The 55795-nt window shown below is 73.1% G+C and carries 40 protein-coding genes and 3 pseudogenes; 21 read left to right on the top strand and 22 right to left on the bottom strand.

Annotated elements, in window-relative coordinates; translation table 11 throughout:
* Nucleotides 1–171 precede the first annotated feature (171 nt).
* Together ACIQWA_RS08470 and ACIQWA_RS08465 are read right to left on the bottom strand one after the other, a co-directional pair.
* Entirely contained in the window at nt 172–1272 is a 1101-nt protein-coding gene (locus tag ACIQWA_RS08470) for an endo-1,4-beta-xylanase (RefSeq protein WP_402479888.1), read from the bottom strand.
* A 259-nt stretch (nt 1273–1531) separates the two neighbouring features.
* On the bottom strand, nt 1532–2560 hold the full coding sequence (locus ACIQWA_RS08465; RefSeq protein ID WP_402479886.1) for a LacI family DNA-binding transcriptional regulator: 1029 nt from the start codon (nt 2558–2560) through the stop codon (nt 1532–1534).
* A 208-nt stretch (nt 2561–2768) separates the two neighbouring features.
* Here ACIQWA_RS08465 and ACIQWA_RS08460 point away from each other — a divergent pair, with 208 nt between their 5' ends.
* From ACIQWA_RS08460 to ACIQWA_RS08445, 4 genes are read left to right on the top strand one after another with little or no spacing between them, the layout of a single operon-like run.
* Entirely contained in the window at nt 2769–4061 is a 1293-nt protein-coding gene (locus ACIQWA_RS08460; RefSeq protein ID WP_402479884.1) for an ABC transporter substrate-binding protein, read from the top strand.
* Nucleotides 4058–4954: a carbohydrate ABC transporter permease gene (locus ACIQWA_RS08455; protein ID WP_402479881.1), complete on the top strand. Its 897-nt coding sequence runs from the start codon at nt 4058–4060 to the stop codon at nt 4952–4954. Before ACIQWA_RS08460 ends, ACIQWA_RS08455 begins: the two co-directional genes overlap by 4 nt.
* A complete protein-coding gene (locus ACIQWA_RS08450; protein WP_360229291.1) occupies nt 4954–5772 on the top strand; it encodes a carbohydrate ABC transporter permease in 819 nt (272 codons plus the stop codon). Before ACIQWA_RS08455 ends, ACIQWA_RS08450 begins: the two co-directional genes overlap by 1 nt.
* A complete protein-coding gene (locus tag ACIQWA_RS08445; protein WP_402479878.1) occupies nt 5769–8174 on the top strand; it encodes a glycoside hydrolase family 3 N-terminal domain-containing protein in 2406 nt (801 codons plus the stop codon). The genes ACIQWA_RS08450 and ACIQWA_RS08445 overlap by 4 nt, the downstream gene beginning before the upstream one ends.
* 101 nt (nt 8175–8275) lie before the next feature.
* Here ACIQWA_RS08445 and ACIQWA_RS08440 read toward each other — a convergent pair whose 3' ends face one another.
* Nucleotides 8276–9259 (bottom strand): alpha/beta hydrolase family esterase, encoded by a 984-nt coding sequence (locus tag ACIQWA_RS08440; RefSeq protein ID WP_402479875.1) that lies wholly within the window; start codon nt 9257–9259, stop codon nt 8276–8278.
* Nucleotides 9260–9534: 275 nt separating this feature from the next.
* Entirely contained in the window at nt 9535–10140 is a 606-nt protein-coding gene (locus ACIQWA_RS08435; RefSeq protein ID WP_402479872.1) for a hypothetical protein, read from the bottom strand.
* A gap of 305 nt (nt 10141–10445) precedes the next feature.
* Here ACIQWA_RS08435 and ACIQWA_RS08430 point away from each other — a divergent pair, with 305 nt between their 5' ends.
* Both ACIQWA_RS08430 and ACIQWA_RS08425 read left to right on the top strand, forming a co-directional pair.
* On the top strand, nt 10446–11156 hold the full coding sequence (locus tag ACIQWA_RS08430) for a FadR/GntR family transcriptional regulator (protein WP_360229299.1): 711 nt from the start codon (nt 10446–10448) through the stop codon (nt 11154–11156).
* Between the two features lies 1 nt (nt 11157).
* Nucleotides 11158–13566 carry a glycosyl hydrolase family 95 catalytic domain-containing protein gene (locus ACIQWA_RS08425; protein ID WP_402479869.1) on the top strand — a complete coding sequence of 803 codons (2409 nt, stop codon included), beginning with the start codon at nt 11158–11160 and terminating at the stop codon, nt 13564–13566.
* Between the two features lie 86 nt (nt 13567–13652).
* On the opposite strand, the gene ACIQWA_RS08420 is transcribed toward ACIQWA_RS08425, so the two are convergent.
* The 3 genes and pseudogenes from ACIQWA_RS08420 to ACIQWA_RS08410 all read right to left on the bottom strand — a co-directional run.
* Nucleotides 13653–15800, bottom strand: a complete 2148-nt coding sequence (locus tag ACIQWA_RS08420; RefSeq protein ID WP_402479867.1) for an alpha-galactosidase — start codon at nt 15798–15800, stop codon at nt 13653–13655.
* Between the two features lie 415 nt (nt 15801–16215).
* Complete coding sequence (locus tag ACIQWA_RS08415) at nt 16216–16644, bottom strand: cellulose binding domain-containing protein (RefSeq protein ID WP_402479864.1); 429 nt, start codon at nt 16642–16644, stop codon at nt 16216–16218.
* An 85-nt stretch (nt 16645–16729) separates the two neighbouring features.
* Nucleotides 16730–17047, bottom strand: a pseudogene (locus ACIQWA_RS08410) (cellulase N-terminal Ig-like domain-containing protein); the annotation flags it as partial.
* Between the two features lie 141 nt (nt 17048–17188).
* Between ACIQWA_RS08410 and ACIQWA_RS08405 the strand changes: the two are divergent.
* A complete protein-coding gene (locus ACIQWA_RS08405; protein ID WP_402479861.1) occupies nt 17189–20233 on the top strand; it encodes a glycoside hydrolase family 2 TIM barrel-domain containing protein in 3045 nt (1014 codons plus the stop codon).
* 119 nt (nt 20234–20352) lie between these two features.
* Here ACIQWA_RS08405 and ACIQWA_RS08400 read toward each other — a convergent pair whose 3' ends face one another.
* On the bottom strand, nt 20353–21351 hold the full coding sequence (locus ACIQWA_RS08400; RefSeq protein WP_402479858.1) for a non-reducing end alpha-L-arabinofuranosidase family hydrolase: 999 nt from the start codon (nt 21349–21351) through the stop codon (nt 20353–20355).
* Between the two features lie 104 nt (nt 21352–21455).
* Nucleotides 21456–22367, bottom strand: coding sequence for a glycoside hydrolase family 11 protein (locus ACIQWA_RS08395; protein ID WP_402480857.1), 912 nt, complete (start codon nt 22365–22367; stop codon nt 21456–21458).
* Between the two features lie 836 nt (nt 22368–23203).
* Here ACIQWA_RS08395 and ACIQWA_RS08390 point away from each other — a divergent pair.
* Entirely contained in the window at nt 23204–24463 is a 1260-nt protein-coding gene (locus ACIQWA_RS08390; protein ID WP_402479856.1) for an RNA-guided endonuclease InsQ/TnpB family protein, read from the top strand.
* Here the strand turns inward: ACIQWA_RS08390 and ACIQWA_RS08385 are convergent.
* The 6 genes and pseudogenes from ACIQWA_RS08385 to ACIQWA_RS08360 all read right to left on the bottom strand — a co-directional run bounded on the left by ACIQWA_RS08385 (nt 24460) and on the right by ACIQWA_RS08360 (nt 31693).
* Nucleotides 24460–25256 (bottom strand): annotated as a pseudogene (locus tag ACIQWA_RS08385) (DUF6271 family protein). The gene ACIQWA_RS08390 and the pseudogene ACIQWA_RS08385 overlap by 4 nt on opposite strands.
* A 141-nt stretch (nt 25257–25397) precedes the next feature.
* On the bottom strand, nt 25398–26822 hold the full coding sequence (locus tag ACIQWA_RS08380; protein WP_402479853.1) for a GH1 family beta-glucosidase: 1425 nt from the start codon (nt 26820–26822) through the stop codon (nt 25398–25400).
* A gap of 59 nt (nt 26823–26881) precedes the next feature.
* Nucleotides 26882–27793, bottom strand: coding sequence for a carbohydrate ABC transporter permease (locus tag ACIQWA_RS08375; protein ID WP_402479851.1), 912 nt, complete (start codon nt 27791–27793; stop codon nt 26882–26884).
* 16 nt (nt 27794–27809) lie between these two features.
* Nucleotides 27810–28814 (bottom strand): carbohydrate ABC transporter permease, encoded by a 1005-nt coding sequence (locus tag ACIQWA_RS08370; protein WP_402479848.1) that lies wholly within the window; start codon nt 28812–28814, stop codon nt 27810–27812.
* Nucleotides 28815–29012: 198 nt separating this feature from the next.
* Nucleotides 29013–30317 carry an extracellular solute-binding protein gene (locus tag ACIQWA_RS08365; protein ID WP_402479845.1) on the bottom strand — a complete coding sequence of 435 codons (1305 nt, stop codon included), beginning with the start codon at nt 30315–30317 and terminating at the stop codon, nt 29013–29015.
* 362 nt (nt 30318–30679) lie between these two features.
* On the bottom strand, nt 30680–31693 hold the full coding sequence (locus ACIQWA_RS08360; protein WP_402479842.1) for a LacI family DNA-binding transcriptional regulator: 1014 nt from the start codon (nt 31691–31693) through the stop codon (nt 30680–30682).
* 209 nt (nt 31694–31902) lie between these two features.
* Between ACIQWA_RS08360 and ACIQWA_RS08355 the strand changes: the two genes are divergently transcribed.
* Nucleotides 31903–32880 (top strand): glycoside hydrolase family 6 protein, encoded by a 978-nt coding sequence (locus ACIQWA_RS08355; protein ID WP_402479840.1) that lies wholly within the window; start codon nt 31903–31905, stop codon nt 32878–32880.
* Between the two features lie 75 nt (nt 32881–32955).
* Nucleotides 32956–34266, top strand: coding sequence for a glycoside hydrolase family 6 protein (locus ACIQWA_RS08350; protein WP_402479837.1), 1311 nt, complete (start codon nt 32956–32958; stop codon nt 34264–34266).
* Between the two features lie 25 nt (nt 34267–34291).
* Here the strand turns inward: ACIQWA_RS08350 and ACIQWA_RS08345 are convergent, their stop codons facing one another.
* The 3 genes and pseudogenes from ACIQWA_RS08345 to ACIQWA_RS08335 all read right to left on the bottom strand — a co-directional run.
* Entirely contained in the window at nt 34292–34903 is a 612-nt protein-coding gene (locus tag ACIQWA_RS08345) for a GNAT family N-acetyltransferase (protein ID WP_402479834.1), read from the bottom strand.
* A gap of 89 nt (nt 34904–34992) precedes the next feature.
* Nucleotides 34993–37371 (bottom strand): non-reducing end alpha-L-arabinofuranosidase family hydrolase, encoded by a 2379-nt coding sequence (locus ACIQWA_RS08340; RefSeq protein WP_402480855.1) that lies wholly within the window; start codon nt 37369–37371, stop codon nt 34993–34995.
* Nucleotides 37372–37711: 340 nt separating this feature from the next.
* A pseudogene (locus ACIQWA_RS08335) lies at nt 37712–38116 on the bottom strand (non-reducing end alpha-L-arabinofuranosidase family hydrolase); the annotation flags it as partial.
* A gap of 403 nt (nt 38117–38519) precedes the next feature.
* Here ACIQWA_RS08335 and ACIQWA_RS08330 point away from each other — a divergent pair.
* From ACIQWA_RS08330 to yjfF, 4 genes are all read left to right on the top strand, one after another.
* Nucleotides 38520–39503, top strand: coding sequence for an ABC transporter substrate-binding protein (locus ACIQWA_RS08330; protein WP_402479831.1), 984 nt, complete (start codon nt 38520–38522; stop codon nt 39501–39503).
* Between the two features lie 77 nt (nt 39504–39580).
* The gene (locus ACIQWA_RS08325; protein ID WP_402479829.1) at nt 39581–41104 is read left to right on the top strand and encodes a sugar ABC transporter ATP-binding protein; all 1524 of its coding nucleotides are present in this window, start codon (nt 39581–39583) and stop codon (nt 41102–41104) included.
* Nucleotides 41101–42192, top strand: a complete 1092-nt coding sequence (locus ACIQWA_RS08320; RefSeq protein ID WP_402479827.1) for an ABC transporter permease — start codon at nt 41101–41103, stop codon at nt 42190–42192. Before ACIQWA_RS08325 ends, ACIQWA_RS08320 begins: the two co-directional genes overlap by 4 nt.
* A complete protein-coding gene (yjfF, locus tag ACIQWA_RS08315; RefSeq protein ID WP_360229340.1) occupies nt 42189–43160 on the top strand; it encodes a galactofuranose ABC transporter, permease protein YjfF in 972 nt (323 codons plus the stop codon). The genes ACIQWA_RS08320 and yjfF overlap by 4 nt, the downstream gene beginning before the upstream one ends.
* An 88-nt stretch (nt 43161–43248) precedes the next feature.
* Here the strand turns inward: yjfF and ACIQWA_RS08310 are convergent, their stop codons facing one another.
* The 3 genes from ACIQWA_RS08310 to ACIQWA_RS08300 all read right to left on the bottom strand — a co-directional run bounded on the left by ACIQWA_RS08310 (nt 43249) and on the right by ACIQWA_RS08300 (nt 46153).
* On the bottom strand, nt 43249–43743 hold the full coding sequence (locus ACIQWA_RS08310) for a universal stress protein (protein ID WP_402479824.1): 495 nt from the start codon (nt 43741–43743) through the stop codon (nt 43249–43251).
* 13 nt (nt 43744–43756) lie between these two features.
* Nucleotides 43757–45013, bottom strand: a complete 1257-nt coding sequence (locus ACIQWA_RS08305) for an arsenic transporter (RefSeq protein WP_402480853.1) — start codon at nt 45011–45013, stop codon at nt 43757–43759.
* A gap of 162 nt (nt 45014–45175) precedes the next feature.
* On the bottom strand, nt 45176–46153 hold the full coding sequence (locus tag ACIQWA_RS08300; protein ID WP_402479821.1) for a bile acid:sodium symporter family protein: 978 nt from the start codon (nt 46151–46153) through the stop codon (nt 45176–45178).
* A 21-nt stretch (nt 46154–46174) separates the two neighbouring features.
* Between ACIQWA_RS08300 and ACIQWA_RS08295 the strand changes: the two genes are divergently transcribed.
* The 6 genes from ACIQWA_RS08295 to ACIQWA_RS08270 all read left to right on the top strand — a co-directional run bounded on the left by ACIQWA_RS08295 (nt 46175) and on the right by ACIQWA_RS08270 (nt 53584).
* Nucleotides 46175–46591 carry a LysR substrate-binding domain-containing protein gene (locus ACIQWA_RS08295; protein WP_402479819.1) on the top strand — a complete coding sequence of 139 codons (417 nt, stop codon included), beginning with the start codon at nt 46175–46177 and terminating at the stop codon, nt 46589–46591.
* Nucleotides 46592–46624: 33 nt separating this feature from the next.
* The gene (locus ACIQWA_RS08290; protein WP_402479816.1) at nt 46625–47896 is read left to right on the top strand and encodes an AAA family ATPase; all 1272 of its coding nucleotides are present in this window, start codon (nt 46625–46627) and stop codon (nt 47894–47896) included.
* Nucleotides 47893–48459: a hypothetical protein gene (locus ACIQWA_RS08285; RefSeq protein WP_402479813.1), complete on the top strand. Its 567-nt coding sequence runs from the start codon at nt 47893–47895 to the stop codon at nt 48457–48459. The genes ACIQWA_RS08290 and ACIQWA_RS08285 overlap by 4 nt, the downstream gene beginning before the upstream one ends.
* 70 nt (nt 48460–48529) lie before the next feature.
* Nucleotides 48530–50197, top strand: a complete 1668-nt coding sequence (locus ACIQWA_RS08280) for a hypothetical protein (RefSeq protein WP_402479811.1) — start codon at nt 48530–48532, stop codon at nt 50195–50197.
* Nucleotides 50197–53100: a bpX6 domain-containing protein gene (locus tag ACIQWA_RS08275; RefSeq protein WP_402479808.1), complete on the top strand. Its 2904-nt coding sequence runs from the start codon at nt 50197–50199 to the stop codon at nt 53098–53100. Before ACIQWA_RS08280 ends, ACIQWA_RS08275 begins: the two co-directional genes overlap by 1 nt.
* Before the next feature lie 37 nt (nt 53101–53137).
* The gene (locus tag ACIQWA_RS08270) at nt 53138–53584 is read left to right on the top strand and encodes a hypothetical protein (protein WP_402479805.1); all 447 of its coding nucleotides are present in this window, start codon (nt 53138–53140) and stop codon (nt 53582–53584) included.
* Nucleotides 53585–53587: 3 nt separating this feature from the next.
* On the opposite strand, the gene ACIQWA_RS08265 is transcribed toward ACIQWA_RS08270, so the two are convergent.
* Nucleotides 53588–54307 carry a MerR family transcriptional regulator gene (locus ACIQWA_RS08265; RefSeq protein ID WP_402479802.1) on the bottom strand — a complete coding sequence of 240 codons (720 nt, stop codon included), beginning with the start codon at nt 54305–54307 and terminating at the stop codon, nt 53588–53590.
* Nucleotides 54308–54401: 94 nt separating this feature from the next.
* Here ACIQWA_RS08265 and ACIQWA_RS08260 point away from each other — a divergent pair, with 94 nt between their 5' ends.
* On the top strand, nt 54402–55583 hold the full coding sequence (locus ACIQWA_RS08260; RefSeq protein ID WP_402479799.1) for an erythromycin esterase family protein: 1182 nt from the start codon (nt 54402–54404) through the stop codon (nt 55581–55583).
* Nucleotides 55584–55795: the final 212 nt, after the last annotated feature.

Here is a 55795-nt window from a genome sequence, read left to right as displayed (position 1 = left end):
CCGCGCGATGTGCGGGCCCTCCGGGGGGGCGGGGGGCCGCCCCGGGGCCCCGGGGGGGGGGGGGGGGGGGCGCGGGGGGCCCCGATCGGCCGCGGGCGCACGTCCGGCATCCGGGCGAGGCCGTCGGAGGGGCCCGGCCCCCCGGCCCCGGCCCCTCCTCCGCGCGGGCCGTCAGTCGGTCGGTGCCAGGTGGTGGGCACCGGCCGCGAGGGCGGCGGCCGAGGCGGTGTACGCGGGCTTGGGCCGGTAGCCGTTGTCGAACATGGTGGCGGCGCCGTAGCCGGGGAAGGTGCCGGGGATCCACGAGTCCGGGTCACCCACGTCCCACTGGGTGATGCCCACGCAGCGGGGGACGGCCAGGCAGGTCCTGACCACGCCGGCGTAGTCCTCTGCCTGGCGGGCCAAGGCGGCGCTGTTCGCCGGGAGTTGGATGCGGTCGTCGAGTTCGGTGACGGCGACGTCGACGCCGAGCGCGGTGAACCGCTGGAGGTTGGCCTGCAGGCTCGCGGGGACCTGGCCGACGACGAAGTGGGCCTGGAAGCCGACGCCGTCGATCGGGACGCCCTGGCTCTTGAGCGACTTCACCAGCCGGTACATCGCATCGCTCTTGGCGTTCAGGCCCTCGATGTTGTAGTCGTTCAGATACAGCTTGGCGTTCGGGTCGGCGGCCCGGGCGGTGCGCAGCGCGTCGGCGACGTAGCCGTCGCCCAGTGCGTTGTGGAACGGGTCGTCGGTGCGGAAGCTGCCGTCCTCGTTGAACGCCTCGTTGACCACGTCCCAGGCGTAGACCTGGCCCTTGTAGTGGCCGGCCTCGGCGGTGATGTGGCGCCGCATGGCGGCGCGCAGCTGGTCGGCGGGCAGGCCGCGGACCCAGGAGGGCAGCTGGTTGTGCCAGACCAGGGTGTGGCCGCGCAGCCGCATCCCGTTGGCCTTGGCGTAGGAGGCGATCCGGTCGCCGGGGGCGAAGTTGAAGCTGCCGGGCCCGGGCTCGGTGGTGTCCCACTTCATCTCGTTGGCGGGGGTGAGCATGCCGAACTCCCTGCCCGCGACCGCGGTGAGGGAGGGGTTGTTCAGGTCCGACCGGGCGAGGGAGGCGCCGAAGTAGATCCCCCTGGCCTGGGCGAGCGAGCGCAGGGAGGTCCCGGCCGCACCGGCCTGGCCGGTCGGCAGCAGGGCGGTGACGGCCAGGGCGGTCGCGGCGGCGACGGCGAGGGAGCGGGCGGCGCGGCGGGCGCGCCCGGGGCGGGGGAGGCGGGACGTCGGGAATTGCACCGGCGTGGTCCTTTCTCGTCGGGTGGGAGCGAGGAGGGGGACGTGCGGTGTGCCTGGAACGCCGGAGGTACGGGAGCGGCCGAGCGGCCAAGCGACCAAGCGGCCGAGCGGCCGAGCGGCCATCGAAAGTTTCGGCTCATCCTCCGACTTCTTGAGGGGACGGTAGGGGCGGGCCCGACGGCCCGTCAACCTTTCTGACATGAACCGCTTCGGCCGGGTGCGCCACGAGCCCGGGGGACGGCTCGCGGCGCGGGCCGTCTCAGGCCTCGGAAACGGGGGCCGGGGCACCCCCTCGCGGCGGCGCCGTGCTGCTGCGTTCGACCAGGCTGGTGGCCAGGTCCACCCGCCGGGTCCCGGGCCGCGTCCCGCGGGCCAGGTCGATGACCAGCCTGGTCGCCACCTCGGCCATCTCGGTCAGCGGCTGGCGCACGGTGGTCAGCGGCGGGCCCACCCAGCGGGCCAGCGGCAGGTCGTCGAAGCCGACCACGCTGAGGTCCTCCGGGATGCGCAGCCCCAGCTCGCGGGCGGCCTCGTACAGCCCGAGCGCCTGGAGGTCGTTCCCGGCGAACACGGCGGTCGGCCGGTCCGGCATCGCGAGCAGCTCCAGGCCGAGCCGGTGCCCGGCCTCGTGGTGGAAGTCGCCCTCGCGGACGAGCCGCGGGTCGTACGGGATGCCCGCCATGTCGAGCGCGGCCCGGTAGCCGTCGGCCCGGGCCCGGCTGCACATCATCCGGGCGGGCCCGGCGATCAGGCCGATCCGGCGGTGGCCGAGGTCGAGCAGGTGCCGGGTGGCGGCGAGGCCGCCGTCCCAGTTGGTGGTGCCGACGGCGGGCACCTCCTGGCCCGGGTCGCCGGCCGGGTCCATCACCACGAAGGGGATGTCCCGGCTGGAGAGCTGCTCCCGCAGCGCGCGGTCCAGGTCGGACAGCACCAGCACCACGCCGGTCGGGCGGCGGGCGAGCACGCCGTCCACCCAGGACTGGCCGGGCCCGTGCCGTTCGGCGGACTCGGAGAGCACGATGCTCAGGCCCTCCTCGCGTACGACGTTCTCGACGCCGCGGATCACCTCCACCGCCCAGGCGCTCTCCAGTTCGTGGAAGACCAGCTCCAGCAGCGGGTTGGCCTGGCGGTTGCCTCGCCGCCGGTAGCCGTGCCGGTGCAGCAGCTCCTCCACCCGCTCCCGGGTGGCCGGGGCGACGTCGGCCCGGCCGTTCAGGACTTTCGAAACCGTCGGTGCGGAGACCCCGGCCTCCTGTGCGATCTCGGCGAGCGTTGCCGCTCTGGTCATGAGTTCCTCCTGCACTGCCCCTGCTGGGCGAACTCCGCTGCGGACATGGCCGTACGACGCGGCCGAGGCCGTGCCGTACCGCAGGGATGCTAGCCCCCGCCGTAGCGAAACCGATCCCGTCAGGTCTCTTGACTGGCCGTCAACACGGACCTAGGTTTCCAGCAAGTTTCGCCGACTCGCTCGAAATATTCGAATCAGAGGGCAGGAAATGGGATCGAGAATCGCCGCGGTCGCCGCGGCCACCGTGCTCGTCCTCGGCACCACCGCCGCATGCGGCTCCGGAGGCGGCTCCTCCGACGCCGGCTCCGGGACGATCCACGTGCTGGTCTACGGTGACGCCGCCAACAAGGTCGAGAAGCAGCTCGTCGAGACCTTCAACAAGACCTCCAAGGTCAAGGTGGTGCTGGACACCATCCCCGGCGCGGACTACCAGCAGAAGCTGCAGACCGTGATCAACACCTCGCGGGCCCCCGACGTCTTCTTCAACTGGGGCGGCGGCTCCATCCAGCCGTTCGTCAAGGCGGGACTGCTGCTGCCGCTGGACGACTTCATCGCCAAGGACCCGGGCCTGAAGGACAACTTCCTGCCCGCGGTCTTCAACTCGGCGGTGGTGGACGGCAAGCCGTACGGCGTGCCGATGCGCGGCACCCAGCCGGTGCTGCTGTTCCACAACAAGCAGGTGCTCGCGGACGCCGGGCTCACCCCGCCGAAGACCTGGGACGAACTGGTCGCCGCCACCAAGGTGTTGAAGGCCAAGGGCATCACCCCGATCGCGCTCGGCGGCGGGGACCAGTGGCCGACCCTGATGTGGTTCGAGTACCTCTACGACCGGATCGCCGGCCCCGAACTGTTCCAGCGCGCGCTGAACGGCGACAAGGCCGCCTGGGCGAGCGAGGACAGCCGCAAGGCGCTGAGCACCCTCAAGGAACTGGTCGACGCCGGCGCCTTCGGCAGCAACTTCGACTCCGTCAAGTTCACCGACGGAGGCTCCCCGGCCCTGGTCGCCAAGGGCAAGGCCGCCTTCGAACTGATGGGCTCCTGGTACTACTCCACGCAGCAGGACGCCAACCCCGACTTCGCCAGGTCCGGCCTCGGCTACACCGGCTTCCCCTCCGTGAGCGGCGGCAAGGGCGACCCGGCCGCCGTCGTCGGCAACACCAACAACTTCTACTCCGTCCTGAAGAAGACCAAGTACCCGGACGCCGCCGCCGCCTTCCTCAAGCTGATGTACTCCGACGACTTCGTGAGGGCGCAACTGGCCATCGGCAACCTGCCGACCACCACCAGCACCGCCAACTTCCTCGACCTCTCGGCCAGCCCCGCCTACTCCAAGGCCCAGTACGAGCTGGTGAAGGCCGCGCCGTCCTTCCAGCTCTCCTGGGACCAGGCCTACCCGCCGAGCGCCATGACCCCCATGCACACCGCCGTCCAGCAGTTCTTCGACGGCAGGATCGACACCGACGGCTTCATCAAGGCCATGAGCGCCTTGCCGACCTCATGACCCGCCCCGCGCGCCCCGCCGCGGCGGCGACCCGCCCGGGCTTCGTGTGGGCGCTGCCCGCGGCGGTGTTCTTCCTGCTGTTCGCGTTCGTGCCGCTGGCCCTGGTCGCCGTGCTCTCCTTCACCAGCTGGGACGGCATCGGCGAACCGCACTTCAACGGCCTGGACAACTGGACCTCCCTCTTCGACGACCCGGTGATGCTCCAGTCCGTCTGGACCACCCTGCTGCTCACCGCCCTCGGCGTGGTCGTCCAGACGCCGGTCAGCATCCTGATCGGCGTCTGGGCCGCCGGGCACCAGCGCAACCGGGCGGTCCTCTCCGCGATCTACTTCGTGCCGCTGCTGCTCTCGGCCACCGCCGTCTCGGTGGTGTGGCGGGCCGTCCTCGACCCCAACTTCGGCGTCCCCGCCCAGCTCACCTGGCTGTTCGGCGACGGCAACCTGCTCGGCACCAAGGGCGGCGCGATCGCCGTGCTGACCTTCGTCGGGGTGTGGCAGTACACCCCGCTGCACGCGCTGCTCTACCAGGGCGGCGCCCGGGCCATCCCCCAGGTGCTCTACCAGGCGGCCGCCATCGACGGGGCGGGCCGGGTGCGGCAGTTCTTCCACATCACCCTGCCGCAGCTGCGCAACACGGTCATCACCTCGGTGATCCTCATGGTCGTCGGCGGACTGACCACCTTCGACACGGTGCTGATCCTCACCCAGGGCGGGCCGGGCACCGACACCACCGTCACCGCCTACTACATGTACCAGAAGGCGTTCAAGGGCTTCGAGTTCGGCCCGGGCTCGGCCGTCGCCCTGGTCCTCGTGGTGGTCGCCACCCTGATCTCGCTCGTGCTGGTCCGGCTCTCCGGCTACGACCGCATGCGCGGCACGACGGAGGGCATGTGATGCGCCGCCGCCCCAACCTCCTGGCCGGCTTCGGCTCCCTGGTCTGGCTGGCGCTGATCGGCCTGCCGCTGTACGTCCTGCTGATCGCCACCTTCCGCACCCGTGCCGACTACTCCACCGAGGGCCCGCTGAGCCCGCCCGCCCAGTGGACCCTGCAGAACTACCTGGACGACTTCTCCAACGGCTTCGGCCAGGACTTCCTCAACACCCTGACCGTCACCGCCGGCGTGGTCGCCATCGTGCTGCTGGTCGTCCCCCCGCTCGCCTACGCCATCGTGCGCGCCCGCGGCCGGGCCACCGGCTGGGTGTTCCGGCTGTTCCTGCTGGGCCTGGCGATCCCCGCCCAGGCGGTGATCGTGCCGATGTTCTACGTCATGAACCAGACCGGGCTGTACGACCACCTGATCGGCATCGTGCTGCCCACCGCCGCCTTCTGCCTGCCCGTCTGCACCCTGGTGCTGACCGGGGCGATGCGCGACATCAGCCCCGAGCTGTACGAGGCGATGGCGATGGACGGCGCCTCCCCGGCCCGGGTCTTCCGGCAGCTGGTGATCCCGCTGTCCAAGGGCGGGCTGTCCTCGATCACCGTCTTCGCCGCGCTCCAGGCGTGGAACGGCTTCCTCTTCCCGCTGATCCTCACCCAGTCCGACTCCACCAAGGTCATCACCCTCGGCCTGTACGACTTCCAGACCGAACACGGCGTGGACGTGCCCGCACTGCTCAGCGCCGTCGTGCTGTCCATGCTCCCCATCCTCGTCGTCTACCTGTTCGCCCGCCGCGCCCTGGTCCAGGGACTGACGGGCGTGGGAGGAAAATGAACCACCGCCAGCGCACGGAGACCGCGCCCGCCTGGCGGGACGCCGCGCTCACCCCGCAGGCCAGGGCCGACGCCCTGATCGCGGCGATGACGCTCCGGGAGAAGACCGCCCAACTGGTCGGCCTGTGGGTCGGGGCCGACGGCGAGGGCGACGAAGTCGCCCCCCACCAGCACGACATGGAGGAGCCGCCCGACCTCGACACCCTGCTGCCGTACGGACTCGGCCAGCTGACCCGCCCGTTCGGTACGGCCCCGGTCGACCCGGCGATCGGCGCGCTCTCCCTGCTGCGCACCCAGCAGCGCATCGCCGCCGCCAACCGCTTCGGCATCCCCGCGCTGGCCCACGAGGAGTGCCTGGCCGGCTTCGCCGCCTGGGGCGCCACGGCCTACCCCGTGCCGCTGTCCTGGGGCGCCACCTTCAACCCGGACCTCGTCCGGACCACGGCCGCCGCCATCGGGCAGGACCTGCGGGCCGTCGGCGTGCACCAGGGCCTCGCGCCGGTGCTCGACGTGGTCCGCGACGCCCGCTGGGGCCGGGTCGAGGAGACGATCGGCGAGGACCCGTACCTCGTCGGCACCGTCGCCACCGCCTACGTCCAGGGCCTGGAGTCGGCCGGGGTCGTCGCCACCCTCAAGCACTTCGCCGGGTACTCCGCCTCCCGGGCCGGGCGCAACCTCGCCCCCGTCTCGATGGGCCCGCGCGAGCGCGCCGACGTCATCCTGCCGCCCTTCGAGATGGCCGTGCGCGAAGGGCGGCCCCGCTCGGTCATGCACGCCTACACCGACACCGACGGCCTCCCCTCCGCCGCCGACCAGGGCCTCCTCACCGGCCTGCTCCGGGACACCTGGGGCTTCACCGGCACCGTCGTCGCCGACTACTTCGGCATCGCCTTCCTCAAGACCCTGCACGGCGTCGCCGAGGACCGGTCCGACGCCGCCGGCCTGGCCCTGGGCAGCGGGGTCGACGTCGAACTGCCGACCGTCGACACCTTCGGACAGCCCCTGTTCGACGCCGTCGTCTCGGGCGCCGTCCCGGGACGGCTGGTCGACCGGGCGCTGCGCCGCGTCCTCGTCCAGAAGGCCGAGCTCGGGCTGCTGGACGAGGACTGGAGCCCCGTCCCGGCCGCCCTCGCCGACGCGGACCTGGGCGACCCCCGGGCGCTGCGCGGCCGGATCGACCTGGACGGACCCGCCAACCGCGCACTCGCCGCCGAACTCGCCGAACAGGCCGTGGTGCTGCTGCGCAACGACGGCCTGCTGCCGCTGCGCAACGACGGCCTGCTGCCGCTGCGCGACCCGGCCCGGATCGCGCTGATCGGCCCGAACGCCGACGAGCCCACCGCGGTGCTCGGCTGCTACTCCTTCCCCGTCCACGTCGGCAGCCGGCACCCGGACACCCCGCCCGGCCTCGAACTCCCCACCCTGCGGGAGGCGCTGGAGAAGGAGTTCCCCGGCAGCGAGCTGCGGACGGCGCAGGGCGTGACGGTCGACGGCGAGTCCACCGCCGGCATCGTCGAGGCCGTCCGCGCCGCCAAGCGGGCGGACGTGGTGGTGCTCGCCCTCGGCGACCGCGCCGGACTGTTCGGGCGCGGCACCAGCGGCGAGGGCTGCGACGTCGAGTCGCTCGAACTCCCGGGAAAGCAGCGGCAGTTGCTGGAAGCCGTGCTGGACACCGGGACACCGGTGGTGCTCACCCTGCTCGCCGGACGGCCGTACGCGCTCGGCCGGGCCGTCACCGAGGCGGCCGGGATCGTCCAGTGCTTCTTCCCCGGCCAGGCCGGCACCCGGGCCCTCGCGGGCGTGCTCAGCGGGCGCGTCAACCCGTCCGGGCGGCTGCCCGTCTCCGTCCCCGCTCACCCCGGCGTCCAGCCCTCCACCTACCTGGCCGCCCGGCTGGCGCAGGCGGGCGAGGTCTCCAGCACCGACCCGACCCCCGCCTTCGGCTTCGGACACGGCCTCGGCTACACCGAGTTCGCCTGGTCCGACCTGGAGGTGCAGCAGGCCGAGACCACAACCGACGGCGCGTTCCGCCTCAGCTTCCTGCTGCGCAACACCGGCGCCCGGGCCGGTACCGACGTGGTGCAGCTGTACCTCCACGACCCGGTGGCCACCGTGGTCCAGCCGGTGCAGCGGCTGGTCGGCTACCGGCGGATCGAGCTGGCCCCCGGAGCGGCCTGCCGGGTGGAGCTGACCCTCCCCGCCGACCTGGCCTCCTTCACCGGGCGGGACGGCGAGCGGATCGTCGAACCCGGCGCCCTGGAGCTTCGGATCTCCGCCTCCAGCACCGACGCCCGCCTCACCGCACCGCTGCGCCTCACCGGCCCGGTCCGCCCGCTCGACCACACCCGGCGGCTGCACCCGACCGTCACCGTCCACCAGCTCCCGTCCGCCGCAACCCCGTAGCGGGGTTCCCCGGGCAGCTCGACTCCTGAGCCGCCGCCGCCCCTCGGCCGGGGGCGGCGGCGGATGGTCTTCAGGGCGGCCCGGCGGCCCGGCGGGGTCGCTCAGCCGTGGTGCGGCTGCCGGCTGCCCGGGGCGGTGGCGGCGGAGCTGCCGGCCAGGCCCATGAAGTGGACGGCGTCGGCGGCCATCGGCGTGCCCTGGATCGGGAGTTGGTGGCCGGCGCCGACGATGCTGTACGTCTCGACCTGGGTCCTGCCGGAGCGGTCGGCGTACCGGGACCGGTTCCAGTTGGCGGCCGGGGTGTCCGTCGAGGACGGGGTCTGGCCCACGCCGAGGACGTTCGTCCACTGCTTGGTCTCTTCGCCGAGGTTGCGCTGGTTCAGGATGGGGTCGGCGGTGCCGTGCCACAGCTGCACACGGGGGCGGGGCCCGTTGTAGCCGGGGTCGGCGCGGCGCGCCAGGTCGCCCCACTGCTGCGCGGTCATGGAGACCTGGCCTCCGGCGCAGGCGCCGTTCCAGCCGCGCACGGTGCCCGTGTGGAAGCAGTGGTAGGGCACGCCCATGAATGCGGCGCCCGCCTTGAACACGTCCGGGTAGTCCGCGAGCATGACGTTCGTCATCATGCCTCCCGAGGACTCGCCGGTGACGTACACGGCGCCGGGGTTGCCGCCGTAGTGCTGTTCCGTGTACGTGATCATCGACATCAGCCCGACCGGGTCACTGCCGCCGTTGCGGGTCAGCGCCTGGTCGGAGGAGACGTCCCAACAGCTGCCGCCGGGGCTGGTCGAGGGGTAGACAACGATGAAGCCGTACCGGTCGGCCAGCCCCGCGAAGTCCGTGCTGGAGTACATGTACGGCCCGGAGCCCTGGCAGCCGTGCAGCGCCAGCAGGATCGCCGGGTGCGGCTTGACGCCGTTCGGGACGTACACGTGCATCTGCAGGTTGGTCGGATTGTTGCCGAAGGCCGTGATCCGGGTCAGTGACGCGGCGGCGGCCGGGGGAGCGGCGGACAGGCTCACCCCTGCCGCGGCGCCGACCGCCAGCAGTACGGCGAGCAGGCGGGACTTCAGGTGCCGGGAACGCAAGATGGGACCCCTTCTCTGTGGACGGTTGACGGCGGTGTCGGTGTCGGTGCGAAGCCCTGCGGGCGCCACGAGTTGTGAGCGCTCACATTGCGGCGAACCGGGCTCCGCCCCTGCTTCGGTTTCCGGTGTCGGCTGTTGACGCTGCGGCAATGGCCGGTGCCTGTCAAGGAGTGGTCGGGCCGCTTCTGCGGCATCCCGGCGATACGGCCGCTGGAAGCGGTTATGCCGGTGCAAGTTTCACGGGCGGCGGCGGGCCCAAGGGCCCGTAGCGCCGGTCAGGTGCACCAGAACAGGAACTGCTTGCAGGTCGGTGTCGGTGTCGGTGTCGGTGTGGGCGTTGCCGTGGGCCCGGCCGGGCCGGGCGAGTGCCCGGTGGTCGGCGCCGCCGTGGGCTGCGGAGCGGGCGGCCCGCTCGGGGCGGTGCGCGACGGCGCGGCGGTGGTCCTCGACGCGCTGGGCCGGGCGCCGGGGGTCGACGGTTGCGCCGTGGGGCTCGCGCTCCTCGGGGCGGCGCTCGCCGTGCTGGGAACGCTCACAGTGCCCGGAGCGGACGGCGTGGCCGTCGATGCGGACGCGGCCGTCCGGTCCGCCGGGAGCGGGACCGCCTCGCCGTCGCCCTGGCCGAGCGCCACCACGGCGGTGGCCAGTCCGCCCGCCGCCACGGCGAGCGCGGCCAGGGCGAGCCGGGTGCCGCGCCGCCGGGTCGTTCGCCGCCGGGCCCTCCGGGGCGCGGAAGCCATGGCGGTCGGGTCCGTGGTCGGGCCTTCCCGCCCCTGCTCGGGGAGTTCCCCCTGCCGGGGAAGTTCCTCCTGCGGCCGCCCGCAGCCCGGGCAGGACAGCGCGCCGTTGAGGTGGCGTTGGCAGAGCGTGCAGTAACTCATTCGATCTTCCGTAGCTGCCCGTGCGTCACGACGGGTGTTCTGCGGAGCGTACGCAGATCCGCCCCGGCCGCGACACCGGCCCGGGGCGAGGCTTCTGCGGAGATCACGTGTGGTTCGCGTGAGGTGGACCTGCCGGCCGAGCGAACAGGAGGCCGGGCAAGGCGGTGATTGATGGGATGTATCCAGCGCCGGAGGCCTCGGATTGCGAAGGTCGACCGGTGAAGTGCCGTGCTGGGGAAGCTCATTGCCCGGAGGGGCGAGTGAACTCCCTTCCTGGACATGGGATCACCTGCTACGTTGACGCCGTGTCCCTGACCGACAGAGCAATCACCCGGATCCGTCAGATGATCAGCGAGGGCGAGCTGCTCCCCGGAGCGAAGCTGCCCCCCGAGCAGCAGCTCGCGGCGGAACTCGGCCTGTCCCGGAACCTGACGCGCGAAGCGGTCAAGTCGCTGGTCGTCGCCCGGGTCCTGGAGATCCGGCGCGGCGACGGGACGTACGTGACGAGCCTGGCCCCCGCGCTGCTGCTGGAAGGGCTCGGCGGCGCGGTCGAACTGCTGCAGGGCGACACCGTCCTGGAGCTCACCGAGGTGCGCCGGCTCTTCGAGCCCGCCGCCACCGCGCTGGCCGCCACCCGCATCACCGACGAGGACCTCGCCGAGGTCGAGCGCCACCTGTCGGCCATGCGGGACGCGAAGGACGACGTCGAGCTGCTGATCCGGCACGACGCCGCCTTCCACCGGGCGGTCGTCCACGCCACCCGCAACGAGACCCTGGCCACCCTGCTGGAGCACATCTCCGGACGCACCCTGCGGGCCCGCGTGTGGCGCGGACTCACCGACGCCGAGGCGGCCGGGCGGACCGTCGCCGAGCACGAGGCGATCCACCGGGCCCTGGTCGCCCGCGACCCCGAACTCGCCCGGGCGGCAGCCCTGATGCACGTCAACACCACCGAATGCTGGCTGCGCGACCACCTGGCCGAGGGGCAGCGGCCCCCCGCGACCGAGGAGTTCTGACGTGCCCACCCACCGGACCCCCACCGACCCGCTCTGGTACCGCCGCCCCGCCGAAGGCTTCCTGGAGGCGCTGCCGCTCGGCAACGGCCGCCTCGGCGCCATGACGTACGGGGGCGTGCACACCGAGCGGATCGAGCTCAACGCGGACACCCTGTGGTCCGGCGGGCCCGGCCCCCGCGACCGGGCGGGCGCCGCCGCCCACCTGCCCGCCCTGCGGGAGGCGGTACTGCGCGAGCGCGACCACGCCGCCGCCCACGCGATCGCCGCCGCCCACTTCGGCGGCCCCCGGACGGAGGCGTACCAGCCGCTGGCCACCCTCCGGCTCACCTTCCCCTCCCACGGCGAGGACGAGGCCGCCGACTACCGCCGCACCCTGGACCTCGACCAGGCCGTGCACACGGTGTCGTACACGGCGGGCGGAGTGCGCCACCGGCGGGAGAGCTTCGTCTCCGCCCCCGCCGGCGTGCTGGTCCTGCGCCTCGGCGCCGACACCCCCGGAGCCCTCTCCTTCCGCGCGGACCTCGCCACCCCCCACCCGGCCGCGGCCCCGTCGGCCGAACCCCGCACCGCCACCGTGTCGGTGCACGGGCGGGCCCCCGTGAGCGTCGTGAGCTGGGCCGGCGGGGAGACGGCGTACCGCGAGGACGAGGGCACCGGCTTCGCGGCCGTCGTCCAGGTGCGCACGGTGGGCGGGAGCCGCACCGCCACCGACGGCGGGATCGAGGTCACCGGCGCCGACGAGGCGGTGCTGCTCGTCGCCGTCGGCACCGGGTACCGCGGCTGGCAGCGCCGGCCGGACGGCCCCGGGACGGCACTCGCCGAGGCCCGCCGCCGGCTGGACGAGGCCGGGGGACAGGGGTACGACCAGCTGCGCGACGCCCACACCGCCGACCACGGGCGGCTCTTCGGGGCTGCCGGCCTCCGGCTCCACGACCCGGCGTCCGCGGCGGCGGCCGAACTCCCGACCGACGAGCGCCTCGCCGCCGCCGACCAGGACCACCCGGACGCGGGGCTCGCCGCCCTGCTCTTCGCCTACGGCCGCTACCTGCTGATCGCCTCCTCCCGCCCCGGCACCCAGCCCGCCAACCTCCAGGGCATCTGGAACAACGACATCACCCCGCCGTGGAGCAGCAACTGGACGTCCAACATCAACCTCCAGATGAACTACTGGCCCGCCGAGACCACCGGCCTGGCCGAATGCCACGAGCCGCTGTTCGACCTCGTCACCGACCTCGCCGAGGCCGGCCGCTCCACCGCCCGCGCCTACTACGACGCCCCGGGCTGGTGCTGCCACCACAACGTCGACCTCTGGCGCGCCACCAACCCCGTCCCGGGGGACCCGGTCTGGGCCCACTGGCCCATGGCGGGCCCGTGGCTGGCCGCCCACCTGTGGGACCACCACCTCTTCCACGGCGACCGCGCCTTCCTCGCCGACCGCGCCTACCCGGTGATGCGCGAGGCCGCCCGCTTCCTCACCCACCTCCTGGTCGAGGACGCCGACGGCACACTTCTCACCTGCCCCTCCACCTCCCCCGAGCACCACTTCCGGCTCGCCGACGGCACCCTGACCGCCGTCGACGCGGGCAGCACCATGGACCACTGGCTCGCGGCGGAACTCCTCGACAACACCGTCACGGCCGCCCGCGAGCTGGGCGTCGACCACGAACTCGCCGAGGAACTGGCCCGCGTCCGCGCCCGGCTGCGCCGCCCCGGGCTGGCCGCCGACGGCCGCCTCCTGGAATGGCGGGACGACCTCCCCGAGGAGGACCCCGGCCACCGCCACCTCTCCCACCTCTACGGCCTCTACCCGGGCAGCGCCGTCGGCCCGCTCGGCGACGACACCCTGCTGGACGCGGCCCGCCTCGCCCTGGACCGCCGCCTCCGGCACGGCGGGGGCGGCACCGGCTGGAGCCTCGCCTGGGTCGCCGCGCTCGCCGCCCGCCTCGGCGACGGCGCCCTCGCCGGCAGCGCCGTCGAGCGCCTGCTCGCCACCTCGATCGCGCCCAACCTCCTCGACCTGCACCCGCCGCAGCTCTTCCAGATCGACGGCAACTTCGGCATCACCGCCGCCATCGCCGAGTCGCTGCTCCAGAGCTACAACGGCATCCTGCGGCTGCTGCCCGCCCTGCCGCCGTCCTGGCCGGACGGCGACGTCCGCGGCCTGCGCGCCCGGGGCGGGCTCACGGTCGGCCTGAGCTGGCGCCAGGGCCTGCTGACCGGAGCGGAACTGCACGCCGCCCGGGACACCGAGGTCGAGCTGCAGCTGCCCGAGCGCGAGGGCCGGCCGGTCGTGACCGACGAGCAGGGCAAGCCGGTCGCGGCGCCGGGCTCCGCACGGCGTCTGCGGCTGCACCTGGCAGCGGGCGGCCGCCACCGGCTCGGCTATCCGCGGCCGGACCTCGGCCACTGACCCGCCGAGAGGTCACGTCACAGGGGCAGGGACGGTGCCCGGTGCCCGGTGCCCGGTGCCCGGCGCGGGCTCCGGCCGGACCGGGGTCACTCCTGCGGCGCGGGTGCCACTGCCAGCGCCTCGACCACGAGGGCGTGGCCGGGGCGGTCGGCCAGGCCCGGGGCGGCCAGGCCGACCTGGGCGAGGTACCGGCCGGTCAGGGTGAGCGGGGCCGTCCGCCGGGCCCAGGCGGGCCAGGTGGGCTCGGGGGAGGAGAGCTCGGGGCGCACCCGCAGGGCGTAGCGGGTGCCGGGCTCCAGCCCCGGGAGGCGTACGGGCGCGCCGTTCTCTGCGGCGGAGGTCTCCAGCTGGACGTACGCGAAGAGGGCGTGGGCCCGGTCCCGCGAGACGACGCCGTGGACCCAGGCGGCGGGGTCGGGGTGGTCGGTGCGCACGACGTCGCCGCCGTGGAGCAGCGGCCGCAGCTGCTTGTAGGCGTCGATCCACGCGGCCAGCGCCGCCTGGTCCTCCTGCGGCCAGCCGGAGATGTCGGACTCGATGCCGGCGTGCCCGAACAGGGCGGTGGCGCAGCGGAAGGCGAGCGTCGTGTCGCGGTGGCTGATGTGGGCGGGGGAGGAGCCGACGTGGGAGCCGATCAGCTCGTAGGGCAGGAGCAGGCCGGTCCAGCGCTGGATGGCCTGGCGTTCGACCGGGTCGATGTTGTCCGAGCCCCAGATCCGGTCCGTGCGTTCGAGGATGCCGAGGTCGGCGCGGGCCCCGCCGGAGGAGCAGGACTCGATCTCCAGCCCGGGGTGGCGGGCCCGCAGTTCGTCCAGGAGCCGGTAGACCGCCGTCGTCTGGGCGTGCACGCCGGGGCGGCCGTCGTGGACAGCGTCGGCGAGGTCGCGGTTGTGGTCCCACTTGACGTAGTCGATGCCCACCTCGCCGACCAGGGTGCTGATCCGCTCCAGCAGGTAGGCGTGGGCGTCGGGGTGCGCGACGTCCAGCACGTGCTGGCTGCGCTGCTCGTACGGGAGGCGCTCGGGGTCGGCGAGGAACCAGTCGGGGTGGGCGCGGGCCAGGTCGGAGTCGGGGTTGACCATCTCGGGTTCGAACCAGAGGCCGAACTGCATGCCGAGCCCGTGGACGTGGTCGGCGAGCGGGCGCAGGCCGTCCGGCCACACCTTCTCGTCGACGTACCAGTCGCCGAGGCCGGCCCGGTCGTGGCGGCGGTGGCGGAACCAGCCGTCGTCCACCACGAACCGTTCCACGCCGACCTCCGCCGCGGTGCGCGCGAAGGCGTGCAGCCGCTCGGGGTCGTGGTCGAAGTAGACCGCCTCCCAGATGTTCAGGGTGACGGGCCGGGCGTTGGCCGGGTGCTGCGGCCGGGCGCGGAGCATGGCGTGGAAGCCCCGGCTGATCCCGTCCAGGCCGGTGCCGGAGGTCGCGAAGTACACCCACGGGGTCCGGTGGGACTCGCCTTCCGCCAGCCGGATCTCACCGGCGTCCAGCAGTTCGCCGGCGCCGAGGACCGTCGTCCCGTCGGCCAGCCGCTCCGCGTACTGGACGTGGTTGCCGCTCCAGGCGGGGTGCACGCCCCAGACCTCGCCGTGCCGGAAGCCGAAGCCCTCGGTGCCGGTGAGCAGCAGTCCGGCGTCGAAGCCGGTGCGGCCGCGGCGGTTCTCCCTCGACCAGACGCCGTGCCGCAGCGGGGCGCGCTGCGGTGAGCGCTCACGGGCCCAGCGGCCGGTGAAGTCCAGCAGTTCCGCGGCGTGGGCGGGCACCGGCAGCACGCAGGCCAGCGCCTCCACGGTGTAGGGCTGCGGCGCCGTGTTGGTCAGGGTGTGCCGCATCCGCACCACGCCCTGCTCCGTCATCTCCAGCTCGGTGTCCAGCGCGAGCCCCGCGCCGGGGTCCAGGGCCCGCGCGTGGACGGTGCCGCCCCGGCCGTCCCGGGCGCCGCGGACGGCGACGGGTTCGGCGAGTTCGAACCGCAGGGGGCGGACGCGCCCGTCGCGGTGCCCGGCCAGCGTCGGGCGGCCGAACCAGCCCGAGCCCCGCCCCTGGGAGGGCATCAGGCTCCCGCCCTGGTGGCGCGAGGTCCGGCCCATGGCGTCGAGCACCTGCGCGGCGTCACCGGCGCCGAAGCCGGGGTCGGCGCCCCAGTGCAGCACCCGGGGCGGCTCGGGTCCGGTGACGTCGAGCGCGAGGGCCGCTTCACCGGCCGTCAGCACGACGAGCTTCGCCTCAGTCATGTCGTCCTCGTTCAGGGGGTGGTCCTGGACTGCAAGGTCGTGTGAGCGTGAGCGTTAACAGGCACTCCCGTCCGACACTTGACCGGTACGGGCTCCCCGGGGGCGTGTCTGACAATTCCCGCCGGGCGCGCGACGCCGGGGCACGCACCTCGCCGCGTTGTCGTCAGTCGCCGATGCTCCGCATGGACTCCCTCCTCCGCCTTGCGATGCACGCACCCCAACGCCGCGCGCTGATCCGACGCGAATTGTCAGACACGCCCTAGAGATAGCACGTCCACCCGCGCGCGAACATCCCGTGTCCGGTCAGCGCTCGCGGCATACGAACGCCTTGTCGAGATGGAGGGCACGCAGCCGCCGCGCCACCGTGCAGGCGTTCGCGCCGGCCTCGGCCGACCGCCCGCCCAAGGGGCCGTGCTCAGGTGCAGGCGGCGCCGTTCAGGGTGAAGCGGGCCGGGGCGGGGTTGGCGGTGGAGTACGTCGCCTGGAAGCCGAAGCTCGCACTCGCTCCGGGCGACAGCGTGCCGTTCCAGCCGAAGTCCCGGGCTGTGACGGCGCCGCCCGACGGGGCCACCGTCGCGTTCCACGCGTTCGAGATCCGCTGGTCACCCGCGAAGCTCCAGCCGAGGGTCCAGCCGGGGACGGCGGAGGTGCCGGTGTTCGTGACGGTCACCGTCGCCGTGAACCCGTTGCTCCAGGCGCTGTCGACCTTGTACGCCACCGCGCAGGACGCCGTGGGCGGCACCGGCCCCGGCCGCCGCTCGGCGGCGAAGGCCGCGAGCCACGCCAGCGAGGCGTTCCAGTTGACCGCCACCTCGTTGGTCGAGTACGAGCCGATGTCGTCCACGTAGCACGCCGCCGGTGCGCAGCCCTGCAGTTGGGACGGTGGTGCCCGAGGTGACCTGCGCGCCGGAGGCGTCACGCAGTTGCCAGGCGAGCGGGGCGGTCGCGGAGCTGACCACGGTGGCCCGCTTGGGGCCGTCGGGCAGGTAGCCGAGTTGGTTGACCCGGACGGGGGAGTCGGTGGCGGCGGCGACCGGCGCGGCCGCGTGGGCGGGGCTCGCCGTGAACGCCGTGAAGCGGTCGAGGCCGTACCGCCCGCGGCCAGGGCGAGACCGGTCAGTAAGGCGGCGACGCGCCGCGGCCCGCCGCGGCGCGAGGTGACAGGAGGCACGGGGGAGCCTTCCGTGGGTGGGGGTGGGGGTGGGAAACGGGCATCCGCGAGACTGGGAGCGCTCCCAAGGCTCCATCAAGCCAGCCCCGCAGGGGCGCGTCAAGACATGGGGACGGAATGGATCCCGACTCCGGACCGCCCGGGGCGGTACTTCCCGGAAGAAGCCTTCGATAGTACGGTCGCGCGCATCAGCCGAGACCCTCCGGAGGAATTCCGCATGCCGGCACGCTACTTCGAGGACTTCGCGATCGGCCGTGGCGGGCTCGCCCCCCGTGCGGTCCTGGAATCCGACGCTCCTGTGATCGATCTCAACGGGCCGTGGGCCTTCCGCTTCTCGCCGACGCTGCGCAGCGAACCGGACGGCTTCCAGGAGCCGGAGTTCGACGACGGCTCCTGGGGCGCCCTGCCCGTCCCCTCGCACTGGCAGCTGCGCGGCCACGGTCGGCCGGTCTACGTCAACGTCTCCTACCCCATCCCCCTCGACCCGCCGTTCGTCCCGGACGAGAACGAGACCGGGGACTACCGCCGGGTCTTCGACCTGCCCGGATCCTGGGACGGCGTGCCCGCCGTGGTGCGCTTCGAGGGTGTGGACTCCTGCGCCCGGGTCTGGCTGAACGGGACGGAACTCGGGGTGACGTACGGCAGCCGCCTGCCGGTGGAGTTCGACGTGACCGCCGCGCTGCGGCCGGGGCGCAACGTGCTGGCGGTCAGGGTGCACCAGTTCTCCGCCGGCACGTACCTGGAGGACCAGGACACCTGGCGCCTGTCGGGCATCTTCCGCGACGTCCGGTTGCTGGCCCGCCCGGCCGGCGGCATCCGGGACGCCTTCGTCCGGGCCGACTACGACGCGGCCACCGGGGCCGGCCTCCTGCGGGTGAGCGTGGACACGGACGCGCCCGTGCGGATCACCGTGCCGGACCTCGGGATCGACGACCGGCCGGCCGAGGGCGAGTTCCGGCTGCCGGAGGTACGGCCGTGGAGCGCGGAGGACCCGCACCTGTACGAGGCCGAGCTGTCCACGGCGACCGAACGCGTCCGGGTCCGGTTCGGGTTCCGTACCGTCGCCGTGGACGAGCACGGCGTGCTCCGGGTGAACGGGCGCCGCGTCGTGCTGCGCGGGGTCAACCGGCACGAGTTCGACCCCGACCACGGCCGCACCCTCTCCCTGGAGACCATGCGCCGCGACGTGGAGCTGATGAAGCGGCACAACATCAACTCCGTCCGCACCTCCCACTACCCGCCGCACCCCGCCTTCCTCGACCTGTGCGACGAACTCGGGCTGTACGTCGTGCTCGAATGCGACCTGGAGACCCACGGGTTCGAGTACGCCGACCAGGAACGCTGGCAGCGCAATCCCAGCGACGACCCGCGCTGGCGCACCGCCTGCCTGGACCGCATCGAGCGCACGGTCGAGCGGGACAAGAACCGCCCGAGCATCATCCTCTGGTCGCTGGGCAACGAGGCGGGGGACGGCCGGAACCTGCGGGCGATGGCCGACTGGCTCCACCGGCGCGACCCCTCGCGCCCGGTCCACTACGAGGGCGACCGGCTCGCCGAGTACACCGACGTGTTCGGCGAGATGTACCGTCCGCCCGCCGCCGTGGCGCGGATCGGACGCGGGGAACTGCTCCCGGGCGAGATCTCGTACCCCGCGCGGGCCGGCTCCGGCGACCCGGCGGACGATCCGCGCAACCGCAAGCCGTACCTGCTCACCGAGTTCGCCCACGCGATGGGCAACGGCCCGGGCGCCCTCGCCGAGTACGAGCGGCTGTGCGACGAGTACCCGCGGGTGCAGGGCGGCTGGGTGTGGGAGTGGATCGACCAGGGACTGTGCACCCACGACGCCGAGGGGCGCGAATTCTTCGGCTACGGCGGCGACTTCGGCGAGGACCTGCACGACGGCAACTTCATCTGCGACGGCCTGGTCTTCCCCGACCGCACCCCCTCTCCGGGCCTGCTGGAGTACGCCAGGGTCAACGCCCCGGTGCGCATCGGCCCCGGCCCGGAGCCCGGGACGCTGAGCGTGGAGAACCGTTACCAGGTGCTGGACCTGTCCCATCTGCGGTTCACCTGGTCGCTGGAGCGCGAGGGCACCGAGCTGGCCCGGGGCGAGCTGCCCACGCCGAGGCTGGCCCCCGGGGAACGCGGCCGGCTGCCGCTGCCCGCGCCCGACCTGCCCCCGGGGGAGGACGGGGAGGGCGAGGACGGGGAGGGCGAACTCTGGCTCACCGTACGGGCGGAGCTGGCCAAGGCCACCGACTGGGCTCCCGAGGGGCATGTCGTCGCCTGGGGCCAGCTCCCGCGCTCCGCACCGGACCGCAGCCGTCCGGAGGGGCTCCTGGTGAGCGCTCACACCGAGGACGGGAGCGTCCGGCTCGGCCCGGGCCGCTTCGACCCCGACACCGGACTCCTGCTCGGCCTCGGCGAACTGCCCCTCCAGGGACCGCGCTTGAACCTGTGGCGCGCTCCCACCGACAACGACCGCGGCTGGTCCCAGCAGGACGCCGCCTACTGGAAGGCCCGCGGCCTGGACCGGCTGCGCCACCGCACGGTCTCCGTCACCCCCGGCGCCGACGGCCTCACCGTCGTGGTCCGCAGCGCCGCCGCCGCGGTCAGCTGCGGCTACCTGACGACGTACCGCTGGAGCAGCGACGGGACGAGCCTGCGGCTGCGCGTGCACGCCGAGCCGGTCGGCCACTGGCCCGAGCGGGAGGACCACGAGGCCGAGAGCCTGGTGGACGCGGCCCTGCCGCCCGGGGAGTTCCGGGAACTGGTCCGCCGGGGCGCATCGCGTTCGCTGGCCCGGATCGGCCTCGACTGGCAGCTGCCCGCCGACTGGTCGCTCGTCGAGTGGTTCGGCGCGGGGCCCGGCGAGGCGTACCCCGACTCGCGGCACGCGGCCCGGGTGGGACGCTTCCGCGCCACGGTCGACCAGTTGCAGACGCCCTACGTGCGCCCGCAGGAGAACGGCAACCGGGCGGACGTGCGGTGGGCCGAGATCAGCGACGGGGCAGCGGGAGCCGTCCGCGTCCAGGGCGAGGAGCTCTTCCACCTCTCCGCCCGCCGCTGGACCGACCGACAGCTCGCCGAGGCCCGGCACCGGACGGAGCTGGCCCCGGGGCCGGTGGTCCACCTGCACACCGACCACGCCGTCCACGGCCTGGGCAGCGCCGCGTGCGGCCCCGGCGTCCTGCCGGAGCACCGGCTCGAACTCGGCACCGCCGACTTCACCCTCCTCCTCACGCCGATCCGGCGGTCCTGACACCGGAAGCACCCGGCCACCGTACGTACGGCGGCCGGGTGCTTCCCGTGTCGCCCGCCGGCGCAGGCCACCACAGATCGGGGCGAGGGCCCGCCGGTCACGGGCGGGCCCGTTTTCGGTCAGCGTCGCAGGGTGAGGAGGGCGGGGCGCCAGGGGAGTTGGTCGTAGGGGGCGGTGGAGCCGGGGGTCATGCCCTGGTAGAGGAGTTGGAGGTTGCAGGGGTCGATGGTCATGGTCTGGTCGGGGTTGTTGCGGACGAGGTCGCCGTGGCTGATGTCGTTGGTCCAGGTGGTGCCGCTGTTGGCCTTGCCGGCGAAGGGGTTGTTCTCGGTGGCGGCTTGCGGGGTCCAGGTGCCGTTGAGGCTGGTGGCGGTGAAGGAGCGGAAGTAGCGCTGTTCGTTGGCGCCGCGGGCCTCGACGATCATGAGGTACTGGTTCCGGTCCTTGACCTTGTAGACCTGGGGTGCTTCGAAGAGGTTCTTCACCGTGTCGGTCATGACGGTGGTGTAGGAGGAGCCGAAGTTGCCGGGGAAGTTGCCGATGGGCATGCTGGCGCGGTAGATGCTGCCGTTGTCACCGGCGAAGAACAGGTACATGTTCTGGTCGTCGGCGATCAGGGTCTGGTCGATCGGGCCGGTGCCGGAGTTCGGGATGCTGCCGGTGAACAGGGGCTGCGGCGCGGACCAGCCGTTGGGGTTGGTCGGGTCGCTGGAAGTGCGGTAGATGAACGGCCATGCGCCCCACTGGTAGGCGAGCACCCAGATCTTCTTGGGCGCGAAGTAGAAGATCGTCGGCGCCACGGCGGCCTGGTTCATCCCGGTCTGCGGGGCGGAGGCCATTCCCGACCAGTCGCCGAAGGGGCTGAACGACATCGAGCCGTAGGACTTCCCGTTCACGTTCGACGCGTAGACCAGGTGCTTGCCGTTGTACGTGACGTTGGTGAAGTCCTTCAGCGAGGCCCAGCCGTGGGCGGGTTGCGCCAGCGCGCCCGTCGAGGACCAGTGGTACGTCGACGGAAGGGCGCAGCCGGCGGCCGCCGGAACGGCCGCCTGCGCGGGGGTGACGAGCGCAGCCGCGGCGGTCAGGGCGGTGAGCATCACGGACAGGTGCTTGCGCAAGGGGAAACCTCCTCGGTGAACGGACGGGCGGTCGGAGACGGTGTGTGAGCGCTCACAAGGGTGCGCGCGACCGTCGTCGTGCGGCGGGGATCCGGCACCGTGGGTCAGCTCTTGTCGCAGGAGACCGTCGGCCAGGTGGTGCTGCCGTTCTTCATGATGGTCATGCCCCAGTTGTCGCCCGCGCCGTTGGGAGTGGCGACCAGCGTCCGGGCGTCGGGGTAGGACGCGTTGACGTTCCAGGTCGAGCTGACCGTCTCCGGGGCGGGGACGTGCACGGTCACCTTCCAGGCGCTGGTGCCGGTGACCGAGACGTTCAGGTTGTAGCGGTCGCTCCACGAGGAGCCGGCCGACAGCGTCGCGGTGCAGCCGCCCGCGCCACCGCCCCCGCCGGTGGTGGCGCCCAGCGTGATGTTGGAGTTGCCGCTGCTCTGGTAGCCCTCGGTGGCCAGGATCTCGTAGTTCATCGTGCCGAGGTTCATGCCGGACCTGGCCCACGCGTCGAAGTGGTTTCCGACGGTGATGGTCCCGCCGGTCCGCTTGGCCCGGCGGACGCTCCAGTACTGGTTGAAGGTCTTGATGCCTTCGATGGAGGGGGCGTTGTAGCGCGTCGTCTCGTAGACGTCGTAGGTGTCGCCGTCGGTGGTGACGGTGCCCTTGTAGGTGCCGGTGGGCTTGTAGGAGCCGTAGTTCTCGACGATGTAGTACTCGACGAGAGGGTTGGTGGTCCAGCCGTAGAGCGACAGGTAGGCGTTGCCGTTGGTGCTCCACGTGCCCGAGTAGGACACCGGGTTGCGGGACCCGGTGCTCCAGCCCTTGCCGGCGACGAAGTTGCCCGCGTTGGACCACGAGGTCCCGTAGTTGCCGCCGCCGTTCAGGGACATCGAGGCCGCGCCGCTGCCCTCGGTCCAGAACGAGTAGAAGTATCCGCCGTCGGTGCCCGTCTGGTTCGTGGTGACGGTCGCGGCCTCGGCGGTGCCGGGCGTGATCAGGACGACCGCGAGGGCCGGTGCGAGCATGCGTGCCTTGCCTGCGAGCCGCCAGCGGCGGCCGATCCTGCGGCTCCGGGAGAGGGGGAGGTTCACGAGCGTGATCCGTCCTGTCGGGGGGATGGGGGCGGTGGCGGTCCTGAGCCACCGGGCGACGGCGAAGGGGGTGGGTGCCGTCGCCCGGCGGAAGCGCGGAACCGACCTGGCGTCAACACGCTTGCGTCCGACCCACATTGGCGGACAGAACGGCGTCGCATCCGAGGCCGCTGGGACGTGCCGACGGCGACAGTGTTGGCCTGCCTCCGACGAGGTGTCAACGCTTTCGACGGAAGGAGCGACAGATTCGCTCCGTCCTCCACTGCATCCCCACCATGAATGCACAGGCCAGGCTCGTCCCGACCGCTGCGGCCGGTCTCTCCGGGCTGCTTCCCGATGGCCGTCCCGGCGAAAGTTCCATGCGGGGCATCGAAAGCTTTCGCTCAGCACAGCACGCCTCCCCGGACCGGCGAGCCGACCAGCGGCGTTTCAGCGAGCCGACTCGTCCACGGGGAGAAGACTGTTGAACTGCGGGCCTCGTCGCCCCGGCACCCAGCCCGACTCCCGCGCCCGCCGAATCGAGTGGGTCACCAGCGAGGGGGTGATCTGAACCCTTGAGCGCACACCCGCTGACCGTGGTGGTCGGGCAGCGGAACGGCTCCCGGGCGATGGCCCGTTTCAGGAGCCGGATGACCTCCTTCTCCGTTCGGCCGGCGGCGGTCTGTCGTGCCACGTACTCGCGGGTGCGGCAGTCGCTGGACATGCGGACGAGGGCGAGGTGTCAGCGGTGTGCACTACGTTGATCACAGCAACTGATGGGGGGTGTTCCCATGCTGTCCGGCCGCAGGTTCCGGCTTGAACTCGACACGGCGCAGGCCGAGTTGTGTGAGACGTTCGGCGATATTTGCCGTTCGGTGTGGAACACCGCCCTTGAGCAGCGCAGGGAGTACCGGCGTCGCGGGGCGTGGATGAACTACGTGCCGCAGGCCGCCGAGCTGGTCGACGCCAAGCGGGAGTTCCCGTGGTTGACGGACGCGCCGTCGCACGTGTTGCAGCAGACGCTGCGGGATCTGGACCGGGCGTGCCGTGAGCACGGCACGTTCCGGGTGCGGTGGCGTTCTAAGGCCCGTTGGCCGCCCTCGTTCCGGTTTCCTGCCGGGAACCTGATCACGGTGGAGCGGATCGGACGGAAGTGGGGACGGGCGAAGCTGCCGAAGCTGGGGTGGGTGCGGTTCCGTTGGTCGAGGCCCCTTGGGGGCGAGGTCCGGTCGGCGACGGTTGCCCGGCAGGGACGGCACTGGTTCATCTCGTTCCTGGTGGAGGACAGCCGGCAGGCACCCGAGCGGCACGCGGTGCCGGACACCGCCGTGGGCGTGGACCGGGGCGTCAAGGTCGCCGCGACGACCAGCAGCGGTCACTTCCACGACCGCGCGTACATCACCGCGGGCGAGGCGAAACGGCTGCGCCGCCTGCAACAGCAGCTCTCCCGCTGCGAGCGCGGCAGCCGGCGCCGCCGCTCGGTGCTGGCGAAGATCAACGCCGTCACCGCACGTGTCCGCAACCGCCGCGCCGACTTCTGCGCGCAGACCGCGGCCGAGCTGGCCATCCGTTACGCGGTCGTGGTCCTGGAAGACCTCCGCACCAGGAACATGACCGCCTCGGCGAGCGGCACCGTCGAACAGCCTGGTAAGCGGGTCCGCCAGAAGGCCGCACTGAACCGGGCCATCCTGGACAAGGGATGGAGCATGCTCGAACTCGCGCTGCGCAACGCGGCGCGCGCCACCGGGACGGTGGTCGTTCTGGTGAGCCCCGCGTACACGTCGCAGACCTGTCATGCCTGCAAGCGTGTGGACCCGAAGAGCCGCGAGAGTCAAGCGGTCTTCGAGTGCACCGCCTGCGGGCACCAGGATCACGCCGACGTGAACGCCGCGAAGAACATCCTCAACGCCGCAGGACATGCGGTGCCAGGGCGTGGAGACCTCGGGGGTACCCGGTCCGTGAAGCGCCAACCACCGGCAACGCGCACACGCGTGGGGCGAAGCCCCCACGCGGCACGCTCGGCCGGAAATCCCCGTGCCATAGCGCGTTAGCGCGGGGAGGAAGTCAAGTTGCCCATGTCGACCCGCATTGGGTCGACGAGGCAGAGGATCGAGTGGTCCTGGACGAACGGCTCGTCGCCGGAGCCGGTGAACGACTCGGCGACGAGTGCGCGCTTGTCCTCCTCCGTGGCGTCCTCGGGGGCCCAGAGGCTGACGATGTCGTGGTACGCCTGCGGGTCGAGCTGCCTGATCTCCTCGATGTCGACCGACATCTCGCCGATGTAGGAGGCGCCGACGGTCACCACGGGCTTGTCCGCGTCGGCCGGATCGAGACGCACTTCGCTGACGTACGCCGCGACCTCGGAGGCGGGCCTTCCCAGCGCGATCAGCTCGTGGTGCACGGGGAAGACCGGGCCGATGCGCTGCTTCTGGAAGGCGATGTCCGAGTCGCGCCGGTGCACGAGTCGCAGCCCAGGGAGGCCGCGATCAGGAAGGCGCGATTGGTGCACGCGCCGTAGGAGACGGCCTTCGGCAGCATGAGGTCCATGACCAGCTCCGGCTGCGGGTGCCCGGAGCGGGCGATCACCCCGGCCAGGAAGTCGCGTTGGCCCTCCTCGTCGAGGTGCAGCACGGTGAGGTTCGCCGTGCTGGGGAGGGCGTCGACGGCGGCGGCGTGCCGACGGAAGGTCGCCGGGTCGGAGGAGTCGAGGATCAGGTACACGACCTCGACGTCGAACCGGTCGATGGCGTAGGAGGCCTCCGCCGCGACGTCGGCGATGGTGGCGACGCACTCGCGGTGGGTGGGCAGGGCCAGGCAGATCGTGCGCGGGCCGGGCGCGGTCATCGGTGTTCCTCTGTTCGTCGGCGTGACGGCGCCTCGCCGCCCGCCCGTGCCGTTGGGATGGTCACGAGCCCGGTCCACGCGTCGTTGCCCGGCACCTGGCGAGGCGCCGGGCAACGACGGACGGGCTGCGGTGGCGGGAGGTCAGGCCAGGCCGCCCCGGCGGATGACCTGGGAGTACCAGCGGGCGCTGGACTTGGGGGTGCGCTGCTGGGTGGCGTAGTCGACGTGGACGATGCCGAAGCGCTTGCCGTACCCGTACGCCCACTCGAAGTTGTCCAGGAGGGACCACAGGTAGTACCCGCGGACGTCGGCGCCGGCCTCGACGGCGTCGGCGACGGCCGCGAGGTGGCTCTCCAGGTAGCGGATCCGCTCGGGGTCGTGGACGGCGCCGTCGGCGTCGGGCACGTCCTCGAAGGCGGCGCCGTTCTCGGTGACGAGCAGGGGCAGGCCGAACTCCCGGTGCAGGGCGGTGAGGGTGTCGGAGAGCCCGGTCGGGTCGATCGGCCAGCCCATCGCCGTCAGGTCGTCGTTGGCGCGGTGGAAGGCGACGTCCTCGGCGCCCGGCCAGGGGCTGTGGGGGCTGTCACCGTGCCCGTCGTGGCGCGCGAGGTTCCTGGCGTTCGCCGCGGAGGAGACCACGGTGGGGTTGTAGTAGTTGAGGCCGAGCAGGTCGATGGGGCGGGAGATCTCGGCGAGGTCGCCGTCGCGGACCAGTTCCTCCCACCTGACGAGGTGGGCGGTGTCCTTGAGGAGGTCCTCGTCGTAGCGGCCCTTGAACATGGGGCTGGTGAAGACGCGGTTGCCGACGGCGTCGATCCGGCGGGCCGCCGCCAGGTCGTCGGGGTGGTCGCTGAGCGGGCGGACGGCGTGCAGGTTCAGCGAGACGGCGATCCGGGAGGCGCCCGGGAGGGCGGCGCGCAGGGCGCCGACGGCGAGGCCGTGGCCGAGGTTGAGGTGGTGGGCGGCCTTGAGGGCGTCGGCGGGGTCGGTACGGCCGGGGGCGTGGACGCCCGAGCCGTAGCCCAGGAAGGCACTGCACCAGGGCTCGTTGAGGGTGGTCCAGGTGGAGATCCGGTCGCCGAGGGCTTCGGCGGCCAGGGCGGTGTACTCGGCGAAGCGGTGGGCGGTGTCGCGGTGGGGCCAGCCGCCGGCGTCCTCCAGCTCCTGGGGGAGGTCCCAGTGGTAGAGGGTGGCGACGGGGGTGATGCCGTGGCTGAGGAGCTCGTCCGTGAGGGCGCGGTAGAAGTCGAGGCCGGCCTGGGAGGCGGGGCCGCGTCCGGTGGGCTGGATCCGGGGCCAGGCGAGGGAGAAGCGGTAGGTGGTGAGGCCGAGGTCGGCCATGAGGCGGACGTCGTCGCGGAAGCGGTGGTAGTGGTCGACGGCGGTGTCGCCGGTGTCGCCGTTCTCGGTCCTGCCGGGGGTGTGGCTGAAGGTGTCCCAGATGGAGGGGGTGCGGCCGCCTTCGGTGACGGCGCCCTCGATCTGGTACGCGGCGGTGGCCGCACCCCAGGCGAAGCCCGCGGGCAGGGCGCGGTGGACGGGGACGGACGAGGTGGTCACGGTCATCGGGTTCGTGCTCCAAGGAGGTGGGGGTGACGGGGCTCGGGGGCGGGGATGACGGACGGTCAGCCCTTCAGTGCACCCTGGGTGATGCCGCCGACGATCTGCCGGCCGAAGACGGTGAACACCAGCAGCAGCGGCAGGGTGCCGACGAGCGCGCCGGCGGTGATGACCGACCAGTCGGTGGACCAGCCGGTGCCCAGCCCGGCCAGGGCGACCTGGACGGTGGGGTTGACGGCACCGTTCACGGCGATGATCGGCCACAGGAAGTCGTTCCAGGACTGCACGAAGGTGAGCATGCCCAGCACCGCCATCGCCGGCCGGGCGACCGGGACGACGACGTGCCACACGACCCGCAGCGAGTTCGCACCGTCGACCCTGGCGGCCTCCAGCAGTTCGGTGGGCAGGGCCTGGGTGAGGTACTGGCGCATGAAGAACACGCCGAAGGCGGTGACGAGGGTGGGCAGGATCAGCGCGCCGAGCTGGTTGCCCAGTCCCAGGTGCTTCATCAGGATGAACAGGGGGACGATGCTGACCTGGGCGGGCACCGCCATGGTGGAGACCACCAGCGCGAGCAGCGCGCCGCGGCCGGGGAAGCGGAGCTTGGCGAAGGCGAAGCCGGCCAGCACGGAGAAGGCCACGGTACTGAGCGCGACGGTGCCGGCGACCAGCGTGGAGTTGAGCAGCGCGACGCCCATGCCGCGCGCTCCGGCGTGCTCCCAGACGTAGCCGATGTTGTGGAACAGGTTCCCGCCGGGCACCAGCGGAGGCGGCGTGGCGATCACCCGGTGGCCGTCGCTGGAGGCCGCCACGAGCGTCCAGTACAGCGGGAACAGCGAGGCGACCGAGACCAGGATCAGTGTCGCCAGCGCGATCGGTCCGGCCCGGTGCTGGCCGCCCGCACCCCGGGCACGCGGCCGGGGCGTCCCCTTCCGGAGGAGGCGGGCGGGGGAGTCGGAGGCGGGGACGGTGGTCATGGGCGTTCCTTCCCGCTCACTTGGCGGAGCGCAGGCGGCGGGCGATGAGGGTGTTGGCCAGGCCGACCAGCAGGAGCAGGCCGAACATGATCCAGGCGATGGCGGAGGCGCGGCCGAGCATGCTGCTGTGGAAGCCCTGGTCGTACATGAAGACGCCGAGGGTCTCGTACTGGTGGTCCGCACCGCCCTGGTGGCCGCTCTGGCCGCCGAACAGGTAGGGCTCGCCGAAGAGTTGGGTGGCCCCGATGAAGGAGACCACGACGGTGAACAGGATGGTGGGGCGCAGCTGGGGGATGGTGACGTTGCGGAACTGCTGCCAGCGGCTGGCACCGTCGATCGCGGCGGCCTCGTACAGGTCGCGCGGGATCGCCTGCATCGCGGCGAGGTAGATCAGCGCGTTGTAGCCGGTCCACCGCCAGATGACGATCACCGAGATGGCGAACTGCGAGGTCCACGGGCCCGCCTCCCAGCGGACCGGGCCCGCTCCCACCAGGCTGAGCAGCCAGTTGGCCATGCCGCCCTCGGGGCTGAAGACGAGCGCGAACACCAGGGTCGCGGCGGCCACCGAGGTCGCGTACGGCGCGAGCAGCGCGGTGCGGAAGAAGCCGCGCGCCGGGAGCTTGTAGTTGAGCAGGTGCGCGAGGCCGAGCGCGGCCAGCAGTTGGGGGACGGTGGACAGCAGGCCGAGGGTGACGGTGTTGCCCAGGGCGTTCCAGAAGTAGTGGCTCGGCGCGCCGAAGAACAGGTCCCAGTAGTTCTGGAAGCCGACCCAGTCGGCCTTGTCCACGTTGTAGAGGCTGACCCGGTGCAGTGACAGCCAGCCGGTGTAGAGCAGCGGGAAGAGGCCGAAGACGGCGAACACCAGGAAGAACGGCGCGACGAACACGTAGGGCGAGAGGCGGTGGTCCCAGCGGTGCAGGCGGCTGCGCAGGCCGCTCGGCGCCGGGCGGCGGGCCTGGGTCGGGGTGGTGGGCGGTGGGCCGGGCGGGTCGCTCCGGCCCGTGCGGGTGGGGGTGGCCACAGGTTTCCTCCGTGCCGTGTCGGCCGCCGGGTGGCTCGACGCGTCGGTCGTTGATGGGGCAGGGGCAGGGGCAGGGGCAGGGGCAGGGGCAGGGGAAGGGCGAGGGCGAGGGCGGGCAGCCGGTCCGGCTGCCCGTGGTGTCGCGCCGCCGTACGGTCCGGGTGCGGCCGCGGCCCGTACGGCGCTTCGCGCTCGCGGCTACTGGACGGTGCTCTCCACCTGCTTGACGGTGGCGGCCCACGCCTCCTCGGGGCTCTTGTGGTTCTGCTCCATCAACAGCACGCCGTTGCTGAACGCTCCGTGCAGGTCGCCGTGGTGCGGGCCCGTCTCGGCCGGCGTGATGGCCTTCGCGGCGGTGGAGAAGATCTTGCCGGTGGGGGCGTTCGGGCCGATGTACGGGCTGGTGAAGTCGGTGACGCCGGGCAGCGCGTACGCCTTCTGGTTGGCCGGGATGTTGCCGACCTTCTGGAAGACCTTGGCCTGCTGCTCGGGCTGGGTCAGCCAGACGGCCAGCGCCTGGGCCTGGGCGACGTGCTTGCCGGAGGACGGCACCGCGAGGAAGGAGCCGCCCCAGTTGCCGGCGGAGGGCGCCTGCGCGACGTTCCACTTGCCGGCGTTGGCGGGGCCGGAGTACTTCTCGATGTTCGCCTGCTGCCAGGACGGGCAGACCGTGGTGGCGAAGGTGGAGTTGGAGAAGGCCGTCTGCCAGGGGGTGTCGAACTCCTTGAGCCCCTGGCTGACTCCGGCCTGGACGGCTTCGGAAGCCAGCTTCCAGCCCTTCTGCACGCCGGCCGAGTCCTTGTAGGCGAGCTTGCCGTTCCGGTAGTACTGCTCGGAGTTGGAGGAGAGCACGCCGTTGTACAGGCCGGTGGCGGTGTCCATGAAGTAGGTGTCCTTGGGGGCCTTGGCCTGGTACTGGCGGCCCACCTCCACGTACTTCGCCCAGTCGCCCGCCCACAGGGCGCTGACCTGGGCGGGGTCGGTGGGCAGGCCGGCGGCGGCGAACAGGTCCTGGCGGTAGCAGATCGCCATCGGGCCGACGTCGGTGCCGAGGGCGACGGTGCGGCCGTCGGAGGTGGTGGCCTGCTGCCACTTCCACGGCAGGTAGGCGTCCTTCTCGACGCCCGGGGCCTTGGACATGTCGGTGAACGCGTTGTTGAGCTGGTCGGAGGTGGCCAGGGCGATCCGGCTCACCTCCAGCGCCTGGATGTCGTCGAGGCCGCCGCCGGAGAGCCGGGTCTGGAGGGCGGTCCAGTAGTCGCCCTCCACGGTGGTGGTGTTCTCCGTGATGGTGATGTTGGGGTGGGCCTTCATGTACTCGTCGAAGAGACCGGCCTCCTTGTAGCCGAAGGTGCCGTAGTCGCCCACGCTGAGCGTGACCTTGGCGTTCGGGTCGTCGTCCGATCCGGACCCGGAGGAGGAACACCCGGTCGCCAGTACCGCGGTGACGGCGACGACGGAGACCAGGGCGGCGGTTCTGCGGGAGCGGCGGTGCGGGGACATGGAATCTCCTGGGGTGGTGGGTGGGAGGTACGCGAGGAGAGCCGGGGGACCGCCCGAAGGGCGTGGTCGACGGCGTGATCGGGGGCGATCGGAGGGTGATCGGGGGCGTGATCGGAGGATGATCGGGGGCGCAGAACACGGAGCGCGTGATGGGAGCGCTCCCAAAAGCGGCTGAGCGACACCCTGCTCCGGGTGGTGGGCGGCTGTCAAGAGGTGGTCTTGACGGATCGTCGGCTGTCGTGCGGCCGGTCGGGCGCGCGGCCGACCGGCCGGGCTGCAGGGGCGGCGCAGCGGTGGGTCGGCGGTCGGTTGCGGTGGGGTGCGGTCGGGTGCGGTGGGGCGGGCGGTGCGACGGCGGCGGGTCAGGTGGAGTCGCGCTGGACCAGTGTGGTGGGCAGGATCAGCGGGCTCGGGCGCTCGCCCGCGATCAGCGCGAGCAGCATGCGGGTCATCTCCCGGCCGAGGTTCCGTATCGGCTGGTGGACCGTGGTCAGCGGCGGTTCGGTGTTCTCGGACACGGTCAGACCGTCGAACCCGGCCACGGCGACCTCGGCCGGAACGGCCCGGCCCGCACGGTGCAGCACCCGCAGGGCTCCGGCCGCCATGTTGTCGTTGGCGGCGAACACCGCGTCCAGGTCCGGATGGCGGGCCAGCAGCGCCTCCATGGCCGCGACCCCGCCGCGCTCGGTGAAGTCGCCGCCCTCCTCCGCCCGGTAGGGGAGGCCCGCGAGGGTCATGGCCTCCAGGTAGCCGCGCCTGCGGGCCTGGCCGACCTCGGTGTCCAGCGGTCCGGTGAGGGTCGCGATCCGGGTGCGGCCGCGGGAGATCAGGTGCTCGGTCGCCTGCCGGGCGCCGAGCACGTTGTCCACGTCGACGTAGTACGGGACCTCGCGGTGCAGCGGCTTTCCCCCGAAGACGGCGGGGACGCCGGCGGCCAGGGCCAGGCCGGCCAGCGGATCGTCCCCGCGCAGGGACATCAGCATCACCCCGTCCACCGCCCGCGCCCGCAGCAGCTGCCTGACCCGGACCTGCCCCCGGGCGGAGGTCGCCAGGCACAGCACCAGGTGCAGGTCGGTCTCCTCCAGGACGGTCGAGGCGCCCGCGATGACCTGCCCGTAGAACGGGTCGGCCAGCACCGCCGGGTCCTCCCCGGAGATGATCAGTGCCACGGCCCCCGCCTGCTGGGTGGCCAGGGCGCGGGCCGTCGGGTTGGGGACGTACCCGAGCTCGCTGATCGCGCTCAGGACCGCCTCGCGCTTGGCGCGGCTCACGTTCGGGGCGTTGTTCAGCACCCTGGACGCCGCGGTGCGGGACACGCCGGCCCGCTCGGCGACCTCGTCCAGGGTGGGCCTCCGCGGCGTCGGATCGTCCCTCATCGTGTCTTCACCTCGACTTGAAGCCGTTGCACAATGTTACCGTTCACATCCAGCCAGACTGGAAGCGCTTCCAGTCCGGACTGTATAGCGATTCGGGCCCAAGGAAAAGTAAAACGAGGTCCCTTGACATCGCCTCAGGGACGCCCAATCATCTGGCCAATGGAAGCGCTTCCACCTCCCCCCACCCCACCCCAAGCGGAGGAAGCCCCATGCGCCGCCCACGCCGCCGCACGGCTCTGCTCATCGCACCCACGCTGACCGCCCTCCTGGTCGGGCTCGACCCGGGAACCGCCCACGCGGCCGACCCCACCACCATGACCAGCGGCTTCTACGCCGACCCCGACTCCAGCGCCCAGCAGTGGGTCAACTCCCACCCCGGGGACGGCCGGACCGCCGCCATCCGGTCCTCGATCGCCAACGTGCCGGCCGCGCACTGGTTCGGGAACTGGAGCGGCCCCATCGGAACCGCCACCGGCGCGTACGTCGGAGCCGCCGCCTCCGCCGGGAAGCTGCCGATCCTGGTGGCGTACAACATCCCCAACCGGGACATCTGCGCCGGGCAGTCCGGCGGCGGGGCGGGCTCCGCCGCCGACTACGACACCTGGATCGCCGCGTTCGCCGGCGGCATCGGCAACCGGCCCGCCCTGGTCGTCCTCGAACCCGACGCGCTCGGGCACGAGAGCTGCATGACGCCCGCCCAGATCTCCGAGCGCAACGCCATGCTGCGCAACGCCGTCGCCCAGTTCAGCGCCAAGGCCCCCAACACCTGGGTCTACCTGGACGCCGGGAACCCCGGCTGGCTGAGCGCCCCCACCATGGCCAGGCTGCTGGCCGACGCCGGAGTGGCGGGGGCCCACGGGTTCGCGCTGAACGTCTCGAACTTCTACCCCACGGGGCAGAACACCGCCTACGGCAACGACGTCAGCGCGGCGCTGAAGTCCTCGTACGGGTACACCAAGCCGTACGTGGTCGACACCAGCCGCAACGGCAACGGGTCGGACGGCACCTGGTGCAACCCGCCCGGGCGCCGGATCGGCACGCCGACCACCCGCGCCGGCGGTGGCCCCGAGATGCTGCTGTGGGTCAAGTCCCCCGGCGAGTCCGACGGCAACTGCGGCACCGGCAGCGGATCGACCGCCGGGCAGTTCGTGCCCGACGTCGCCTACAAGCTGATCTACGGCTACTGACGCCGGATCACATCCACCCGCCCGGGGCCGGCTGTTGGCCCTGCCCGGCCCCGGGCGGCCCACCTGAGGAAACCGATGAGACCTCGCACCATCCCCCGCCCGTTGGTCCCGGTCGCGCTGGCCGCCCTGCTGACCGCGCTCGCCGTACCGGGCCAGGCGCAGGCGCAGGCACAGGACCGGCCGGCCTCCGGCCACACCCTGCCCGCCGACACCCGGTTCTACGTCCAGCCGGACAGCGACGCCGCGAAGCAGGCCGTCCGCTCGCTGCTGGAGCACGACCTCGCGGGCGCCACCGCCATGGCCCAGCTCGCCAGCTGGCCGGAGGCCGTCTGGTTCACCGACGGCACGCCGGCGGAGGTGGAGTCCCGGGCCCGTACCCTGGTCCGCCGCGCCGCCTCGACGGGCACCGTGCCGGTCATCGTGGCCTACAACGTCCCGCTGCGGGACTGCTCCCAGTACTCCAGCGGAGGAGCGCAGTCCGACGCGGAGTACCAGGCGTGGATCTCGGCCCTGGCCCGCGGCATCGGCAGGAGCAAGGCCGTGATCGTCCTCGAACCGGACGCCCTCGCCAACCTGCCCTCCGACTGCTCCCCGACCACCGACCCCACGGGCGCGATCACGGCCGGACGCATCGCCGACCTCCGCCACGGCATCGACGCCCTGGAGCGGCAGCCCGGCACGGTGGTCTACGTCGACGCGGGCAACAGCCATTGGCAGAGCGTCGGCACCGCCACCAAGCGACTGCTCGACGCGGGTGTCGAACGCGCCCAGGGCTTCTCGCTGAACGTCTCCAACTTCTTCGCCACCGGCCCGTCCGACCGCTACGGCACCTGGGTGTCCAACTGTCTCTGGTACACCACCAAGGGGCCGGAGTCCGCGCGCGGGCGCACCGACCTGTGCGCCGGCCAGTACTACTCGCCGGCCGCGCCCAACGACGGGCAGCCGGGCAACGCGGTCGACGTGGACGACCCCAGCACCTGGCACTGGACCGACCAGTGGTACCAGCAGACCGTCGGCACCCCGCCGGTGAACGAGCTCACCCACTTCGTCGTCGACACCGGGCGCAACGGGCAGGGCCCCTGGACCCCGCCGGCCGGCAAGTACGCCGGAGACCCGCAGACCTGGTGCAACCCGCCGGGCCGGGGCCTCGGCGACCGGCCCACCGCGAACACGGGAACCCCGCTGGTCGACGCCTACCTGTGGATCAAGACGGTCGGCCAGTCGGACGGCCAGTGCAACCGCAACATCCCCGGCGGAACCGTCGACCCCGAGTACGGCACCGTCGACCCGGCGGCCGGCGCCTGGTGGCCGGAGCAGGCCAGGACCCTGGTGCGCAACGCCAATCCGCCGCTGACCTTCGCCCCGTGGGGGCGCCCGCGTGACTGACCGTTAGCGGGCGCGAGCCCCTGGTTCAGCTGGTGGCCCGGCCGAGGTAGGTCAGGGGACCGGGGTCGGCGACGGGGATCTCGTGGAAGCCCATCCGGTCGTAGAAGGCGCGCGCCGCCGTGTTCGCCGTGACCATCGCCAGGTGGACCCGCGCCGCCCCGGCCCCGGCCAGGGCGGCGAACAGCTCGGTCAGCAGGGCGCGGCCGTGGCCGCGGCCCTGGTAGTCGGGCAGCAAATCGATGTGCAGGTGGGCCGGGTAGTCCGCGACCTCGGGGACGAGCATCCGCTCCGGCCGGTGCAGGAGCGCCGTCATCACCTCGTCGGGGGTCGTCGGTTCGCCGGCCGGGAGCGGATGGCGATCGGCGACCACGGGCAGCCACGTGCGGCGGAACTCGCGGACGAAGCGCGGGGTGTCGCTGGTCCCCAGCACGTAGCCGACCGGCCCGGCCCCGCCGTCGAGGACGAAGGCCAGGTCCGGTTCCAACTCCGTGTAGGGCGCGGCGAAGATGTTCGGCAGCAAGTCCTGGTCGCGGTAGCTGCCGCGGGCGTCGCCACCGGCCTCGGCGGTGCGCATGCAGATGTCGAAGACGGCGCCCCGGTCCTCGGGGCGGTACGGGCGGATGACGGGCGCGGGCATGCGGAGCCTTCCGGACGGACGATCTGGGAGCGCTCCCATCCTATGGGGAGCCCCGCCGGTGTCCGGCGGGGCTCCCGTGCCTGGTCGGGTCAGCGCTGGAGGGTGAGGAGGCCGGGCTGCCAGGGGAGTTGGTCGTACGGGCCCGTGGCGTTGGGGCTCTTGCCCTGGTAGAGGAGTTGGAGGTTGCAGGGGTCGATGGTCATGGTCTGGTCGGGGTTGTTGCGGACGAGGTCGCCGTGGCTGATGTCGTTGGTCCAGGTGGCTCCGGCGTTGGCCTTGCCGGCGAAGGGGTTGTTCTCGGTGGCGGCCTGGGGGGTCCAGGTGCCGTTGAGGCTGGTGGCGGTGAAGGAGCGGAAGTAGCGCTGCTCGTGGGCGCCGCGGGCCTCGACGATCATGAGGTACTGGTTCCGGTCCTTGACCTTGTAGACCTGCGGAGCCTCGAACAGGTTCTCCGGGGTGTCGGTCATGACCGTCGTGTACGAGGAGCCGAAGTTGCCCGGGAAGTTGCCGATGGGCATGCTCGCCCGGTAGATGCTGCCGTTGTCACCGGCGAAGAACAGGTACATGTTCTGGTCGTCGGCGATCAGGGTCTGGTCGATCGGCCCCGTGCTGGACTTGGGCAGGCTGCCGGTGAACAGCGGCTGCGGCGCGGACCAGCCGTTCGGGTTGGTCGGGTCGCTGGAGGTGCGGTAGACGAACGGCCACGGACCCCACTGGTAGGCGAGCACCCAGATCTTCTTGGGCGCGAAGTAGAAGATCGTCGGCGCCACGGCGGCCTGGTTCATCCCGGTCTGCGGGGCGGAGGCCATGCCCGACCAGTCGCCGAAGGGGCTGAACATCATCGAGCCGTAGGACTTCCCGTTCACGTTCGACGCGTACACCAGGTGCTTGCCGTTGTACGTGACGTCGGTGAAGTCCTTCACCGCGCTCCAGCCGTTCGCGGGCTGCGCCAGCGCGCCCGTCGAGGACCAGTGGTACGTCGACGGCAGGGCGCAGGTTCCGCTCGGGGCGGGCTCTGCCGGGGTCGGGGCCGGGGCGGCCGACCCGGACGGCCGGAGGTTCCAGTGCTGGTTGGCGCCGCCCCAGGAGTCCCAGATCTGGACGGGGGTGCCGTTGCCGGTCTGGCCGCCGGGGGTCTCCAGGGCGCGGCCGCTGGCGACGTTGACGAGGGTGTACGAGCCGTCGCTGTTGCGGTTGGCCTTCCAGCGCTGGTTGGCACCGCCGTGGGCCTCCCACACCAGCGGCTGCGTGCCGTTGGCCGTCCGGCCGGCCGGTTCGTCCAGGACCTTGCCGCTGGCGAGGTTGGTGAAGGTGTAGGAGCCGTCGTCGTTCCTGGTGGCCCGCCACTGCTGGTTGGCGGCGCCGCCGGCGTCCCACACCTGGAGCGGGGAGCCGTTGCCGTTCTGCCCGGCGAACTCGTCGAGGACGCGACCGGAGGCGCCCACCGCGGAGATCATGTAGACGCCGCCCGGGGTGATCCCGCCGCCCGGCGTGCCACCGCTCGACGTGCCACCGCCCGACGTGCCGCCGGCGCTGCGAAGCGTGGCGAGGACGTCGTTGTAGGCGGGCTTCCGGTTGCCGTTGTTGTCGAACAGCAGTGGGTTCTCGCCGGTGCGCCAGGAGTCGCTGTCGCGGATGCCCCAGACGGTGATGCCGGTGCAGCGGGGGACGTTGAGGCAGGACTGGACGGCGCCGGCGTAGGCGGTGGCGGGGGCCTGGGCGATGTCGAGTTCGGTGATCTGGACGTCGACGCCGAGTGCGGCGAAGTTGGCCAGGGTGGTCTGGTAGCTGGGCGGGGGGCCGCCGGCGCCGAAGTGGCTCTGGAAGCCGACGCAGTCGATGGGCACGCCGCGGGACTTGAAGTCCTTGACCATGTGGTAGACGCCCTGGGTCTTGGCGTCGGACCAGTTCTCGATGTTGTAGTCGTTGTAGCAGAGCTTGGCCGACGGGTCGGCGGTACGGGCGGTGCGGAAGGCCTCCTCGATGAAGCCGTCGCCCAGCACGCGCTGGAAGACGGAGTCGCGGTGCCGGCCGCTGCCGTCGTCGCTGAACGCCTCGTTGACCACGTCCCAGGCGTAGATCTTCCCCTTGTAGTGGGACATCTCCTGGGTGATGTGGTTGTTCATCACGCTGCGCAGGGTGGTGGCGTCGCCGGTGGCCTTGACCCAGTCGGGCAGTTGGGAGTGCCAGACCAGGGTGTGACCGCGCATGCGCTGGCCGTGTGCGGAGGCGTGGTTGACGATCGAGTCGGCGGGGGCGAAGTTGAACGACCCGCGCGAGGGCTCGACGGTGTCCCACTTCATCTCGTTCTCCGGGGTGATCATCTTGAACTCCCGGTCGAGAATGGTCGAGTAGGCCGGGTCGCCGAGCCTGCCCGACGCCACCGCCGTACCGAAGTAGCGGCCGCTGCCGGCTGCCGCGTCGCCGACCGTGGTCGGCGAGTTGGTGTCCGGTGTGAGCGCTGCCATGGCGACCAGCGGGACGGCGGCACCCGTGGCGGCGAGGGCCACGGCGATGGCGATCACGCGGCGGGTCGCCGGACGGCGGCGGTGAGAGCGGTTCTGATCTGGCAAGGGTTCGTTCCCTCTGGGACGGAGTTGGCCTTGGTCTTCGGCCTCGGTCACCTGTCAGTTGCCGCCGTGCGCACAGAGGTTGCCGCGATCGGAGAATATTTTTTTGGGTGTGGGGGAGGGAGTCTGCGCGCTGACGGGGCCCGGTACATCGGCGTGCGCCCGGGCGCGACGGATGCGAACAGCGGAACCCCGGCCGGTGGGCGGCCGGGGTTCCGCCGTTCGCGGACCGGGTGGGTCAGTGCTGGAGGGTGAGGAGGGCGGGGCGCCAGGGGAGTTGGTCGTAGGGGGCGGTGGAGCCGGGGGTCATGCCCTGGTAGAGGAGTTGGAGGTTGCAGGGGTCGATGGTCATGGTCTGGTCGGGGTTGTTGCGGACGAGGTCGCCGTGGCTGATGTCGTTGGTCCAGGTGGTGCCGCTGTTGGCCTTGCCGGCGAAGGGGTTGTTCTCGGTGGCGGCCTGGGGGGTCCAGGTGCCGTTGAGGCTGGTGGCGGTGAAGGAGCGGAAGTAGCGTTGCTCGTTGGCGCCGCGGGCCTCGACGATCATGAGGTACTGGTTCCGGTCCTTGACCTTGTAGACCTGCGGAGCCTCGAAGAGGTTCTTCACCGTGTCGGTCATGACGGTGGTGTAGGAGGAGCCGAAGTTGCGCGACAGGGCGCGCCGCCATCGGCCGACCGTCGGGTCCTGCGTCCGCCTTCGGGACGTTGTTAGCGCTCACATGCATCGCCCGGGCGAGGCGCCGGGCTGTGGCGCCGCCGCACGACGAGGTGGCGAACGGTCGAGATCGGGGCGGGGGCTGCGGCGCTCGACGGCGAGAGTGCCGCAGCATGCTCCTCCGGGTGCGGCAACTGCCCATGTTTCTGACGAGTTGACGGTGCCTCGGGCCACCCCCGGTGACCCGGTCAAGATTGAGTAACGGGACGCAAGAGCCTTGCCGGGGCCATTTGTGAGCGCTAACAATCTGTTCCGAGCGAAACGGCGTCGAAACCTCACGTTCACGTGACGGGTGCCGCTCGCGCGATCGACGAATCCGAGAGGAAGTCCCACCATGTCCAAGAAAGCTGCGGCGGCTCTGGTCGCCGGTGCGATGGTCACCGTCCTCACCGCGTGCGGTTCCGGCGGCGGTGGGGGCTCGGCCGACAAGGGGCCCGGCCACAAGCTCGTCGTGGGCTTCTCGCAGGTCGGCGCGGAGAGCGGATGGCGCACCGCGAACACCAAGTCGATCCAGGAGTCCGCGAAGAAGGCGGGCATCGAGCTGAAGTTCTCCGACGCGCAGCAGAAGCAGGAGAACCAGATCAAGGCGATCCGCTCGTTCATCCAGCAGAAGGTCGACGTGATCGCCTTCTCGCCGGTGGTGGAGTCGGGTTGGGACACCGTGCTGAAGGAGGCGAAGGACGCCAAGATCCCGGTGATCCTCACCGACCGGGCGGTGGACTCCAAGGACGACTCGCTCTACGTCTCCTTCCTCGGCTCGGACTTCGTCGAGGAGGGCAAGAAGGCCGGCGACTGGCTGGTGAAGGAGTACCAGGGCAAGTCCGACGTCGTGAACATCGTCGAACTGCAGGGCACCACGGGTTCGGCGCCGGCCAACGACCGCAAGGCGGGCTTCGGTGACGTGGTCAAGGCGGACGCCAAGTTCAAGGTGGTGGCCTCGCAGACCGGTGACTTCACCCGGGCGAAGGGCAAGGAGGTCATGCAGGCGTTCCTCAAGGCCCAGCCGAAGATCGACGTGCTGTACGCGCACAACGACGACATGGCGCTCGGGGCGATCCAGGCGATCGAGGAGGCCGGCAAGAAGCCGGGCACCGACATCAAGATCATCTCGGTGGACGGGGTGAAGGACGCCTTCACCGCGATGAGCCAGGGCAAGATCAACGTCGACGTGGAGTGCAACCCCCTCCTCGGAGACCAGCTGATGGACCTGGCCAAGAAGGTCAAGGCCGGCGAGCAGGTGCCGAAGCGGATCAAGACCGAGGAGGGTGTCTTCACCCAGGACCAGGCCGCCGCGGCGCTGCCCACCCGCCAGTACTGACCGGCCCGGCCGGCCCGGGGAGCGATCGGCGGATCGCTCCCCGCGGGGCCGGGTCGTACGAGGAGAGGAGAACCGGGGTGCGTCAGCAACCGGTCCTGGAAGTACGGGGGATCCGCAAGGAGTTCCCCGGGGTGGTGGCGTTGGACGGGGTCGACTTCCGGCTCTTCCCCGGCGAGGTGCACGCCCTGATGGGGGAGAACGGCGCCGGGAAGTCCACGCTGATCAAGGTGCTGACCGGGGTCCACCCGGCGGACGGCGGGGAGATGGTCCTGGCCGGGGAGCGGGTGCGGATCGCCGGGCCGCTGCAGGCCCAGCAGGCGGGCATCAGCACCGTCTACCAGGAGGTGAACCTCTGCCCGAACCTGTCGGTCGCGGAGAACATCTTCATCGGCCGCGAGCCGCGCCGCCTCGGCCTGATCGCCTGGGCCGAAATGCGCCGCCGGGCTGCCGAGTTGGTGCGCACGCTGGATCTGGACATCGACGTCAGCGCGCCGCTGGACAGCTACTCCATCGCCGTCCAGCAGCTGGTCGCCATCGTCCGCGCGGTCGACGTCTCGGCCAAGGTGCTGATCCTGGACGAGCCGACCTCCAGCCTGGACCGCGAGGAGGTGAGCCAACTCTTCGCCGTGATGCGGAGGTTGCGCGACCAGGGGGTCGCGATCCTGTTCGTCTCGCACTTCCTCGACCAGATCTACGAGATCTGCGACCGGATGACCGTCCTGCGCAACGGCCGGCTGGAGGGCGAGTACCTGACCAGCGAGCTCAACCAGGTCGACCTGGTCTCCCGGATGATCGGCTCCGAACTCGCCGGACTCGACCAACTCGCGGGCGGCCAGCGGGGCGAGCGCTCCGTCCCGGCCGCCGGGCCGGCCTTCCTGGAGGCCGAGGGCCTGGCCCGACGGGGCGCCGTCGAGCCGTACGACCTCGCGATCCGCCCCGGCGAAGTGATCGGTCTGGCCGGCCTGTTGGGGTCCGGCCGGACCGAGGCGGCCCGACTGCTGTTCGGCGCCGACCACAAGGACGGCGGCGCCGTGCGGATCAACGGCACCGAGGCCGACCTGCGTACCCCGCGTGACGCGATCGCCCACGGCATCGCGTTCTGCTCGGAGAACCGCAAGACCGAGGGCCTGGTCGGCGAGTTGACCGTCCGCGAGAACATCGTGCTGGCGCTGCAGGCGGCCCGCGGCTGGACCCGTCCGCTGTCGCGCACCGTGCAGGACGCGTTGGCGGAGCGCTGGATCCGCACCCTCGACATCCGCCCGGGCGACCCGGAGGCGCTGGTCCGCAACCTCAGCGGCGGGAACCAGCAGAAGGTGCTGCTGGCCCGCTGGCTGATCACCGACCCCAAGCTGCTGATCCTGGACGAGCCCACCCGCGGCATCGACATCGGCGCCAAGGCCGAGATCCAGAAACTGGTCGCGGACCTCGCCGAGAAGGGCATGGCGGTGCTGTTCATCTCCGCCGAACTGGAGGAGGTGCTGCGGCTCAGCCACCGCGTCGGCGTGCTGCGCGACCGCCGGATGGTCGCCCAACTGCGCAACGACGGCGCGCTCACCCCGGAGCGCGTCCTGGCCACCATCGCGAGCGGAGCGGAACAATGACCACGGCCCTGACCACCCCATGGGCCAGGGCGGTGACCCGGTCCCGGCTGTTCTGGCCGGCCGTGGTGCTGGCCGCGCTGCTGCTCGGCAACCTCGCCTTCACCCCGGACTTCTTCGCGATCCACCTCAAGAACGGTCACCTGTACGGCAGTTCGATCGACATCCTGCACTTCGGTGCCCCGCTGATCCTGGTGTCGCTCGGCATGACCCTGGTGATCGCCACCGGCGGCATCGACCTCTCGGTCGGCTCCACCGTCGCCATCGCCGGCGCGCTGGCCTGTCAGCACATCAGCCAGGCCGCCGACCCGGCGAGCCTCGGCACGGTGTTCGGCGCGGTGGGCATCGCGCTCGCGACGGCGGTGCTGCTGGGCGCGGCGAACGGTGTGCTGGTGGCCCGGGTCGGGGTGCAGCCGATCATCGCGACCCTGATCCTGATGGTCGCCGGACGCGGCGTCGCCCAGCTGATCACCGACGGCCAGATCATCACGATCACCAGCGAGCCGTACCAGCTCATCGGCGGCGGCTACTGGCTGGCGATGCCGTTCGCGATCCTGCTCAGCGGGCTGGTCGCAGTGCTGACGGCGCTGCTCACCCGCTCCACCGCGCTGGGCATGCTCCTGGAGTCGGTCGGCGGCAACCCGGTCGCCAGTCGGCTGGTCGGCATCCGGGCGATGCGCCTGGTCGGCCTGGTGTACGTGTTCAGCGCGCTGTGCGCGGCGGTCGCCGGACTGATGGTCTCCTCCAACGTCTCGGCGGCGGACGGCAACAACGCCGGCCTGTGGATCGAACTCGACGCCATCCTCGCGGTGGTGATCGGCGGGACCTCGCTCAACGGTGGCCGGTTCTCGATCGGCGGCACGGTCCTCGGCGCGCTGATCATCCAGACCCTCTCCACCACCGTCTACACGATCGGCATCCCGCCGGAGACCACGCTGGTGTTCAAGGCGTTCGTGGTGATCGCGGTCTGCCTGATCCAGTCGCCGAACTTCCGCGCCAAGGTCGCCAAGCGTGGCGCCGGACGCCACAGCGGGGCCCGACCCGCTCCAGCCACCACCACCACCAACACCAACCGGGAGGTCGGCGCGTGAACGCCAACGCCCTGCTGGCCAGAGTGCGCGGACAGATCCCGCTGCTGGTCACCTCCGTCCTGCTGGTGTCGATGTTCACCGCCGGATCGGTGCAGTACGACGGATTCTTCTCCGGGCAGGTGCTGCTCAACCTGCTGATCGACAACGCCTTCCTGCTCGTGGTCGCGGTCGGCATGACCTTCGTCGTGCTGACCGGCGGCATCGACCTGTCGGTCGGTGCGGTGGTGGCCCTGTCCACGATGGTCTCCGCCTGGCTGGTGGAGCAGCACGGCTGGCCGCCGTTGCTGGTCATCCCGCTGGTGCTGCTGATGGGTACGGCCGGCGGCTGGGTGATGGGGTGGGTGATCCACACCTTCGAGATCCAGCCGTTCATCGTGACGCTGGCGGGCATGTTCCTGGCCCGGGGCCTGTGCTACACGATCAGCATCGAGTCGATCTCGATCACCGACCCGTCGTACACCGCGATGGCGCAGACCCGGATCCCGCTCGGCGACCTGTTCATCTCGCCGAGCGTGCTGATCGCGCTGCTGGTGGTGGCGGCCGCGTTCGTCGTCCTGCACTACACCCGCTTCGGCCGGAACGTGTACGCGCTCGGCGGCAGCGAGCAGTCCGCCCTGCTGATGGGCCTGCCGGTGGCGCGGACCAAGACCACCGTGTACGCGATCAGCGGCTTCTGCTCGGCGCTCGGCGGCGTCCTGCTCACCTTCTACATGCTCTCCGGCTACGGGCTGCACGCGGTCGGCCTGGAACTGGACGCGATCGCCGCCGTGGTCATCGGCGGCACCCTGCTCACCGGCGGCTCCGGCTACCTGCTGGGCACCGTGCTGGGCGTGCTGGTGCTGGGCCTGATCCAGACCGTGATCAGCTTCCAGGGCACCCTCAGCTCGTGGTGGACCAGGATCGTGATCGGCGGGCTGCTGTTCGTCTTCATCGTCCTGCAGCGCCTGATCACCGCCCGCCGCCGATAGCCGGCGCGGTCCTCGGCGGTCCGCTCTCCTGCCCGAGGCCGAACGCCGGGCACTGAACATCGGGCACCGAACGCCGGGCACCGAACGTCTACCGCCGGTGGTGCGGCGGGGGAGGGGGAAGGGTGTCGGCGCCCGGTGCCGGCTCCGGCCAGACCAGCAGGACGGGGCAGGGGGCGTGGTCGACGACGAAGCGGGTGGCGGGGCCGAGGCTGTGTGGTCCCAGCCGGGAGCGGTCGCCGTCCCGGGCCAGGACCAGCAGCTCGGCCCCGTCGGCCGCCGAGACCACCTCGCGTTCGGCGCGGCCGGTGCGCTCCAACCGGGTGCAGGGGCGGGCGAGGCGCTCGGCGGCGGCGTCCAGGAGCTGCCGGGCGGAGGCGGCGGCGAGGTGTTCCACCTGGTCGCCGGGGTCGCGCTCGCGGTGGCCGCGCCCCAGCAGGCCGGCGAAGGCGCCGTGGGCGACGCCGGGGACGTCCTGGTCGTTGACGTGCAGCAGGACGAGCTCCGCGCCCTGCGGCGCGTGGACGCGGGCGGCGTCGACGCAGGCGGGCCAGGTGCCTTCGGCGATCCAGACGACGACGGTCACGGTGTCGGCCTCCTCATGCTCCGATGATCTGCAGGGACCCCCACAGTGCCACCACGGACAGCGTCAGGGCGGCGGGGACGACGAGCAGCCCGAGCCGGGTGAACTCGCCCAGGCCGAGCTCGGTGTCGTGCTCGCGGACGATCCGCCGCCACAGCAGGGTGGCCAGCGAGCCGGCGTAGGTGAGGTTGGGGCCGATGTTCACCCCCAGCAGCACGGCCAGCACGGCGCCGGAGCCGGAGGGCACGGCCAGCGGGAGCAGCACCAGGGTCGCGGGCAGGTTGTTGATGACGTTCGCCAGGACGGCCGCCAGCGCGGCGACGCCCAGCAGCGCGGGCAGCGAGGTGCCGGACGGGAGGAGGTGTCCGAGCGCGGAGGCCAGCCCGTTGTCCACCACCGCCCGGACCACGATGCCGAGCGCGAGGACGAAGGCCAGGAACGGCACGGCGGCCGAGCGGACGATCGCCACCGGGGTGGTGCGGCGCCGGGCGAGCGCCCGGACGGCCAGCACCAGCGCGCCGGCCATGGCCGCCCAGGCCGGATCGACGCCGACGACCGAGGTCAGGACGAAGCCGGCCAGCGTGCCCGCCACCGTGACCAGGGCGAACAGCGGCAGCTCCGGCGCCGCCACCTCGGTGCCGGCCGCGGTGCCCGCGTCCAGGTCGGCGGCGAAGAACCGGCGCAGCACCACGTACTCGACGGCGACGGCCACCAGCCAGGGCAGCGCCATCAGGGCGGCGAAGCGGGTGAAGCTCAGCCCGCTCGCGGTGAGGGCCAGCAGGTTGGTGAGGTTGGAGACCGGCAGCAGCAGCGAGGCGGTGTTCGACAGGTGGGTGCAGGCGTAGAGGTGCGGCTTGGGGCGGGCACCGAGCCGGGCCGCGGTGGCGAACACCACCGGCGTCAGCAGCACCACGGTGGCGTCCAGGCTGAGCACGGCCGTGATCACCGAGGCGACGACGAACACCTGCGCCAGCAGCCGGCGCGGACTCCCGGCCGCGGTGCGGGCCATCCAGGCCCCGCAGGCGCGGAACAGCCCCTCGTCGTCGCACAACTGGGCCAGTACCAGCACGGCCGCCAGGAACCCGATCACCGGCCCGAGCCGCTCCGCCTCGGCGACCGCGTGCGCCGACGGGATCGCGCCGGTGGCGACCACCAGCCCCGCGGCGGGGACGGCGACCACCGCCTCCGGCCACCCCCACGGCCGGGCCACCGCACAGACCAGCACCAGGACCAGCAGGCCGACGGACAGTGCTTCGGCGAACGACGTACTCAGGGTCCTGCTCCTCGCGGGCGGTGGTGACGGTGGTGCCGGCGGTGACGGCGGTCCCCATCGAACCAGAGCCTCCCGGGTCGCGGCACGTCGGGCGGGGCGGGAGCACAGGAGCCGTGCCGGCGGCCGTACGCATCACCGATCGGGCGGGACCGGCCGCAGCGGTCACCGGGCCCGTGCTGTCCGCGGTGCGTCCTGCGGTCGCGGTCGCGGCCTCGGCGCGGCCTCGGCGGCCGGGGCGTCGGCGGCCCAGCGGCGGGCGAGGACGGCGCACACCATCAGCTGCACCTGGTGGAAGAGCATCAGCGGCAGCACCATCAGTCCGGCCGCCGCGCCGGGGAAGAGGACGGCGGCCATCGGGACGCCGCTGGCCAGGCTCTTCTTGGAGCCGCAGAAGACGATCGCGATCAGCTCGCCCCGGTCGAACCCGAGCCGGCGGCCGCCCAGCAGGGTCACGGTCAGCACCAGCGCCAGCAGCGCGGACTCGACCACCAGGAGGGCGGCCAGCCGGGGCAACGAGAGCGTGCCCCACATCCCGCCGCCGACGGCGGCGCTGAAGGCGCTGTAGACGACCAGCAGGATCGAGCCGCGGTCCACCAGGGCGAGGGCGGCGCGGTGGCGGGCGGTCCAGGGGGCGATCCAGCGGCGCAGCAACTGCCCGGCGGCGAACGGCAGGAGGAGTTGTTCGGCGATCTCCAGCACGGTGCCGGCCGAGATGCCGCCCCCGGTGTGCAGCAGCACGGCGGCGAGCAGCGGGGTCAGGAGGATGCCGAAGAGGCTGGAGAAGGTCGCGCTGCAGACCGCGGCGGCGGTGTTGCCGCGGGCGATCGAGGTGAAGGCGATCGAGGACTGCACGGTGGAGGGCAGCAGGGTCAGGAACAGCAGGCCCTGGTAGAGCTGCGGGGTCAGGACGGTCGGCACCAGCAGGTGGGCGGCCGTCCCGAGCAGGGGGAAGAGGACGAAGGTCACCGTGAGCACGGTGTCGTGCAGTCGCCACTGTTTGAGGCCGTCCCAGGCTTCGCGGGCGGAGAGCCGGGCGCCGTAGAGGAAGAACAGGACGGTGACCCCGCCGGTGGCGGCATCCGAGACGACCGGTGCGGCGGCGCCGCGTGCGGGGAGCAGGGCGGTGACACCCAGGGCCAACTGGTCTGGCAGGACCGGCTGGTGTGGGCCGCGGCGGAGGACTTCCGGCTCGACCACCCGGCGGAGCCGCTGCCGCTCATCGTCTACCCGCCGCCCAGCATCACCCGGGCCCGCGCCCTGGACGCCTGCGAACGCGAGGGCCGCCCCTGGCGGATCGCCTGCACCAGCACCAGCCTGTCCGGGGTCCGGGCCGCCGCCCTGGCCGGCCTCGGCGTGGTGCCGCACGCCCGCAGCCTGATCCCGTCCGACCTGCGCCCCTTGCCCGACCAGTCGGGCCTGCCGGACCTGGGCACCACCGACTTCGCCCTCACCACGGGGCGCACCACGGCCCGTGGCCCGGCCCAGGCGCTGGCCCGGGCCGTCCTCGCGGACGCGTTCCGGCTGCACCGCGCGCCCACGGCGGCGGAGGCATCGGCCCCGGTGGAAACCCGCTGGTGAGGGGTGTTCGGGGCAACGTAGACTCCCGTGCTCGTGACCGAGACCACCGCCGCCGCTCCGATACCCGGCCCCGCCGACCTACCGCCCGTCACCCCGCCCGCCACCTTGCCGGACACCCCGCCGGCCACCTCGCCGGGTGCTGACGCCGAGCTCGTCGCCGCGGCCGTGGCCGCCGCCGGGCGCGGCATGGTCGGCCGGGAGACGGTGGCCGAGGTGGTGGCGCTGTGCGCCGTCGCCGGGGAGCACCTGTTGGTGGTCGGCGCGCCCGGGACGGCGAAGTCGGAGGCGGTCCGGCGGGTCGCCGCGCAGCTCGGCGGGCGGTACTTCGAGTACCTGCTCGGCCGCTTCACCGAGCCCAACGAACTGTTCGGACCGGTCGACCTGCGCCGACTCCGGGAGGGCCGGGTCGAGTTCGAGACCGCCGGGATGCTGCCCGAGGCCGACATCGCCTTCCTGGACGAAGTCTTCCTCGGCTCGACCGCTGTCCTGAACACCCTGCTCGGCCTGCTCAACGAACGGGTCTTCCGGCGCGGCGGCACCGTGCTCGCCAGTCCGCTGCGGATCTGCGTCGGCGCGGCCAACCACCTGCCCGAGGACCCGGCGCTGGCCGCCTTCGCCGACCGGTTCCTCGCCCGGGTCTTCGTCGAACCCGTCGTCGACGCCCGGCTGGAGGAGCTCCTGGAAGCCGGCCGCCGCCCGGCCGCGCCCGCGACCACCGGCGACCTGCTCGGCGCCCTCGACCGGCTGACCGCCGCCGCCCGCGGCTGCGACCTCGACGCCGTCACTCCGCTGCTGGCCACCGCGCTGCGCCGACTGCGCTCGGCGGGCGTCCCGGTCAGCGACCGGCGGGCCGTGCGCTCGCAGAACCTGGTCGCCGCGGCCGCCGTCCTGGACGGTCGCACCGCCGCCTCCGCCCGCGACCTCTGGGTGCTCCCGCTGATCGCCCCCACCGCCGACACCCAGGCGCTCGCCCGCGAGGCCCTCGCGGACCTGATCGACCGGGCCGCCAACCGCAGCCTGGCGCACACGGCGGAGGAACTCTCCCGCAGCAGCGCGGCCCGCGCCGAGCGCCTGCTGCGTACGGGCACCGCGCTGCTCGCCGAACACGGCGGGCTGCCGGACGGTCAGGACTCCCGGCTGCGGCTGGAGGCCGTGCTGCGCGAGATCGACGCCGGCTTCGACCCGGCGGACCTGTCGGCGCCGCTGACCGGGCTCCGGGCCGGACTGGTCGCGGCGGTCACCGCGGGTGCGGCGGTCGCACCGGTCGCACCGGTCACCGCGGGTGCGGCGGTCGCCTCCCCGTGACCGGTGCCCCGCTCCGCTGGGAGCGCCGTGAACCACCGCTGGAACCGGTCGCCGCCCTCGCCCTCGGCACCGCCGTCCCCGCCCTCGCGGCCGCGACGCGCTCCCGGCTGGCGGCCGGGCACCGGCTCGCCGTGGCGGCCGACGGGACGGCGCTGCTGGTCCTCGGCGAGGCGCCGGACCTGCCCTGGGCGGACGGCGCCCGCTACCTGGGCGAGGACGACGGCGTGCTGGTGCCGACCACGGCCCGCCCGCAGCCCGGGGCGGCCCTGTGGCGGGTCGCGCTGGGGGCGGCGGACGGGCAGTTGTGCGTGCTCGTCCCCGGCCACGCGCTGGTCGGTGACCGGCCGGCGCCCGTCCGAGGCCCGGCGGACCTGGACCGCTTCATGGAGCCCGCTAGCGGGGAGCCCGGCAGTGGGGAGCCCGGCAGTGAGGAGCGGGCCATCGGGGAGCCCGGCATCGGGGAGCCGGGCGGAGGCGTCGCGCGGAGCGGCGGGGAACGGGTGCGCGAGCAGGGAGGACCTGGACGGTGGAGCGGTACGACGCGGAGCGGAGCGGAAGCGTGAGCAGCGGGGCGACGGTCGGGGTGGCGGAGCCGGTCCGCCCGGCCGACCGGCCGGCGCGGGTGCGTGGCCGGTGACCGCCGCACTCGCGCCCTGGGCCGGGACGCTGTCCGCGCTCACCCCCGAACTCGCCACCGCGCTCGGCCCCCTGCTGCGCCGCCTGGACGCCCTGATCGGCGTGCCCGAGCCCGTCGCCGGGTCCGAGGGCGAGCCGGACGGCTACGGCGGTCTGGCCCGCGGCCGACGGCCGGAGCGGCTGCTGCCCTCCGAGTGGCTGCTCGCCGAGGAGTACCCGGAGGAGTTCCTGCGCCGGTGGACCGAGGGTGAACTCCTGGAGCTGGAGACCGAGTTGCGTGCCCCCGAGGGCCGCGGCCAGGTGGTCGTGCTGGTGGACGCCGGACCGGCCCAGGCGGGCGCGGCGCGGCTGGTCCAGCTGGCCGCGCTGCTCGTGCTGCACCGCCGGGCGGCGGCCCGGGGCAGCGAACTGCTGGTCGGCGTCCTGGGGGACCCGCCCGGGCGGCTGATCGGCGGCGACCTCGCCGAACTGCTGCCGCGCTGGCTCAAGGCCCGTCAGCACACCGACCCCGAACCCGAGGACGTCCGGTACGCGGAGCGCGCGCTGGACCCGGCCGCGCAGTGCTGGTTGCTCACCTCGCCCCGGCTGGCGGCCCGGCTGCCCGCCCGGCGGCGCACGGTGGCGAGCGAGGAGACGGGCTGGAACGCGACGGGCGTCGCGCGGGTGACGGTCCGGGTGGACGGCGCACCGGCCGTCGAGCTGCCGCTGCCCCCGGCGAGGGTCGCCGTGCGGGCGCTGCGCGGCAGCGGCTTCCGGGCCTCCGCGCAGTTGGACGCCCAGCTGCCCGCGGTCGGCGGGGCGCTGCCCGCGTTCACCACCGACGCGGCCACCCTGCTGGCCCGGGGCTGGCGCGCCGACGTGCTGATCGCCGTGGCGTTGTCGGGCGGACACCCCGACGGTGCCGCCCGGCCGCGCCGTCACGAGCTGTTCGGCCCGGTGATCGCGGCCGCGCGCACCAGCGGGCGGCTGCTGGCGCTGTGCGTGCGCAACGACCGGCTGGAACTCCACGTGAGCGGACGGGCGTTGAGCGGCTCCGACGGCTACCGGGTCAAGTCGGCGACCGTCGGCCTGCCGGAGATCGGCTCCCCGGAGTTCGCCGAGCTGATGGCCCAGCCGGTGCTCCCGCTGCTGCGCGAGGGCGACGCCCTGGTGCTGCCGGTGGCCGGCCGCTGGCGCCGGATCGAGCGCGGCGGACGGGTGTCGGCGGACGGACCGGTCGTCTCCACCGAGGGCGGACAGCCGTTCCGGCGCGGGCGGGAACCCCGGCTGTCGCCCGCCCCGCTGCCCGCCGGCGCGGCCGGGGCGCCGCACCTGGTGCACGGCGGCGGTGCCGTCGGCTGGTCGGAGGACGGGCGGACCTGGGAGGTCCGTCCGAGCCGGGGCGAGCACCGCCGGATCCGCCTCGGGGAGGGGGAGACCGAGGTGATCGGACTGGTCGAGGACGGCTTCGAACCCGTCCTGATCACCTGCACCCGGGCCGCGGGGCTGGTCCGCGCCGTCCGGGCCGACGGGGTCCGTACGCTCACAGCGCTCTCCGGCGGTACGACCGCCCCGGCCGTCCACCCCCGGCTGCCGCTGCTCGCCGCCGAACCCCGCCCGGGCCGGGTGGTCGTCGCGAACGCGACCGACGGGCGCACCCACGCCGTGATCAGGAGTGCCCACTGATGAGCAGTTCCCCGACGAGCAACCGCGTGGCGAGCAGTCCCGTCGTGGGCAGCCCCGTCGTGGGCAGCCCCGTGCCGGGCGCCCCGGTGGTCGACGCGGCCGGGTTCCTCCTCGACGTGCCGCTGATCGGCGCCGCCGAGGCGGCCCAGCGCGTCCTCGCGCACTGGCAGGACGGCGCCCGGCTGAGTGAACTGCCGGACGGTCGCTGGCTGTTGCGGCTGGCCGAGCCGGTGCGGACCCGCACCGACCGGGCACCCGGCGCGCCGCTGCAGCTCGCCGGACAGGTCCTGGTGGCGAGCCCCGGGCAGACCGGCCGACCCGGTGAACTCGTGCTCGCCACAGGTGCACTGACGGTTCGTCATGTCATCTCCGAGCTACGGCCGGTGGACCCCTCGGAGTGGCTGGACCTGAGCGGGCTCACGCTCCACCGGCTGGGGCCGGTCGGCACCGCCGTCGAGGCCGAACCGGTCGGGACGGACCTGCCACGCCCGGCCGCCGTGGACCTACGGGCCGTGGCCGGCATCCCCGGGCGCAGCCGACGGGCCGGACGGCTGCTGGGCGAGCCGGGTCCAGGTGCCGCGAGGGCGCGCCGGATCTCCGGGGTCGTGACCGCCCTGGTGTTGGCGCTGGGTCTGTCCTTCCTGGCCTCGGTCGTGGCGACCGGAGTGCCCAGGGCACCCGTGATCGTCCTTCCGGTGCTGGTCGGCGGCTCCGCCGGACTGACGTACCGCTGGTACTCCCGGGTCCGTCCGGGTGTCCGGTTCGGCCGACCCGGCGGCAGCGGCCGGCCCGGCGCGGCCTCGGGCGCCCCCGTTCAGCAGCGCCGGCCCCGGCAGCGTCCGCCCCGGCGTCCGCGCGGCCAGTGGCTGGCCCGGTTCGCCCTGCGCGGCCCCGCCGGGGCGCTCCTCCGGGAGCGCCACGCCCGCTACCTGCACCAGCTCTCCCGCTCCTTCCGGCAGCGCCGCTGGGAGGACGCCCTGCGCGACGCGATCCGGCTCTCCGGCGCCGACGGCCGCCCGGAGCAGGGCCTGCTGACCCTGCGCCTGCCCGACCGCTTCACCGGCGCCCTGCGGCCCAGCGCCCAGGAGCGCGGCGGGGCGCCGCTGGCGCTCCCGCTCAGCGGCCCGACCGTCCACGAGTACCTGACCGGCCTCTACCGGGACGCCGCCGAGGCCCTGGAGCGCGACGGCCGGATCGACGAGGCCGCCTACGTACTCGCCGACCTGCTGGCCCAGCCCGCCGAGGCCGTCGCCCTGCTGGACCGGCACGGCCGCACCGCCCAGGCCGCCGAACTCGCCGAGGGCCGCGGCCTGGCCGCGGAACTGGTGGTCCGGCTGCACTGGCGGGCCGGGAACCGGGAGCGGGCGGTGCGGATCGCCCACCGGCGCGGCGCCTTCGCCAGCGCCGTCGAGCGGCTCACCGCCACCGAGCCGGCGGCCGCCCGTGAGCTGCGCACCGTCTGGGTGGACCACCGCCGCCGGGCCGGGGACCGGCTGGGCGCGGTCGAGGCCGCCTGGCCGGACGAGACGCTGCGCCCGGGCGTGCTGCCGGACCTGCGGGAGGCCGCCGAACTCGGCGGTGCGACCCGCGGGCGGGCGCTGGTCCACCTGCTGGCGCTCGGCGAGGACGTCGCGGAGCCCGTCCGGGCCCTGCTCGCCGAGGCCGGGCCGAGCGCCGCCGGGCCGAGTGCCGCCGGGTCGAGCGCCGCTGAGCCGGGGTCCACCGAGCCGAGTGCCACCGAGTGCGCGGCCGCCCTCGCGGCCCTCGCCGAGCTGCGGTGCGCCGACCCGGCCGTCGACCGCGAGCTCACCACCCGCGCGGTACGCTCCCTGGTCCGCACCGGCGGACTGCCCGGCCGCGCCGCCGTACGCTCCGAAAGCACCGTCCACACCCGGCTGTTGAAGCGCGCCGACCCGCTGGCCGCCGCCGACCTGCCGAAGCCCCGGCGCACCGGGCCCGGCCGGAGCGGGGCGCTCACCGTCACCGCCGCCGACCGCCCCGGCACCCTGCCGGTCCTGGACGCGGCCCGGCTGGACTCCGGCCTGGTGCTGGTGGCCTGCGGTCAGGCCGGCGTACGGCTGCTCGGCCCGGACGGCCGGACCCGCGCCCGCTGGGACGTGCCCGCCGAGCAGCTGGTGGTCGCCGACCACGGCGGCACCGTGCTGCTGGTCGCCCGCTACGGGACGGTCCGCGAACTGTTCCGGCTCGACCTCGCCACCCGCCGGGTCGAGCGGTGGACGGCCCTGCGGGTGCGCGGGATCGTCCCCTCCTACGACGGCCGCCACCTGCTCACCGTCGACCAGGACGGCATCGCCGTGCTCGACACCCGCGCCGCCCGCCCGACCGTCGTCCACCGCGAACTCGGCAACGACCAGCAGGCCGTGGGCCGGATCGCCCGCACCCCCGCGAGCTGCGCCGTGGTCGTCCACACCCGGGCCGGCGGCCACACCGCCGAACTGACCGAACTGTGGCGCTGGGACCAGCCCGGCTGGGAGCTGCGCGCCCGGCAGCAGGTCGAGCTCGACGACTCCGTCGACCGGGTGGCACTCGCCGACGGACGGCTGCTGACCGCCCGCCCCGGCGAAGCCCCCGGCGCCAGCGTGCTCCGCTGGACCGGCCGGGGCAGCGCCGAGCAGACCGTCACCGGCCCCCCGGTGGTGCTCGGCGCCGACGGCACCCACTGGGCGTTCACCGAGCGCTCCGAGGACGGCCTGCGGACCACCGTCGGGGGCGCCTCCGGGGCCGCCTTCACCGCCCTGCTGCCCGGGGCGGCGACCGACCCCGTGCTCCGGCTGCGCGCGCACGCCGGGGCGGTGACCTGCTGGCACCGCAGCGGGCGGGTGTTCGCGGTGCGCGCGGACGGTGCCGAGCTGCTGGCCAACCTGCGGGTCACGGCGGGCTGACGGAGGTTTGCCAGATGGCGTTCGAGGAGGTGGGCCGGTGTCCTGGCCAGTGGTGATCGTCGTCGTCCCGGCGGAGCGGCGTGCGGAACTGGAGCTGCGCTTCCGCGCACTCGGCCCGTTCCGGCAGCAGGCGCCGCAGGACGATCGGGTGCACTGGGGCGGCAGCTCGTACGCCCTCGACCTGTCGGGGGAGGTCCTGCGCGACTTCGAGCCCGAGGACGTCGAAGAGCTCACGGCCCGGATCGGGGAGCCGTACGCCGTCCGCGTGGCGAGCGAGTCGATGGCCGCGGCTCGGGCCCTGCTGCGGCACGTGCTGCCCGGCCTGGCCGCGATCGTCGACACCGACCACTGGGAGCTCATTCCCTCCGACGACTTCCTCGGCCTCCTCGCCCGTCACCCCGAGTGGGACTGGCGCCGCCTCCCGAGCACGGAACTCCCCGGCGTGTCCGGCGAGCCCGGCGCGTCCGGCGGTGGGGAGAGGTAGGCGTCAAGGCGAGCCCGGCGCGTCCGGCGGTGCGGAGAGGTAGGCGTCCAGGCGGGCCGCGGCGGTGAGCATGGCGCGGCCCCGGGCGGTGAGCCGCTGCTGCCAGCTGTCGAGGGCCGCGGCCAGGCCGGCCGTGCCGCCCGCCGTGCGGACCTGCCGGAGGACGGTGGCGATGTGGGCCAGCGGGTGGCCGCCGCGGCGTAGCAGGTGGGCCAGTTCGGCGTCGCGGACGTCCTCGGGGCGGTAGTACCGATGCCCGCCGGGGCGGTCGCGGGCCGGGGTGAGGATGCCGGCCGTCTCCCAGGTGCGCAGGGTGGCGGGGGTGAGGTCGAGCCGGTGGGCGAGTTCGCCGATGCTCAGCGGGCCGGGGAGGGTGGTCGCGGCCCGGGTGGGCGGGTGCGCCGAGGTGAGGTGGTCGACCGCGCGGCGGACGATGGCGAGGGTCTCCCGGTCGCGCAGCAACTGGGCGTGGCCCCGGTCGAGCGCCGTCAGCGCCTCGTCCGGACGGTCGGCATTGACGGCGGACATCACCAGGCCCGCCGTCGCATGCCCGAAGGCCGCGACGAGGGAGAGGAAGGCCCGCAGCGCGGCGGCGTGGCGCTCGGTGTAGATCCGGTACCCGGTGGGGGTGCGCTCGGCGGGCGGCAGGAAGCCGTCACGCTCGTAGTTGCGCACCGCCTGGGTCGAGAGGCCGTGTTCGCGGGCGAGGTCGGCAGGGCGCACGGCGGCGACCTCCTGGTTTGAGACTTTTCATCGGGAATGCCGGGCCGAGACGAGAAAAGTCTCAACCGAGCCTTCAAGGATACGCTTGAGGTTCATGAGCCAGGACATCTTCATGACCCAGAACATCGGAGACTTCCGCACCCCTTCCTGCGAACTGCTGGCGCTCGGCGAGCCGACGCACCAGGAACCGGCTTTCGGGCTGGTCCGCAACCGGCTGTTCGCCCAACTCGTGGCCCAGGGCTTCCGCTCGATCGCCCTGGAGACCGACCGGGTGGCCGCGCTGGCGGTGGACGACCACGTCCGGCACGGCGTCGGCACCCTCGACGCCGTGCTCGCCGAAGGCTTCACCCACGGCTTCGGCGCCCAGCAGGCGAACCGCGAACTCGTCGCCTGGATGCGCGAGTTCAACCGTGACCGGGAGGCCGCGGAGCAGGTGGCGTGCCACGGCTTCGACCTCCCCACCGAGAACACCACGGCGCCCAGCCCGCGCCGCTACCTCGAACACGCCCGTGACTATCTCCAACTCGACCTGGACGTCGCCGCCCTGACGGGGGAGGACGAGCGCTGGGAGCGTGAGGAGGCGATCCTCGACGCCGCCGCGTCACCCGGAGCCACCCCCGAGGCCGAACGGCTGCGCCGTACCGCCGACGATCTGCTCAACCAACTCTACGTGCGCGCACCGGACTTGATCGCCGCGACCTCGCACGCCGAGTGGCTCCGGGTCGGTGTCCACCTGCGCGCCGGACTCGGAGTGCTGCGCTACCACGCCCAGGCGGCGGTCCAGGGCCTGGGGACGAGCGCCCGGATCTCCGGTCTGATCAGGATGCGGGACGCCCTGATGGCGCAGAACCTGCTCGACATCCGCGCCGTCGAGGCCCGGCGCGGGCCGACCCTGGTGTTCGCCCACAACCGGCACCTCCAGCGCAACCCGAGCGCCTGGTCCCAGGACGAACTGGACTGCGGATGGAACGGCGCCGGCCACATCGTCGGCTCGCTGCTGGAGGAGCGCTACGTCTTCGTCCCGGGGAGCCTCGGACGCAGCGCCACGCTCGGGCTCGGCGAGCCGGCGCCGGGGACGTACGAGGCGCGGCTGCAAACCGGCGCCGGCGCCTGGCGGTTGACCGCCCCGCCGGTCTCGGGCACGGCCCGTACCCGGACCGACACCACCCCGCGCCAGGGCTACTTCCCGCTCGACCCGGAGACCCTCGACGGCGCCGCCGCGCTGCTGCACATCGTCGACGGCGGCGCTGTGGGGGACGGAGGCGCTGTGGGGTAGTCCGTCGTCACGGCCCCGGGTAGGCCGCCCGCAGGTGGGCGACCAGGGCGGCGGTCGGCGGTGTAGGTGGCCGGAGCGGGCGCGGAGCGCTTCACGGGGTGGGGCCGGCCGGGGTTACCGGCCCCCCCCCCCCCCGCCAAAATCCCCCCCCACAAATAAACCCCCCCGGGCCCGGGGGTGGGGCGCCGGGGGGGCCCCGGACAGAACGCCGT

Source organism: Kitasatospora sp. NPDC098652 (assembly GCF_044760155.1).
Classification (GTDB): domain Bacteria; phylum Actinomycetota; class Actinomycetes; order Streptomycetales; family Streptomycetaceae; genus Kitasatospora.
The sequence above is the reverse complement of the archived record's forward strand: the minus strand, read 5'-3'. Positions and strand labels throughout refer to the sequence as shown.

Excerpts from the sequence above, each read along its gene's own strand:
- ACIQWA_RS08360 (WP_402479842.1), bottom strand. The coding sequence starts at position 31,693 with ATGAGGGACGATCCGACGCCGCGGAGGCCCACCCTGGACGAGGTCGCC.
- ACIQWA_RS08275 (WP_402479808.1), top strand. The coding sequence starts at position 50,197 with ATGAGCAGTTCCCCGACGAGCAACCGCGTGGCGAGCAGTCCCGTCGTG.
- ACIQWA_RS08340 (WP_402480855.1), bottom strand. The coding sequence starts at position 37,371 with ATGGCAGCGCTCACACCGGACACCAACTCGCCGACCACGGTCGGCGAC.
- ACIQWA_RS08405 (WP_402479861.1), top strand. The coding sequence starts at position 17,189 with ATGCCGGCACGCTACTTCGAGGACTTCGCGATCGGCCGTGGCGGGCTC.
- ACIQWA_RS08365 (WP_402479845.1), bottom strand. The coding sequence starts at position 30,317 with ATGTCCCCGCACCGCCGCTCCCGCAGAACCGCCGCCCTGGTCTCCGTC.
- ACIQWA_RS08460 (WP_402479884.1), top strand. The coding sequence starts at position 2,769 with ATGGGATCGAGAATCGCCGCGGTCGCCGCGGCCACCGTGCTCGTCCTC.
- ACIQWA_RS08380 (WP_402479853.1), bottom strand. The coding sequence starts at position 26,822 with ATGACCGTGACCACCTCGTCCGTCCCCGTCCACCGCGCCCTGCCCGCG.
- ACIQWA_RS08455 (WP_402479881.1), top strand. The coding sequence starts at position 4,058 with ATGACCCGCCCCGCGCGCCCCGCCGCGGCGGCGACCCGCCCGGGCTTC.
- ACIQWA_RS08330 (WP_402479831.1), top strand. The coding sequence starts at position 38,520 with ATGTCCAAGAAAGCTGCGGCGGCTCTGGTCGCCGGTGCGATGGTCACC.
- ACIQWA_RS08465 (WP_402479886.1), bottom strand. The coding sequence starts at position 2,560 with ATGACCAGAGCGGCAACGCTCGCCGAGATCGCACAGGAGGCCGGGGTC.
- ACIQWA_RS08420 (WP_402479867.1), bottom strand. The coding sequence starts at position 15,800 with ATGACTGAGGCGAAGCTCGTCGTGCTGACGGCCGGTGAAGCGGCCCTC.
- ACIQWA_RS08375 (WP_402479851.1), bottom strand. The coding sequence starts at position 27,793 with ATGACCACCGTCCCCGCCTCCGACTCCCCCGCCCGCCTCCTCCGGAAG.
- ACIQWA_RS08260 (WP_402479799.1), top strand. The coding sequence starts at position 54,402 with ATGAGCCAGGACATCTTCATGACCCAGAACATCGGAGACTTCCGCACC.
- ACIQWA_RS08390 (WP_402479856.1), top strand. The coding sequence starts at position 23,204 with ATGCTGTCCGGCCGCAGGTTCCGGCTTGAACTCGACACGGCGCAGGCC.
- ACIQWA_RS08320 (WP_402479827.1), top strand. The coding sequence starts at position 41,101 with ATGACCACGGCCCTGACCACCCCATGGGCCAGGGCGGTGACCCGGTCC.
- ACIQWA_RS08350 (WP_402479837.1), top strand. The coding sequence starts at position 32,956 with ATGAGACCTCGCACCATCCCCCGCCCGTTGGTCCCGGTCGCGCTGGCC.
- ACIQWA_RS08445 (WP_402479878.1), top strand. The coding sequence starts at position 5,769 with ATGAACCACCGCCAGCGCACGGAGACCGCGCCCGCCTGGCGGGACGCC.
- ACIQWA_RS08345 (WP_402479834.1), bottom strand. The coding sequence starts at position 34,903 with ATGCCCGCGCCCGTCATCCGCCCGTACCGCCCCGAGGACCGGGGCGCC.
- ACIQWA_RS08395 (WP_402480857.1), bottom strand. The coding sequence starts at position 22,367 with ATGCTCGCACCGGCCCTCGCGGTCGTCCTGATCACGCCCGGCACCGCC.
- ACIQWA_RS08435 (WP_402479872.1), bottom strand. The coding sequence starts at position 10,140 with ATGAGTTACTGCACGCTCTGCCAACGCCACCTCAACGGCGCGCTGTCC.
- ACIQWA_RS08355 (WP_402479840.1), top strand. The coding sequence starts at position 31,903 with ATGCGCCGCCCACGCCGCCGCACGGCTCTGCTCATCGCACCCACGCTG.
- ACIQWA_RS08450 (WP_360229291.1), top strand. The coding sequence starts at position 4,954 with ATGCGCCGCCGCCCCAACCTCCTGGCCGGCTTCGGCTCCCTGGTCTGG.